This is a genomic window from Acidocella sp. KAb 2-4 (assembly GCF_020567705.1).
Lineage (GTDB): Bacteria > Pseudomonadota > Alphaproteobacteria > Acetobacterales > Acetobacteraceae > Acidocella.
On sequence record NZ_JAJDJU010000022.1, the window covers coordinates 1 to 41318 of the forward strand.

General features: G+C 67.2%; 39 protein-coding genes and 1 pseudogene. 29 read left to right on the top strand and 11 right to left on the bottom strand.

Translation table 11 applies throughout. From position 1 onward, the window contains the following. Positions 1 to 536: 536 nt before the first annotated feature. Positions 537 to 668 (top strand): annotated as a pseudogene (locus tag LI953_RS12585) (IS3 family transposase); the annotation flags it as partial. A 263-nt stretch (positions 669 to 931) separates the two neighbouring features. Here LI953_RS12585 and LI953_RS12590 read toward each other — a convergent pair. Beyond that, positions 932 to 1612: a TetR/AcrR family transcriptional regulator gene (locus LI953_RS12590; RefSeq protein WP_227076439.1), complete on the bottom strand. Its 681-nt coding sequence runs from the start codon at positions 1610 to 1612 to the stop codon at positions 932 to 934. A gap of 74 nt (positions 1613 to 1686) precedes the next feature. Here LI953_RS12590 and LI953_RS12595 point away from each other — a divergent pair, with 74 nt between their 5' ends. From LI953_RS12595 to LI953_RS12620, 6 genes are all read left to right on the top strand, one after another. Further along, positions 1687 to 2892: an efflux RND transporter periplasmic adaptor subunit gene (locus LI953_RS12595; protein WP_227076440.1), complete on the top strand. Its 1206-nt coding sequence runs from the start codon at positions 1687 to 1689 to the stop codon at positions 2890 to 2892. A gap of 11 nt (positions 2893 to 2903) precedes the next feature. Beyond that, positions 2904 to 6026, top strand: coding sequence for an efflux RND transporter permease subunit (locus tag LI953_RS12600; protein WP_227076441.1), 3123 nt, complete (start codon positions 2904 to 2906; stop codon positions 6024 to 6026). A 3-nt stretch (positions 6027 to 6029) separates the two neighbouring features. Beyond that, on the top strand, positions 6030 to 7472 hold the full coding sequence (locus LI953_RS12605) for an efflux transporter outer membrane subunit (RefSeq protein ID WP_227076442.1): 1443 nt from the start codon (positions 6030 to 6032) through the stop codon (positions 7470 to 7472). 245 nt (positions 7473 to 7717) lie between these two features. Beyond that, entirely contained in the window at positions 7718 to 8812 is a 1095-nt protein-coding gene (locus tag LI953_RS12610) for a sugar ABC transporter substrate-binding protein (RefSeq protein WP_227076443.1), read from the top strand. 63 nt (positions 8813 to 8875) lie between these two features. Then, the gene (locus LI953_RS12615; protein WP_227076444.1) at positions 8876 to 9655 is read left to right on the top strand and encodes an ATP-binding cassette domain-containing protein; all 780 of its coding nucleotides are present in this window, start codon (positions 8876 to 8878) and stop codon (positions 9653 to 9655) included. Further along, complete coding sequence (locus tag LI953_RS12620; protein WP_227076445.1) at positions 9652 to 10869, top strand: sugar ABC transporter permease; 1218 nt, start codon at positions 9652 to 9654, stop codon at positions 10867 to 10869. The genes LI953_RS12615 and LI953_RS12620 overlap by 4 nt, the downstream gene beginning before the upstream one ends. Before the next feature lie 100 nt (positions 10870 to 10969). Here the strand turns inward: LI953_RS12620 and LI953_RS12625 are convergent, their stop codons facing one another. Further along, the gene (locus LI953_RS12625; RefSeq protein ID WP_227076446.1) at positions 10970 to 11704 is read right to left on the bottom strand and encodes an ROK family protein; all 735 of its coding nucleotides are present in this window, start codon (positions 11702 to 11704) and stop codon (positions 10970 to 10972) included. An 81-nt stretch (positions 11705 to 11785) separates the two neighbouring features. Continuing rightward, positions 11786 to 13129, bottom strand: a complete 1344-nt coding sequence (locus LI953_RS12630) for a carbohydrate porin (protein ID WP_227076447.1) — start codon at positions 13127 to 13129, stop codon at positions 11786 to 11788. 221 nt (positions 13130 to 13350) lie between these two features. On the opposite strand from LI953_RS12630, the gene LI953_RS12635 reads away from it, so the two are divergent. The 13 genes from LI953_RS12635 to polX all read left to right on the top strand — a co-directional run bounded on the left by LI953_RS12635 (position 13351) and on the right by polX (position 23377). Beyond that, positions 13351 to 14541: an ROK family protein gene (locus LI953_RS12635; protein WP_370635804.1), complete on the top strand. Its 1191-nt coding sequence runs from the start codon at positions 13351 to 13353 to the stop codon at positions 14539 to 14541. A 13-nt stretch (positions 14542 to 14554) separates the two neighbouring features. Next, the gene (locus tag LI953_RS12640; RefSeq protein WP_227076449.1) at positions 14555 to 14719 is read left to right on the top strand and encodes a hypothetical protein; all 165 of its coding nucleotides are present in this window, start codon (positions 14555 to 14557) and stop codon (positions 14717 to 14719) included. A gap of 85 nt (positions 14720 to 14804) precedes the next feature. Continuing rightward, the gene (gene atpD / locus LI953_RS12645) at positions 14805 to 16214 is read left to right on the top strand and encodes a F0F1 ATP synthase subunit beta (RefSeq protein ID WP_227076450.1); all 1410 of its coding nucleotides are present in this window, start codon (positions 14805 to 14807) and stop codon (positions 16212 to 16214) included. Further along, positions 16211 to 16624, top strand: a complete 414-nt coding sequence (locus tag LI953_RS12650) for a F0F1 ATP synthase subunit epsilon (RefSeq protein ID WP_227076451.1) — start codon at positions 16211 to 16213, stop codon at positions 16622 to 16624. Before atpD ends, LI953_RS12650 begins: the two co-directional genes overlap by 4 nt. Beyond that, positions 16621 to 16902, top strand: a complete 282-nt coding sequence (locus LI953_RS12655; RefSeq protein ID WP_227076452.1) for an AtpZ/AtpI family protein — start codon at positions 16621 to 16623, stop codon at positions 16900 to 16902. The genes LI953_RS12650 and LI953_RS12655 overlap by 4 nt, the downstream gene beginning before the upstream one ends. Then, positions 16884 to 17180: an ATP synthase subunit I gene (locus LI953_RS12660; protein ID WP_227076453.1), complete on the top strand. Its 297-nt coding sequence runs from the start codon at positions 16884 to 16886 to the stop codon at positions 17178 to 17180. The genes LI953_RS12655 and LI953_RS12660 overlap by 19 nt, the downstream gene beginning before the upstream one ends. Further along, positions 17177 to 17863 (top strand): F0F1 ATP synthase subunit A, encoded by a 687-nt coding sequence (locus LI953_RS12665; protein ID WP_227076454.1) that lies wholly within the window; start codon positions 17177 to 17179, stop codon positions 17861 to 17863. The genes LI953_RS12660 and LI953_RS12665 overlap by 4 nt, the downstream gene beginning before the upstream one ends. Then, complete coding sequence (locus LI953_RS12670; RefSeq protein ID WP_227076455.1) at positions 17860 to 18105, top strand: F0F1 ATP synthase subunit C; 246 nt, start codon at positions 17860 to 17862, stop codon at positions 18103 to 18105. The genes LI953_RS12665 and LI953_RS12670 overlap by 4 nt, the downstream gene beginning before the upstream one ends. A gap of 4 nt (positions 18106 to 18109) precedes the next feature. Beyond that, a complete protein-coding gene (locus LI953_RS12675; protein ID WP_227076456.1) occupies positions 18110 to 18835 on the top strand; it encodes a F0F1 ATP synthase subunit delta in 726 nt (241 codons plus the stop codon). Further along, positions 18825 to 20333 carry a F0F1 ATP synthase subunit alpha gene (locus LI953_RS12680; RefSeq protein ID WP_227076457.1) on the top strand — a complete coding sequence of 503 codons (1509 nt, stop codon included), beginning with the start codon at positions 18825 to 18827 and terminating at the stop codon, positions 20331 to 20333. Before LI953_RS12675 ends, LI953_RS12680 begins: the two co-directional genes overlap by 11 nt. Then, positions 20330 to 21145 carry a FoF1 ATP synthase subunit gamma gene (locus LI953_RS12685; protein ID WP_227076458.1) on the top strand — a complete coding sequence of 272 codons (816 nt, stop codon included), beginning with the start codon at positions 20330 to 20332 and terminating at the stop codon, positions 21143 to 21145. Before LI953_RS12680 ends, LI953_RS12685 begins: the two co-directional genes overlap by 4 nt. A gap of 25 nt (positions 21146 to 21170) precedes the next feature. Then, positions 21171 to 21641, top strand: coding sequence for a DUF3775 domain-containing protein (locus tag LI953_RS12690; RefSeq protein ID WP_227076459.1), 471 nt, complete (start codon positions 21171 to 21173; stop codon positions 21639 to 21641). A gap of 11 nt (positions 21642 to 21652) precedes the next feature. Beyond that, a complete protein-coding gene (gene polX / locus LI953_RS12695; protein ID WP_227076460.1) occupies positions 21653 to 23377 on the top strand; it encodes a DNA polymerase/3'-5' exonuclease PolX in 1725 nt (574 codons plus the stop codon). Here polX and LI953_RS12700 read toward each other — a convergent pair. The 3 genes from LI953_RS12700 to LI953_RS12710 are packed head-to-tail and all read right to left on the bottom strand — an operon-like array spanning position 23374 to position 25994. Beyond that, positions 23374 to 23691 (bottom strand): 2Fe-2S iron-sulfur cluster-binding protein, encoded by a 318-nt coding sequence (locus LI953_RS12700; protein ID WP_227076461.1) that lies wholly within the window; start codon positions 23689 to 23691, stop codon positions 23374 to 23376. The genes polX and LI953_RS12700 overlap by 4 nt on opposite strands. Before the next feature lie 44 nt (positions 23692 to 23735). Continuing rightward, a complete protein-coding gene (locus LI953_RS12705; RefSeq protein WP_227076462.1) occupies positions 23736 to 24503 on the bottom strand; it encodes an SDR family NAD(P)-dependent oxidoreductase in 768 nt (255 codons plus the stop codon). 33 nt (positions 24504 to 24536) lie between these two features. Then, on the bottom strand, positions 24537 to 25994 hold the full coding sequence (locus tag LI953_RS12710) for an APC family permease (protein ID WP_227076463.1): 1458 nt from the start codon (positions 25992 to 25994) through the stop codon (positions 24537 to 24539). Between the two features lie 226 nt (positions 25995 to 26220). Here LI953_RS12710 and LI953_RS15615 point away from each other — a divergent pair, with 226 nt between their 5' ends. Together LI953_RS15615 and LI953_RS12720 are read left to right on the top strand one after the other, a co-directional pair. Further along, positions 26221 to 27702 carry an FAD-binding domain-containing protein gene (locus LI953_RS15615; protein ID WP_227076464.1) on the top strand — a complete coding sequence of 494 codons (1482 nt, stop codon included), beginning with the start codon at positions 26221 to 26223 and terminating at the stop codon, positions 27700 to 27702. Then, a complete protein-coding gene (locus LI953_RS12720; RefSeq protein WP_227076465.1) occupies positions 27699 to 29201 on the top strand; it encodes a cryptochrome/photolyase family protein in 1503 nt (500 codons plus the stop codon). The genes LI953_RS15615 and LI953_RS12720 overlap by 4 nt, the downstream gene beginning before the upstream one ends. Positions 29202 to 29269: 68 nt before the next feature. Here the strand turns inward: LI953_RS12720 and prpF are convergent, their stop codons facing one another. From prpF to LI953_RS12735, 3 genes are read right to left on the bottom strand one after another with little or no spacing between them, the layout of a single operon-like run. Next, positions 29270 to 30451 (bottom strand): 2-methylaconitate cis-trans isomerase PrpF, encoded by a 1182-nt coding sequence (gene prpF, locus LI953_RS12725; RefSeq protein ID WP_227076466.1) that lies wholly within the window; start codon positions 30449 to 30451, stop codon positions 29270 to 29272. Positions 30452 to 30456: 5 nt separating this feature from the next. Next, positions 30457 to 33054, bottom strand: coding sequence for a Fe/S-dependent 2-methylisocitrate dehydratase AcnD (acnD, locus tag LI953_RS12730; protein WP_227076467.1), 2598 nt, complete (start codon positions 33052 to 33054; stop codon positions 30457 to 30459). Further along, the gene (locus tag LI953_RS12735) at positions 33051 to 33749 is read right to left on the bottom strand and encodes a GntR family transcriptional regulator (protein ID WP_227076468.1); all 699 of its coding nucleotides are present in this window, start codon (positions 33747 to 33749) and stop codon (positions 33051 to 33053) included. Before LI953_RS12735 ends, acnD begins: the two co-directional genes overlap by 4 nt. A gap of 366 nt (positions 33750 to 34115) precedes the next feature. On the opposite strand from LI953_RS12735, the gene LI953_RS12740 reads away from it, so the two are divergent. Genes LI953_RS12740 through LI953_RS12760 form a run of 5 tightly spaced genes read left to right on the top strand, consistent with a single transcriptional unit; the run spans position 34116 to position 38565 of the window. Then, a complete protein-coding gene (locus LI953_RS12740) occupies positions 34116 to 35108 on the top strand; it encodes a hypothetical protein (protein WP_227076469.1) in 993 nt (330 codons plus the stop codon). A gap of 10 nt (positions 35109 to 35118) precedes the next feature. Further along, complete coding sequence (locus LI953_RS12745; RefSeq protein ID WP_227076470.1) at positions 35119 to 35391, top strand: MmoB/DmpM family protein; 273 nt, start codon at positions 35119 to 35121, stop codon at positions 35389 to 35391. A gap of 19 nt (positions 35392 to 35410) precedes the next feature. Beyond that, a complete protein-coding gene (locus LI953_RS12750; RefSeq protein ID WP_227076471.1) occupies positions 35411 to 36925 on the top strand; it encodes an aromatic/alkene/methane monooxygenase hydroxylase/oxygenase subunit alpha in 1515 nt (504 codons plus the stop codon). A gap of 12 nt (positions 36926 to 36937) precedes the next feature. Continuing rightward, the gene (locus LI953_RS12755) at positions 36938 to 37303 is read left to right on the top strand and encodes a phenol hydroxylase subunit P4 (protein WP_227076472.1); all 366 of its coding nucleotides are present in this window, start codon (positions 36938 to 36940) and stop codon (positions 37301 to 37303) included. A gap of 50 nt (positions 37304 to 37353) precedes the next feature. After that, positions 37354 to 38565, top strand: a complete 1212-nt coding sequence (locus LI953_RS12760) for a TIGR03862 family flavoprotein (RefSeq protein WP_227076473.1) — start codon at positions 37354 to 37356, stop codon at positions 38563 to 38565. On the opposite strand, the gene LI953_RS12765 is transcribed toward LI953_RS12760, so the two are convergent. Next, positions 38562 to 39458 carry a LysR family transcriptional regulator gene (locus LI953_RS12765; protein WP_227076474.1) on the bottom strand — a complete coding sequence of 299 codons (897 nt, stop codon included), beginning with the start codon at positions 39456 to 39458 and terminating at the stop codon, positions 38562 to 38564. The genes LI953_RS12760 and LI953_RS12765 overlap by 4 nt on opposite strands. A 139-nt stretch (positions 39459 to 39597) precedes the next feature. On the opposite strand from LI953_RS12765, the gene LI953_RS12770 reads away from it, so the two are divergent. Both LI953_RS12770 and LI953_RS12775 read left to right on the top strand, forming a co-directional pair. Continuing rightward, on the top strand, positions 39598 to 39930 hold the full coding sequence (locus LI953_RS12770; protein WP_227076475.1) for a hypothetical protein: 333 nt from the start codon (positions 39598 to 39600) through the stop codon (positions 39928 to 39930). A 271-nt stretch (positions 39931 to 40201) separates the two neighbouring features. Further along, positions 40202 to 40534, top strand: coding sequence for a hypothetical protein (locus LI953_RS12775; RefSeq protein WP_227076476.1), 333 nt, complete (start codon positions 40202 to 40204; stop codon positions 40532 to 40534). Positions 40535 to 40549: 15 nt separating this feature from the next. Here LI953_RS12775 and LI953_RS12780 read toward each other — a convergent pair whose 3' ends face one another. After that, positions 40550 to 41173 (bottom strand): glycine zipper family protein, encoded by a 624-nt coding sequence (locus LI953_RS12780; protein ID WP_227076477.1) that lies wholly within the window; start codon positions 41171 to 41173, stop codon positions 40550 to 40552. Positions 41174 to 41318: the final 145 nt, after the last annotated feature.

Below are 41318 nucleotides of genomic sequence, written 5' to 3' on the forward strand. Positions count from 1 at the left end.
TCGGCCTCGGCATCGCCGCGCTGAACGCCGATGCCGCCCGTGAGGTGTGGTCCGCCGCCCGCGAGGAGCATAGTGCGGCGGCATAGACCCGCTGCCAGAGGATGACTTGTAGTTGTCGCGCACTTAGGATTTACGCGGCAAACGCGCGAAGGCAATACATTGATAAACATGCATATTTGGCTTTCGGCAGGGGACGACCTGAGGACATCCCCGACAGGGGGCGGTTAGGCAATGGCAGATTTCTGCCTGAGACCGCTATATAGCCGTAGGGCAGCTCACGGCCCTATGCACGAGCGTTTTCGTAGTTCGAGCGGCAACGATCAGGTGGAGGAAGGATTAGATCGATAATATGACGACGTCGGCATCGTGCCCCCGCAACCACCGACAGTAAACCCTCGGGAACAGATCGTGACCGAGGGTTTTTACTGTTTGAAATCCCAGACAATTTGCCGCTGGCATCCCCCACCGTGGTCAGGTGCAGGATCGCCGCCAGATCGCCATGCTGCTCAGCCGCCAAGCCGTCCGAGGCCTCGGCGTCTGATGGACGTGCATTCCGACTCTTAAACGTGCTGGACGAGTTCAACCGTGAGGGCTTGGGCATTGAGGTCGACTTCTCACTGCCTGCAGAATGGTTGATCCGCAGTTTGACCCGGATCATCGAACCGCGCCGAGCAGCCGGGCGTGCTGGGGGCTGAAGTTATCCACCGCTGCGTTTCGTTTGGAATCAGGGGTTTGGCGCCATGTTCAGATTGCGCCATGCCCGCCCCGTTGCCAAAAATCTGCACGAAATACCTCATATTTTCGAAATTCAGCGGATCCGCCCACGGTTTATGTCCGGTTGCGGCCCCATCCCGGTTGTCCAGGCTTTTGCCGCGATGTCCACATACTTATCCACCGGGTTATCAAGAGTGCTGTGGATAAGCCACGCTGCTCACGCCCCGGCGCCGTGCAAAAACAGGTCGATGCAGGCCAGCAGATGCGCGCGGCGCTCGGCGCGGTCGGGCGTCTCGCTCAGGCTGATCCCCCGTTTGAGCAGCGGGCCGAACACCATATCCGAGAGCATTCGGGCGTAACCGGCGTAATCACCCGGGCGCAACCGCCCTCGCGCGGCCTGCCCGGCAAGGTAGGAGCCGAGCGCGCGCAGCGAGACGTCGCCGCCATGGATTGTCTTGATCTCGCGCAGCTCAGGGTATTGCCGCTCCTCGATCAGCACCAGGCGTTGCAGGCCGAGGCGGCGGCGCTCGGCCTCCTCGTCGAGGTCAAGGCGGAAGATGTCCGCCAGCCCAGCCGCAATCGGCTGTTCCTCATCAACCGGAAAGCGCAGCCAGAGGTTACGCTCGGCGGCAATCACCGCCGCGAACATCGCCGCCTTCGAGGGGTAGAACCGGTAGAGCGTCTGCTTCGAGATGTGGCAGGCCGCGGTGATGTCGTCGGTGGTGGTGGCGCCGTAGCCTTTTTCGACGAACAGCCGCCGCGCCGTCTCCACGATCTGCTGGCACTGCGCGTCAGACGGCAGCTTTCTCGGCCGCCCGCGGCGGCGGACCAGATCGTCACACAATTCGTTTTCCTCCACCGGCTCATCCCGCCATGCCGCCAGGGTATGCGTGTTCAAGCATGGCCCAGGGTTGACTTGGCGTGAACCGAAGCAATATCCGTACCCGCGAGTACTGTAAATATAGGGGTCCGATGCGCTTTGTCTCCGGTGACTCACGTCCTGCCATTTCGCGCCTGGGCCTGCCAGCGCGGCTGGGCGCCGCGCTGTGCCTCGGCGCTGTCGCCCTTGGCCTGAGCGGCTGCGGCAAGAAACAGAGCGCCGCGCCCCCGACGCCGCAGGTCGGCGTCATCACGCTCAGCCCCACCCCGGTCGCCCGCACCACCGACCTGCCCGGGCGCACCACCGCCTATACCATCTCCGAGGTGATCCCGCAGGTCAGCGGCATCATCCTTAAGCGCTTGTTCGTGGAGGGCTCGGCGGTGACCGTCGGGCAGCAGCTCTACCAGATCGACCCGGCGACCTATCAGGCGACCTATGACGCCGACATGGCGACCCTCGCGCGCGACCAGGCGGCGCAGGCCGCGGCCCAGGCCCAGGCTGAGCGCGACAAGCCCCTCGCCGCGGCGCAGGCCATAAGCCAGCAGACTTACGACAACGATGTCGCCGCCGCGCGCGAGGCGGCCGCCAATGTCGCCGCGGCCAAGGCGGCGGTCGAGCAGGCCCGGATCAACCTGCAATACACCAAGGTGCTGTCGCCGATCAGCGGCACGATTGGCGCTTCCAGCGTCACCCAGGGCGCGCTCGTCACCGCCGATCAGGCCACCCCGCTGACGATTGTGACGCAGCTCGACCCGATCTATGTCGATCTCAACGAGTCCTCGACCACCTGGCTGCGCCTGAAACAGGAAATGGAGGCCGGACAGCTCGACCGCTCGGGCGAAAACGCGGCCAAGGTCACGCTCACGCTTGAGGATGGCAGCACCTATAGCCTGCCGGGCCGGCTGCAATTCTCGGCCGTCAATGTCGATCCATCGACCGGCACCGTGCTGGTGCGGGCGCTGTTTCCCAACCCGCAGCATTTGCTGCTGCCGGGCATGTATGTGCATGCCGAACTCGCGGAGGGCATCGACAAGGGCGCTCTGCTGGTGCCCGAGCAGGCGGTGTCGCACAACACCGCCGGCGAGGCGACCGTGCTGGTCGTGGATGATAAAAACATCGCCTCGCTGCGGGTGATCACCACCAGCGGCAATCTCGGCAATGACTGGATCGTGAGCAGCGGCCTGCAAGCCGGCGAGCGCGTGGTCGTGGATGGGCTGATGAACGCCACGGTCGGCCAGGCGGTCACGCCCGTCGATGAAACCGCGAGCTTCGCCGCCCGCCCGAGCGTCCAGCCGTAAGAGGGGCCCTTATGTCACGCTTCTTCATCGACAGGCCGATTTTCGCCTGGGTGCTGGCGCTTGTGCTGATGATGGCCGGCGCCATCGAGATCACGCAGATGTCGATCGCGCAATATCCCTCCATCGCGCCGCCGGCGATCGCGATTTCCACCACCTATGCCGGCGCCTCGGCGCAGACGGTCTCCGACACCGTGATCCGCCCGATCCTGCAGCAGATGTCGGGGCTGGACGGGCTGGAATATATCGACGCGACCGCCGAAGCCAGCGGCTCGGCCACGATCACCCTCACCTTCAAGCAGGGCACCGACCCCAACGTCGCCCAGGTACAGGTGCAGAATAAGCTCTCGCTGGCCGAGGCGAATTTGCCCTCGGCGGTCAACACCGCGGGCATCAGCGTGAAGAAGGCCCAGAAGAACTACTTCCTGTTCTTCGCGCTGGTCTCCACCGACGGCTCGATGAACCGCTCCGATATCGCGGATTATATCGCCTCGAATATCGAAGACCCGGTCACCCGCGTGCCCGGTATCGGCGATTACACGCTGTTCGGGTCCGAATATGCGATGCGCATCTGGCTCGATCCCGACAAGCTCTATCAATACGGGCTAACGGTGAGCGATGTCGTGAGTGCGCTTAAGGCGCAGAACGTGCAAATCCCCTCCGGCGAGCTGGGTGGCCTGCCAGCCGTGCAGGGGCAAACGCTCGACGCCACCATTATCGGCCCGAGCGAACTCTCGACACCCAAGCAATTCGGGGATGTGCTGCTCAAGGTTGAGCCCGGCGGCGCGCAGGTGCGGCTTCAGGATGTCGCCAAGATCCAGCTGGGCGCGCAGAGCTATGCGGTGAATGCGCTGTTCAACGGCAAGCCCGCCGCCGGCATGGGCCTCAAGCTCACCCCGGGCGCCAACCAGCTCGACACCGAAAAGGCGGTGAAGGCCGAGCTCGCCCAGCTCACGCAAAACCTGCCGCCGGGGCTCAAGCTCGTCTACCCTTACGACACCCAGCCCTACATCGTGCTGTCGCTGCGGGAGGTGGTGCTCACCCTGCTGGAGGCCATCGCCCTGGTCTTCGTGGTGATGCTGATCTTCCTGCAAAATCTGCGCGCCACGCTGATCCCCACCATCGCCGTGCCGGTGGTGCTGCTCGGCTCCTTCGGTGTGTTGGCGGCGTTCGGCTATTCGATCAACACGCTCACCATGCTCGCCATGGTGCTGGCCGTGGGGCTGCTGGTGGATGACGCCATCGTGGTGGTAGAAAATGTCGACCGCCTGATGCATGAGCGCAAACTCTCGCCCCGCGAGGCGGCGCGCCAGTCGATGGACGAGATCTCCGGCGCGCTGGTCGGCATCGCCTTGGTCCTGGCCGCCGTGTTCCTGCCAATGGCCTTCTTCGGCGGCTCGACCGGCGTGATCTACCGGCAATTCTCGGTCACGATCATCTCGGCGATGGTGCTCTCGGTGCTCACGGCGCTGATCTTCACCCCCGCGCTCTGCGCGACCTTGCTGCGCCCGCCCAAGCCCGATGCCGGCCAGCACGGCTTCTATGGCTGGTTCAACCGCGTGTTCGAGGGCGCCCGCAACGGCTATCTCGACGGTGTGCGCAGGTTCATCCGCCATCAGCGGCGCACGCTGTTCGGGTTCGTCTGCATCACCCTCGCCATGGTGGTGATGTTCAAGCAGCTGCCCACCGGCTTCCTGCCCAATGAGGACCAGGGCCTGCTGCTTGGCCAGCTACACGGCCCGGCCGGGTCCACCGCCGAAACCACGGCGCATCTTCTGGCCGATGTCCGCCAATATATCGACCAAAACGAAGCCCAAAACGTGAAATCGCTGTTCACCGTCACCGGCTTCAGTTCCGCCGGGCAGGCGCAGAGCCAGGGGTTCATGGTGTTGCTGATGAAACCCTGGGCCGACCGGCCCGCGGCCTCGCAAAACGTGGCCGCCGTGGCCGCGCGGGTGATGGCGCATTTCGCCGGTAACCGCGCGGGCAAGGTGTTTCTGCTGCAGCCGCCGCCGGTGCTGGAGCTTGGCAGCGCGACCGGGTTCGATCTCGAACTGCTCAACACCGGCAATCTCAGCGGCCAGGATTTCTACAATGCCCGCAACCAGTTCGTGGCGATGGCCGGCAAGGACAAATTGCTGGCGGCGGTGCGCGCCAACGGCCTCGATCTGGCGCCCGAATTCCAGCTCAATGTCGACCGCGAGAAAGCCTCGGCCCTGGGCCTGAACATTGCGGATATCGACACCACGATCCAGGGCGCGCTGGCGTCGGAATTCGTCAACCAGTTTGTCCGCAACGGGCGGGTCAAGGATGTCTATGTCCAGGGCCAGCCAGACTCGCGCATGCAGCCGAGCGACCTCGCCAAATGGTATGTGCGCAACGCTTCCGGCGGCATGGTGCCGTTTGACGCCTTCCTCACCGGCACTTGGACCACCGGACCGCAATCAGTGGAGAATTACAACGGCGTCACCGCCTATGAAATTCAGGGCCAGCCGGCGCGGGGCGTCTCCAGCGGCGCCGCCATGGCGGAGGTGCAGAAGCTCGCCGCCAGGCTGCCCAAGGGCGTGAGCATGGCATGGACCGGCATTTCCTATGAGCAGGTGCGGGCCGGGTCGCAGACGGGCGCGCTCTACACCATCTCGGTGGTGTTCATCCTGCTTTGCCTGGCGGCGCTGTATGAGAGCTGGTCGATCCCGGCGGCGGTGATGCTGGTGGTACCGCTCGGCGTGATTGGCGCGGTGGCCGCCAATCTCATCCGCGGCATCGATAACGACGTGTATTTCCAGATCGGCCTGCTCACCACCATGGGGCTGGCGGTGAAAAACGCCATCCTCATCGTCGAGTTCGCCCGCGCCTTCTATGAGCGCGGCGAAACCCTGGCCGAAGCCGCCCTGCATGCGGGGCGTGAGCGCCTGCGCCCGATCCTGATGACCTCGATCGCCTTCATCTGCGGCACCTTCCCGCTGGCGGTGGCTTCCGGGGCGGGGGCGGGGGCGCGCACCGCCATCGGCACCGCCGTGGTCGGCGGCATGTTCACCGCCACCGTGCTCGCCATTTTCTTTGTGCCAGTGTTCTTCATCGCCGTGCTCACCTTCACCAAAGTCAAGCGCCGCGCCGAGCGCGGCGCGGAGGGTTGATCCATGCCCCGCCTGACCCAAGCCGCCCCGCTGGCCGCGCTGCTGCTGGCGGGCTGCACGCTCATCCCCGCCTATCAGCGCCCGGCTTTACCGGTGGCCGATGCCTGGCCCGCGCCGGGGGGCGCCGGCGCCACCCCCGCCGCCGATATCGGCTGGCGGGACATGTTCCAGGACCCGGCCTTGCAGGGGCTGATCGCCCTCAGCCTCGGCAATAACCGCAACCTGCGCGTCGCCGTGCTCAACATCCAGGCTGCCGAGGCGCAATACCGCATCGACCGCGCCAGCCTGTTCCCGAGCGTGGACGCCACGGCGAGCATGAATGCCTACCATACCCCCGCCGAGGTGACGGGCGCCGCCGCGCCGACCAATTTCCGCGAGTTCAGCCTCGGCGCCGGGGCCGTGGCGTGGGAGCTCGATCTGTTCGGCAAGCTGCGCTCCAAAGCCGAGCAGGCCCGCCAGCTTTATCTCGATGATGCTGACACCGCGACCGCGGCGGAGATCTCGCTGGTGGCGCAGGTCGCGGGCGAATACGAAACCTGGCTCGCCGACCGCGAATCCGAGCAGATCGCCGCCGATAGCGTGACCGCCGATCAGCGCAATCTGCAGCTGGTCTCGCTGGAGGCCGCGCATGGCGAGGCCAACGCGATGGAGGTGGCCCAGGCGCAGACCGCGCTGGACGCCGCCCAGACCAGCGTGGCGCAATATCAGCGCGCCGCCGCCCAGGACATGGACGCGTTGGTCCTGCTCGCGGGCGCGCCGATTCCGCCCGCGCTGCTGGCCCGGATGCAGGCGGTGAACGGGTTGGACGCCGAGCCCGCGATCCCGCCCGTGCCCGCCGGGCTGCCCTCCGACCTGCTCGTCCGCCGCCCGGACATCCGCGCCGCCGAGCACGCGCTGCTCGCCGCCAACGCCAATATCGGCGCCGCCCGCGCCGCCTTTTTCCCCTCCATCAGCCTCACCGCCGATGGCGGCACGGCCAGCCACACGCTCAGCGATTTATTCGCCCCCGGCTCCGGCGCCTGGAGTTTCGCGCCCCAGATCACCCTGCCGATCTTCACCGCCGGGGCGAATTTCGCCGCCCTCGACCAGGCCAAGATCGAGAAGCGCATCGAGGTCGCCAATTACGAGGCCGCCATCCAATCGGCCTTCCACGACGTCTCCGACGCGCTCAACGCCCGCGCCAGCTACGACACCCAGCTCGCCGCCCAGCAGAATTTGGTGGACGCCGACACCCGCTTCCTCAGCCTCGCGCAGATGCGCTTTCAGGCCGGGATCGATTCTTACCTCAACGTGCTGACCGCGCAGAACCAGCTGCTCACGGCGCGGCTGGGCTATGTCTCGGTCGAGCTGGCCGCGATGCAGAACAACATCACCCTGTATAAGGCCCTTGGCGGCGGCTGGCAGGAAACCAGCCAAGCCTCCACGGCGGCCAAGCCCAGCGCCTGACGCCATCTCCTCACCGGACAGAGCCGCGCCGCCCCGCCTGAGAAGGGTGGGGCGGCTTTGCTGCGCTGCAAAAAATCCCTGGTTACGCCTGCGGATATTCCGCTTGACAGGGTTTGCCGGCGCCGTATAGGTATGTTTTTACGAGGGTAAAAATAATTGGGGTCATCGTCTGCCCGCCGCCGCGCAAGAACCACCGGAAGGCGGCGGGTTTATGAAAAGCAAGTCCAAAAAGGGAGAAAACCATTATGAAATCAAAGGCTCTTTATGGGGTCACGGCGCTGTCTCTGGCCATGGCTGGGGCGCTGCCTGCGCTGGCGCAAACCGTCAGCCCGCCGCAGGTCAGCCAGATGACCGCCAAGCCCATCACCATCGCCTTCCTGATGCCCGAGAATTCTTCGCCGCGCTATGAGCAGGTTGACCGGCCGGAATTCTCGAAGATGGTGATGGCCGCGGACCCGAACGCCAAGCTCATCATCAGCAACGCCAACTCCAACCCGGACACGCAGCTCAACCAGGCGCAATCGGCCATCACCAACGGCGCCGATGTGCTGGTGGTTGACCCGGTGGACGGCAAGGCCGGTGCGGCCATCGTCGCCTACGCCGCGCGCAATCAGGTGCCGGTGATCTCCTATGACCGGCTGATCCAGGATTCCAAGCCCGCGGGCTATGTCTCCTTCGACAATACGAAGGTCGGTGAACTGCAAGGCCAATACATCGCCGACCACGTGCCAGTCGGCGGCTCGATCATCATGATCAACGGCGCGCCCACCGACCCTAACGCGTTTGATTTCCGCAACGGCGCGCTCTCGGTGCTCAATCCGCTGGTGAAAGCCGGCAAGCTGAACATCAGCTACACGGTGATGACGCCCGATTGGAGCCCCGAGAACGCGTTCCAGGAGACGCAGCAGGCGCTCACCCGCCTGGGCAACAAGGTCGATGGCGTGCTCGCCGCCAATGACGGCACGGCCTCAGGCGCCATCCGCGCGCTGCAGGCGGTTGGCCTCGCGGGCAAGGTGCCCGTCACCGGCCAGGATGCGACAAATGGCGGCCTGACCTTCATTCTTGAAGGTCTGCAATCGATGACCGTGTTCAAATACGTGCCGGATGAGGCCGCCGCCGCGGCGCAATTCGCCGTCGCCCTCGCGGCCAATGGTCAGCCGCCGGCCGGGCTGGTCAACGCCAAGGTGAATAACGGCAAGATCGACGTTCCCTCCGTGCTGCTCGCGCCCATCGTCGTCACCGCCGACAATATGAACGACACGGTCGTCAAGTCGGGCTATACCAGCCTGTCCTCCATCTGCGTGGGCGATGCCGCCAAGGCGACGCTCTGCCAGAAATAATCCCACGCCAACTTGGGAGATGAAATCCGCCATGGTTTCATCTCCATTTTTCCGGAGAGTCTCATGAGTTCAGCCAGCACGCAGGAATTGTTGAGCGTGAAGGGCCTGCACAAAAAATACGGTGCGGTCACGGCGCTGCGCAATGTCAGCTTCACCGTGCGGCGTGGCGAGGTAACGGCGTTGCTCGGCGATAACGGTGCGGGCAAGTCCACCACCATCAAGGCCATCGCCGGCGCCGCGCCTGCCGATAGCGGCGGCATTTTCCTCGATGGTCACGAAGTTCATATTCGCCGCCCCGCCGATGCCAGCGCGCTCGGTATCCAGACCGTCTATCAAGATCTCGCGCTGTGCGACAATCTCGGCATCTGCGCCAATCTGTTCCTGGGGCGCGAGCGCGTCAGCCGTCCGCTCGGTTTCGGGCCCGGATTGCTGCGTGAGGTCGATATGGAGGAGGAGGCGCGGCGCGTGCTGCAAACGCTGCGCGTAAACCTGCCCGCGCTAGACACGCCGGTCGCCGCTCTCTCCGGCGGCCAGCGCCAGGCCGTGGCCATCGCCCGTGCGGTACTCTGGGGCACCAAGCTCGTGATTATGGATGAGCCGACCGCCGCCCTCGGCGTCGCGCAGACCGCCGAGGTGCTGCGCCTGGTGCGCCATCTCGCGGCGCAGGGCTTCGGCGTGATCCTGATCACCCACAACATGCAGAACGTGTTCGAGGTGGCCGATAGTGTCGTCGTGCTGCGCCTGGGCGAAACGGTTCTGGAGGCACGCAAGGACGACCTGACGCCGGAAACCGTGGTGAGCTGCATAACCGGTTCACGCACCACCATCGGAGGCACGGCATGACCACGAACGCGGTGAATACCACAATGAGCCAGACCCAAAACAAGGCGCCGCTGCGCCGCTGGATGCAGAAATTTCTCCACTCCACCGATCTCGGGATGATCCCGGTGATCGCGGCGCTGATCGCGATCTGGGTCGTGTTCGAGATCCTCAATCCGCATTTCCTCACGCCGCGCAATCTCAGCAATTTGTCGGCGCAGATCGTCGTCACCGGCACGCTGGCGCTGGCCGAAACCTTCGTGATCCTGCTTGGCATGATCGATCTTTCGATCGGTTGGAGCAGCGTGGTCGCGGCCTCGGTGTTTTCGGTCGGCACGGTGTTCTTCAATCTGCCCGTCTGGCCCTGTGTTGGGCTTGGCATCGGCGCCTCCGTGCTCATCGGTTTTCTGCAAGGCCTGCTGGTCTCGCGTGTCGGCGTGCCGAGCTTCGTGGTCTCGCTGGGCGGCGCCATGATCGCCGAGGGCATCACGCTTGCCATGCTCACGCAGCATGGCGGCTCGGTGCCGCTCTCGGATGATCTTTCCACCGCCGTCGGCACGCTCAACGTGCCGCAAGGCTGGAGCTGGGGCATCGCGCTGGTGCTGTTCGCGCTGTATGCGGTGGTGCGGCTCAAGCGCCATGCCGATCGCCGCCGCCGGGGCGCGGGTGAAGCGCATACCATCGTCGTCGCCAAGCTCGCCTTCTCGTTGGCGGTGATGGTGATCGGCATCGGCCTGCTCTGCGCCTATCATGGCGTACCCATTCTGCTGGTCATCTTCCTGGCGGCGCTGTTCGGTAGCGCCTTCCTGACCAAATCCATGCAGTTCGGCCGCCATCTCTACGCGGTGGGCGGCAATGCCGAGGCCGCGCGCCGCTCCGGCATCAATGTCCGCTTCATCCAGCTTGCCGCCTTCACCATTGCCGGCGCGCTGGTTGGCCTCGGCGGCCTGCTCGATGCCGCGCGCCTTGGCGTCGCCTCCGCCACGGTGGGCGATAGCGACATCATGCTCAATGCCGTCGCCGCGGCGGTGATTGGCGGCACCAGCCTGTTTGGCGGACGCGGCTCCGTTTATGGTGCCTTCTTCGGCGCGCTCGTCATCGCCAGTGTCACCAACGGCATGGATCTGATCGGCGCGCCCTCTTCCGTGCGCTTCGGCGTGGAGGGTGTCATCCTGCTCGCCGCCATCACCATCGATACGCTGCTCCGCCAGCGCCGTCTGCGCTCCGGCCGCGCCTGAGCCAGCGCGAATGAAAGCGGGCTGAACCTTGAGGTTCAGCTCGTTTTTTTGTTGCATGCTACAAAAAACCCCGGCGCTTCACCGGGGTTTTTGCATCCGCCTATTTCAGCGCCAAACTCACATCGTCGCGCCACAGCTTGGCGCCGCCCGCCAGCGCGGCTTCGTTCATCGCCAGCTTCACGCCGCCAGGCAGTTCGTCCGGCGTGAACAGACGCGCATTGCCGCCGCCCAGATAGAGCGTGTCGAAATTCACCAAATCGCGGACACGCCGCAGCGTCTCCAGCACATGCGCCTTCCAGCGCGCTTCGCCGCTCCGCTTCAACGCCGCATCACCAACGAAATCGTCATAGCTCGGCGCCTCGCCAGCCACATGCCGGCCAAGCTCGATCTGTGGGGCCGGCACGCCATCGCGGAACAACGCGAATCCCATGCCGGTGCCGAGCGTCAGCACCACTTCTATTCCCTCGCCCGCAATCACGCCGAGACCATGCATGGTCGCGTCATTGGAGAGCCTGACCGGGCATCCAAATCGTTGCGACGCCATCGCGGCGAGATCCGTTCCCTGCCAATTCGCGGTGCCGAGATTCGGCGCGGTGAGAATGACATTGCGCTTGATCGCGCCTGGAAAGCCGATGGACATTGCGTCGAACTCGCCAAGCGGCGCCACGAGCGCCACGATCTCCTCAAGCAGCGTCACCGGCGTCGAGCCTCGCGGCGTCGGACAACGGCGCACGGGCGCCAGCATCTCGCCTGCGGCGTTCAACACCGCCGCCTTCACGCTAGTGCCACCGATGTCGATGGACAGAATTCGTTCAGGATGCATCTCGGCTTTCATCTCTTCCCCCAAAAAGGCAGGAGGCCCGCCTGGTGTCAACCGGGCAGGGCCTCCCCAATTCGTAGAGCCGCCGCTCGGCGCTTAATTCTCGCTCGGCAACCCGATCAGCCCGCCAATGTTCACGTTGAACTGCAAACCAACGACGAAGGCATCCGGCAGATTGCTCTTCGGATAAGCGCGGCTGCCCAAGCCATCCGGATGCACGATGTACTGGACATTGGGCATCACATCGAGCCACGGCGTCAGATAGGCGTCGTAATCAGCTTCCATCATCATCAGGCTGGACGCCGGACGTTGGCTCCCGCCCAGCGTCGTCACGCGATAATTGTAGAGCTCGTTGATAAACGAGCCACGGTAATGCGTGTCGCTGATCAGGAACCCGGCGCTGTCCGCCGGACGGGACGCCATTGGCCCCTGATAGACGGCGCCGGCGCTGATATTATAGTCGGCAACCTGGTTGCTGTCCGGCCCAAACACGGCCGCGCCAAACACGGTGAGCCCGCGCTGGCTGTTCATGTCCGGGCGATAAACCATCTGCTTGGCCTGCACATACAACATGGTCCGGCCATAGCCCGTCTTGCTGACGGGCATGAACTGGTCATAGGTGTAGGGCGTGCGATCGAACACAACGCCCACATCATAGCGGCGCGGATAGGCGTCATCGGCAAAGCTGGTCTGATAATCAAGCTCCAGCGGAATCTCCGCGCCCTTTGAATGTCCGGTGCCCCAATCGAAACCATGATGCGGCGATGCCGAATCGACCGGATCATTATCCGCGATCCCGGCCTTCACATACCAATCCTGTACCGGCGAAACCACAACCCGTCCGCCCCATACCGCGACCGGCCAGAATGACGCGTTGATGATCTTGCCCATGATATCAGGCTGTCCGCAAATCGCGTTGGACTGAAAATGGCAGTAGATCGGATCGTTCAGTGTCAGCTGGTCCAGCTCTGTGCGGCCGGCGGTGATATCGATCATACCGTTGAGCAGCTTCTGTTCCAGCGTCAGCGTGGTCAGGTTATAGGTCTGTCCGCCGCCATAAATCTGCTGTGTCGCCACGGAGTTGTTGATCACATCCGCGCCCTGGCTACGACCATCGCGGTTGGTGAATTCGATGTGCAGCGCGGCGCCCTGCCAGCCGACGAGTTTTTGCAGGTCGATATCGGCCCCGGCGACCACCTGATCGGCATAATCAGAGCCTTGATGCTCGCCGCCCGAAAGATTGCCGGCGAACTCACCGAAATAATTGGCATTCAGATAGATGCCCTTGGCGGCAAGGTCCTGGCTGATCGCGGCGACCGGCGGCAGATTCAGCTCCGTCGTGTTGGCGCTCTGCGCCTGTGCGCCGGCGCAGCTCAGCACAAGGCCGGCGCACGCGGTCGTCGCCAGCCAGAGCTGGCGTTTGGCATTGGTAAACTTCATCGTTATTCCTCCTGTCCGGATCTTCTCTTCTTGGTTGTCTGTTGTGGCGGGGGGCGTGAAATCCCCCGGTGAAAAGCTGAAACTTCTCCCCTTTCAACGTCAGGCGGTTCTGCCGGACGATATTTATTTTGGTCTCTAATAAAATAGGAATATGAAGCCGCCGGGACCGTGTCAAATAAAAAATTGCTGCCCCGTGGTAGTTACGCTAAGCCTGTGAGGCCATGCACACACGCCGGATCAATTCGAGTACCATCCGCCGGATCAACGCGGCGCGCGTTTTCCACGGAATCCGCAAATCTCCCGGTATTTCGCCGCAGGGTTTGTCGAAGGCGACCGGCGTCGATCTCGCCACCATTTCCATCATTCTCTCGACGCTGGAGCAGGATGGCCTGGTCACCCGCACGTTGAGCGAGCGCACCGGCCGCTCGGGCCGCCCCAACAGCCAACTCAACATCAACGAAAAAGATGGCGTGCTGGCCGGCGTCGCGGTCGATGTCCAGGAAATTCAGATCGTGCTCTCCAGCTTCGCCGGCACGCGCCTCGCCAGCTTGCGGGTCGAGGGCAGCCGCGACCAGGACCGCGCCGCCGCCGCCATCAAATCGGGCGTGCACGCCCTGCTCAAACAGGCCGGGCATCCGCGCAAGGCGCTGGCGGGCGTCGGCGTCGGCATGCCGGGTCTGGTGGGGCTGGATGGCAAGCTGGCGCTGGCCCCGGCGCTGGATTGGCGTGACGTCGATTTCGGCGGCATCGTGTCGGCGGCGCTCGGCGTGCCGGCGCAGCTGGAAAACGACATCAAGGCCGCCGCCATCGCCGAACATCTATTCGGCAGCGGCGTGCATGATGCCGATTTCATTTATCTGTCCGGCCGCTCCGGCGTCGGCAGCGGCCTGTATCTTGGCGGCAGCCTTTATCGCGGGCCGCACGGCATGGCGGGCGAGGTCGGGCATATGAAGCTGATGCCCCATGGCCGGCCCTGCGCCTGCGGCGGCTTCGGCTGCTTCGAGGCTTATGTCTCCGAGCGCGCGATTTTCGAGAGTCTGCGCGAGGCCGGGCTGCACCTCGCCGATGCCGACGCGGTGCGCGACGCGGCGTTGCGCGGCGAGCCAAAGGTGCTGGCGGTGCTCGACGAAGCGGGCAGGAATCTCGGACTCGGCCTCGCCAATCTCGCCAACATCTTCGCGCCGAGCAGCGTGATTCTCGGCGGCATCATGGGCCTGCTGGCCGATTTCCTGCTGCCCGCCGCCCGCCCGGTCTTCGAGGCCAACGCCCTGCGCGAGATCCGCCGCGATGTCGCCATCACCGTCTCCACGCTGGGCGAGTTCGCCATCCCGATGGGCGGCATCGCCATCGCGCTCCAGCATTTTCTCGAGGATCCCTCGGCGGCCCTGCTCCGCCCCCGCGCGGCGGTCTAAGCGCCTCGCGGGCGTGTTCACGCTCCCGCCCCGCCCCGCCCGCCAGCTCCGCCAGCAGCCGACTTCCGAAGCTCAGATCTGGTTGAACTACAGCTACGCGCCGCTCAACACCGCCTCGCTCGGTGTCTCCGGCACGCTTGGCGGCTGTTCCAGCGTCAACGGCGCGCTGCCGGGCTGATGATCCGCCTCGCCAAGGTGTTCTGAGGCGCGGTTTGATCCGCGTCATTGGCAGCCAGCGGGGCGGGGCTTAGCCTTGCCCCGTGATGAGCGCGGCGGAGATGTGGGGCAGGGTGGTTTCGGTGCATGGCGCGGTGGTGGAGGTCGCCTTCCCCGCCGCGCCGCTGCCGCCGGTGCAGACGCTGCTGGCGGTCGCGTGGGACCAGCCGGAGACCTTGCTGCTCGAAGTGCAGGGCCATGCCGATGCCCACACGGTGCGCGCGGTGGCGCTGCAAGCCACGGCGGGGCTGGCCCGTGGCGTGCGGGTGCGCGCCACCGGGGCCCCGCTGAGCGTGCCGGTGGGCGAGGCCGTGCTCGGCCGGTTGCTCGATGTCACCGGCCAGCTGCGCGACCGCGGCCCCGACCTGCCCGCCGGCACCCCGCGCCGGCCCATCCACAACGCGCCGCCGCCGCTGGCCGCCTGGGCGGTGCGCGACACGCTGTTTGAAACCGGGATCAAGGTCATCGACCTGCTCGCTCCGCTGGCCCAGGGCGGCAAGGCGGCGATGTTCGGCGGCGCCGGCGTGGGCAAGACCGTGCTGGTGATGGAGCTGATCCACGCCATGGTCGAGAGCTATCAGGGGCTATCGGTGTTCGCCGGGGTGGGCGAGCGCTCGCGCGAGGGGCACGAGCTGCTCACCGAGATGCGCGGCTCCGGCGTGCTGGCCCGCACCGTGCTGGTCTATGGCCAGATGAACGAGCCGCCCGGCGCGCGCTGGCGGGTGCCGCTCACCGCGCTCGCCATCGCCGAGCATTTCCGCGACGCGCGCCACCGCAACGTGCTGCTGCTGATGGATAACGTATTCCGCTTCGTGCAGGCCGGGGCCGAGATCTCCTCGCTGCTCGGGCGGCTGCCCTCGCGCGTGGGCTACCAGCCGACGCTGATGACCGAGGTGGCGGCCCTGCAGGAGCGCATCGCCGCCGCGTCGGGCTCGGCCATCACCGCCATCCAGGCCGTTTATGTCCCCGCCGATGATTTCACCGATCCAGCCGTCACCGCCATCTCCAGCCACATGGACAGCATGGTGCTGCTCTCGCGCGAGCTGGCGGCGCAGGCCTTCTACCCGGCCATCGACCCGCTCGGCTCCACCTCCGTGCTGCTCGACCCGCTGGTGGTGGGCGCGGCGCATTACCGCGTGGCCGAGCGCGTGCGCCAGACCCTGGCCCGGTTCAAGGAATTGCAGGACATCATCGCGCTGCTGGGCGTGGAGGAGCTGGGCCGCGCCGACCGCCAGGTGGTGACCCGCGCGCGGCGCCTGCAACGCTTCCTCACTCAGCCTTTCGCCGTCACCGAAGCGTTCACCGGCATCCCCGGGCGCAGCGTGAAGCTGGCCGACACCCTGGCCGGGTGCGAGGCGATTCTGGCGGGCGAGACCGACGAGTGGGCCGAAGCCTCGCTCTACATGGTCGGCACGCTGGAGGAAGCCCGCGCCAAGGAACAGGGGGCGGCGGCATGAGGTTGCGCATCACCACCCCGCTGGCGCGCCTGGTGGATGAGGAGATGCGCGGCCTGCGCGCCGAGGACGCCTCGGGCTGGTTCGGCATCTTGCCCGGCCATGCCGATTTCCTCACCCGCCTCGCCGTCTCGGTGGTGAGTTGGACGCGCCCCGATGGCAGCGCGATGCATTGCGCCGTGCGCGGCGGGGTGCTCACCGTCTCCGGCGGGCGGGAGGTGGCGATCGCCACCGCCGAGGCGGTGGCGGACGCCGACCTGCTGCGCCTGGACGAAACCGTGCTCGCCGCCTTCCAGGCCAAGGCGGAGGCCGAGCGCGTCGAGCACAGCGCACAGGCGCAGCTGCAACTCAACGCCATCCGCCAGATCATGAAGCATCTGCGCGCCGCCCAGCGGGCCGGGGCGCGGCTGTGAGCGCGCCCGAGGACGACAAGCTCCTGCAAGGCGCGCGGCGGCGGGCAGCGCGGCACCGGCGCTGGCTGCGCGAGGGCGGCGAGCCCTCGGTGGCCGGGCGGCTGGCGCAGATCGGCGTGCTGGGCTGGATCGTGGTGGTGCCGACCCTGGCCGGCATCTTCCTCGGCCGCTGGCTGGACCGCCTGTTCCATAGCGGCATTTTCTGGACCGCCCCGCTGCTCATGCTCGGTGTGGCGCTGGGCTGCTGGGCGGCGTGGAAATGGGTGAACAGCGCATGAGCGCCGCGCTGCTGGCCGCGCTGGCGGGCTGGGCCCTGGCCGGGGCGGCGCTGGGCTGGCTGTATTTCCGCGCCCTGTGGTGGAACATCCGGCTGTTCACCGCGCCGCCGCGTCCGGCCCTCGCGGCGCTGGCGGGCCTCGCGCGGTTCGCCGCCCTTGGCGTGGCGCTGTATCTGGCCAGCCGCCAGGGCGCTTTGCCCCTGCTCGCCGCCAGCCTCGGCCTGCCCGCCGGGCGCGCCCTGGCGCTGCGGCGGGCCAAACGCGAGCTGGCGCCATGACCTCGCCGCTCGCCAACCCGGTGCTGTTCCATCTCGGCCCGCTCGGCATCACCGCGCCGGTGGTGGTCACCTGGGCGATCATGCTCGCGCTCAGCCTCGGCGCGGTTTTGCTCACCCGGCGTCTGGCCCTGCTCCCCAGCCGCACCCAGGCGCTGCTGGAGCTGCTGGTCGAGGCCGTGGACGCGCAGATCCGCGACACCATGCGCACCGAACCCACCCCCTACCGCGCCTTCATCGGCACGCTGTTCGTGTTCATCTTCACCGCCAACTGGTCCACGCTGGTGCCCGGCATCGAGCCGCCCACCGCGCATCTGGAGACCGACGCCGCGCTGGCCCTGCTGGTGTTCCTGGCGGTCATCGTGTTCGGCATCCGCGCCGGGGGGGTGCGTGGTTATCTCGCCAGCTTCGCCACGCCCAGCGCCTTCATGATCCCGCTCAATTTCGCCGAGAGCCTGACGCGCACCTTCTCGCTGTTGGTCCGCCTGTTCGGCAATGTGATGAGCGGCGTGTTCGTGGTCGGCATCGTGCTCTCGCTGGCCGGGCTGCTGGTGCCGATCCCGCTCATGGCGCTCGACCTGCTGACCGGCGCCGTGCAGGCTTACATCTTCGCCGTGCTCGCCATGGTGTTCATCGCCCAGGCGGTGGGCGAGACCAAACCCGATAATGACAGGAGTGACGCATGAACTGGTTGGCCCTTGCCAGCATTGTCTCGGCCGCGATCGCGGTGTCCTTCGGCGCCATCGGCCCGGCCCTGGGCGAGGGCCGCGCCGTCGCCGCCGCGATGGACGCCATCGCCCGCCAGCCGGAGGCGGCCAACACCATCTCGCGCACGCTGTTCGTGGGGCTGGCGATGATCGAGACCATGGCGATCTACTGCCTGGTCATCGCGCTGCTGCTGCTCTTCGCCAATCCGCTGCTGAAATGAGCGCATGAGCATCGATTTCGGCACGTTGGCGCTGCAGGCCGTCAACGTCCTCATCCTCATCTGGCTGTTGCAGCGCTTCTTCTGGCGCCCGGTTGCCGCGATCATCGCGCAGCGGCGCGCGGCGGCGCAGGCGATGCTGGACGACGCCGCCAAACGGCAGGCGGAGGCCGAGGCGCAGATGGCCGGAATCGAACAGGTGCGGGCGGGGTTCGCGCAGGAGCGCGCGGCCATCCTGGCGGCGGCGCAGGCCGAGGCCGCCAGCCTGCGCGCCGCCGCCGAGGCCGAAGCCGCCAGCGCGGCGAAAGCGCTGGAGGCCGCCACCCGCGTCCGCCTGAGCGCCGAGGAAAAAACGGCGATGGCGGCGCTGCGCGGCGAGGCGGCGGAACTCGCGGTGCGGATCGCCGGGCGGCTGGTGGCGCGGCTGGATGCCCCCGCCTTGCGCGCGGCCTTTCTCGACAGCACGCTGCGCGAACTCGCAACCCTTCCGGCGGAGCTGCGCCAGGGCGTGCGCGTTCTCACCGTGACCAGTCCCGCCCCGCTGCCGCCCGAGGAGCAGACCGCCTGCGCCGCCCGGCTGCGCACGGCGCTGGGCGGCGAGGTGGCGATCAGCTTCGCCGCCGACCCCGCCGTGCTCGCCGGGTTGGAGCTGGCGGGCGGGGCGCTCAGCCTGCGCAATTCCTGGCGGGCGGATCTGGAGCGCCTGCGGGCGGAGCTGGACCATGCCGCCTGACCCGTCCTGGCTGGACGAGGCCAGCGCCAAGCTGGCGCATGTGCCGCTCGGCCCGCGCACCGAGCTGGTCGGGCGGGTCGAGGAAGTGGCCGATGGCGTCGCCATGGTCTCCGGCCTGCCGCAGGCCCGGCTCTCCGAGCTGCTGCGCTTTTCAGGCGGGCAATACGGCTTCGCCCAGGTGCTGGAGCGCGCCCGTATCGGCTGCGTGCTGCTCGACGCGCCGGAGCGCGTGGCGGTGGGCGACCTTGTGCACGGCACGGGCGACGTGGTGCGCGTGCCGGTGGGGCCGGAGCTGCTGGGCCGGGTGGTCGATCCGCTTGGCCGCCCGCTGGACGGCAAGGGCCCAGTCAATGCCGCGCTGTTCGAGCCGGTGGAGCGCCCGGCGCCCGAGATCATCGACCGCGACCTGGTGACGCAGCCGGTGCAAACCGGGCTGCTGGTGGTCGATACGCTGTTCGCCCTCGGGCGCGGCCAGCGCGAGCTGATCATCGGCGACCGCGCCATCGGCAAGACCACAATCGCCACCGACACCATCCTCAGCCAGAAACACAGCGACATGATCTGCGTCTATGTTGCGGTGGGGCAGAAAACCTCGGCGGTGCGCCGGGTGATCGCCGCGATTCAGGCGCAGGGCGCGCCGGAGCGCTGCATCATCGTCGCCGCCCCCGCCGCCGCCACGCCGGGGCTGCAATGGATCGCCCCGTTCGCCGGCTTCACCATGGCCGAATATTTCCGCGATCGCGGCCAGCACGCGCTGGTCGTGATCGACGACCTCACCAAGCACGCCGCCACGCATCGCGAGCTGGCGCTGCTCAACCGCCTGCCGCCGGGGCGCGAGGCGTATCCCGGCGATATCTTCTACGTCCATGCCCGGCTGCTGGAGCGCGCCGCCAAGCTCAGCGCCGAAAAGGGCGGCGGCTCGCTCACCGCCCTGCCCATCGCCGAGACCGATGCCGGCAATCTCAGCGCCTATATCCCCACCAACCTGATCTCGATCACCGACGGGCAGATCGTGCTCGATGCAAGGCTGTTCCACGAGGGCCAGAAACCGGCGGTGGATGTGGGGCTGAGCGTCAGCCGCGTCGGCGGCAAGACGCAGGCCCCGGCGCTGCGTGCGGCGGCGGAGACGCTGCGGCTCGACTACGCGCAATTTCTGGAGCTGGAGATTTTCACCCGCTTCGGCGGCATGCCGGATGCGCGGGTGAAAGGCCAGCTCCTCCGCGGCGCGAAGCTGCGCGCCATCCTCACCCAGCCGCGCCACGCGCCGCTGCCTTTGGCCGAACAGGTTGCGCTGGTGCTGGCCGCGCAATCCGGGCTGCTGGACGCGCTCACCAGCGACGCCCTCGCCGCCTTCCGCCACGGCTTGGCCGCGCGCTTGGCGCGGGACGCAACCGAGGCAATGCGCATGATCGAGGCCACCGGGCGGTTGGAGGGGGCGGCGGAAACCGCCTTGCGCGCGGCGCTGACCGTCTTCGCCCGCGAGCTGGCGGCGCCATGACCGAGCGTCTGGCCGACATTACCGCGCGCATCGGCAATATCGGCCAGCTTGGCACGGTGGTGAACGCGATGCGCGGTATCGCCGGGGCGCGGGCGCAGGCGGCGCGGGGGCAGCTGGCCGCGGTGGAGGGCTACATGGCGGTCATCGAGGTGGCGATCGGGCGCGGCTTCGCCCTACTGCCCGCCCCGCCGCCCCCGGTGGCGGCGGGGCAAGCCGCGCAGGTGCTGCTCTGCGCCGAACAGGGCTTCGCCGGGGCGTTCAGCGCGCATGTGCTGGATGCCGCCGAAGCGGGGGCGAAGCTGTTCCTCATCGGCACGCGCGGCGCCACGCTGGCGGCTGAGCGCGGCCTCGCCCCGGCCTGGAGCTGCGCCTTCCCCGCCGCCTCGGCCGGCGTGCCGGGGCTGGCGGGGCGGATCGCGCAGGCGCTCTATGAGGGCATCGCCAATACCGGCATCGGCGCGGTGGAGGCGCTGTATTGCCGCTGGCTGCCCGCCGCCGGGCTGCAGCTCCAGCGCCGCCGCCTGCTGCCGCTCGACCCGGCGGATTTCCCCGTCGCCGCGCCACATAATCCGCCCTTGCTCACCCTGCCCCCGGCGGCGCTGCTGGAGGGGCTGACCGCCGACCATGTCCACGCTGTGCTCTGCCAGGCGGCGCTGCACAGCTTCGTGGCCGAGAACGAGGCGCGCATGGCGACGATGGCGGCGGCGCACCTGCATATCGAGGCGCAGCTCCAGGGGCTGGAGCAGACGCGCCGCGTCGTCCGCCAGGAGGAGATCACCGCCGAGATCGTCGAGCTCGCCGCGAGCCTATAAATTCCCGTCAGCTTGCGGAATATCAATGCCCGCGCGCGGCAGCTGTGGCTCCAATACCCGCCTGCAAGCGCAAAGCGAGGACGCCATGGCCGACGAACCCACCTTGTCCATTCCGCTGGAAACCATCTGCTTCATCATCACCAAGGCGCGCGAGTTCGACGCCAAGGACGAAGTCTCCGAACCCGATCCCGGTTCCAACCCCAGCGATGACGACATGCGCGCCGTGCTGGAGGACCATGCGGACGACCCGGTGGTGGCCGAGATCACCGCGGTCATCGACGATCTCAACGAGGACGCGCAGCTCGACCTCGTCACCCTGGTCTGGCTCGGGCGCGGCGATGGCGATCTCGACTCCTGGGGCGCGCTGCGGGGCGAGGCGGTGAACGCCTATAACGGCCGCACCGCCGACTACCTGCTGGGCATCCCGCTGCTGGCCGATTATCTTGAGGAGGCGCTGGCGCAATTCGGCCTCAGCTGCGCCAGCGTGCAGGATTAGCCGGGGGCGTGATGCCCGCCAGCAACGCCGAGATCGCGGCCCAGCTCGACAAGATTGCCGATCTGCTCGACATCGAGGGTGCCAACCCGTTCCGCATCCGCGCCTATCGCCGCGCCGCGCGGCTGGTCGGCGAATTGCCGCGCGCGGTGGCGGACATGCTGGCCGCGGGCGAGGATCTCGACGATCTGCCCGGCATCGGCCCGGATTTGGCGGGTAAGATCGCGACCCTGGCGCAGGGGCGCGCGCCGCCGCTGCTGCTTGAGCTGGAGCGCGAGACGCCACCCGGCATCGCGGCGCTGCTGGCGATACCGGGGCTGGGGCCCAAGCGCGTGCATGCGCTGCACGAGGCGCTGGGCATCGACAGCGTGGCGGCGCTGCGCCAGGCGGCGGCGGACGGCAAGCTGCGCGGCGTGCCCGGCTTCGGCGCCGGGCTGGCGGCCAAGATCGTGGATGCCCTGGCCGGCGGCGCGGGCGCGGCGCCGCGCACCCTGCTGGCCGTGGCCGAGCAGACCGCGCAGCCCCTGCTGGCCTATCTGCGCCAGGCGGAGGGCGTGAGCGCCGCCGAGATCGCGGGCAGCTTCCGGCGCCGGCGCGAGACGGTGGGCGATCTCGACATCGTGGCGGTGGCGGCAGAGAGCGCGCCGGTGATGCGCCGCTTCACCGGCTATGAGGCGGTGGCGGAGGTGGTGGAGCGGGGGCCGACCCGCGCCACCATCCGCCTGCGCGGCGGCTTGCAGGTGGATCTGCGCGTGGTGCCGCCGGAGAGTTACGGCGCCGCGCTGTGCTATTTCACCGGGGCCAAGGCGCATAACATCGCGCTGCGCCAGATCGCCCTCGACCAGGGGCTGAAGCTGAACGAATACGGGCTGCACCGGGGCCCGCGGCGTGTGGCCGGGGCGACCGAGGCGGACCTCTACGAGCGGCTCGGCCTGCGCTGGATTCCGCCCGAACTGCGCGAGGACCAGGGCGAGATCGCCGCCGCCCGCGCGAACCGCCTGCCGCATCTGCTTACGCTGGACGACATCAGGGGCGATCTGCACATGCACACCACCGCCAGCGATGGCCGCACCAGCCTGCGCGGCATGGCCGAGGCCGCGCGCGCCCGTGGCTACGCCTATATCGCCATCACCGACCATAGCCGCCGCCTGCGCATGGCGCACGGGCTGGACGCGAAACGCCTGGCGCGGGAGATGGAGGAGATCGACCGCCTGAACGCCGATACCCCCGGCTTCACGATCCTCAAATCCATCGAGGTGGATATCCTGGAAGACGGCACGCTCGACCTGCCGGATGATGTGTTGTCCCGGCTCGATCTGGTGGTCGGCGCCGTCCATTCGCGCTTCGACCTGCCGCCCGCCCAGCAGAGCGAGCGGCTTCTGCGCGCCATGGACCATCGCTGCTTCACCATCCTCGCCCACCCCACCGGACGGCTGCTCAACCAGCGCCCGGCCTATGCGCTGGACATGGCGCGCGTGATGCGCGGCGCGGCCGAGCGCGGCTGCTTCCTGGAACTCAACGCCCAGCCCGAGCGGCTGGATTTGAACGACGCGCATTGCCGGATGGCCAAATCGCTTGGGCTGAAACTTGCCATCTCCACAGATGCGCATGGCGATGCCGAACTCGGCTTCATGCGCTTCGGTGTCGATCAGGCCCGGCGCGGCTGGCTGGAGGCGGCGGATGTGCTGAACACCAGACCGCTGCCCGCGCTGCGCGCCTTGCTACGCCAGCGGCGCTAACCCTCGGGCGGGATGGTGAGCGCCAGCCCGTCCTCCGCCGCGGTGAGCACGAGCTGGCAGGCGAGGCGCGAATTCTCGCGCGGCGCGGCGAGGCCGCCGATCACGATCCCCTCCAGCTCGCCAAAGGGCGGGCGCGAGGCCGGGCTTCGCGGATCGACATAGACATGGCAGGTGGCGCAGGTCATGCAGCCGCCGCACAGCGCCCGCAGCTCCATATAGCCGCCCTCATGCAGCGCGTCGGAGAGCGCCCGGCTGGGGCGGTATTCGATCCGGCGGGTCTGGCCGTCGCGGCCGGTGACGATGAGATGCGGCATACACGCCCTCTAGCATCGCCCCGCGCCGCGGCGCCATGCCCCGGCTACACGGCGGTGAAGCCGTTATCCACGAATAGATGCGTGCCGTTGATGAAGGAGGCGTCGTCGCTGGCCAGGAACAGCGCGGCGCGCGCCACCTCCTCGGGTTCGCACATCCGCCCCTGCTGTGCGGCGATCACACTCTCGGATGCGTCAACCCCGAGCGCGGTCAGCTTCGCCACCTCGTTCATGCCGTGCGGGGTGCGGATGAAGCCGGGGCAGACCGCGTTGCAGCGTATGTTCTGCTCGCGGAAATCCACGGCGATGGCGCGGGCGAACATATGCACCGCGCCCTTGCTGGTGTTGTAGACCACCTCCATCGGCGTGGCGGCGATGGCCGAGATCGACGAGGTGCAGACGATGCTGCCGCCCCCGGCCGCGATCATGCCCGGCAGCACCGCCTTGGTGACGAGGAACATGCTCTTCACGTTCACCGCCATCAGCCAGTCCCATTCCTCCTCGGTGGTTTCCAGGAAGGGTTTCACGATGATCGTGCCGGCGTGGTTGAACAGCACGGTGGGCGCGCCGAGTGCCTTGGTGATGGCCTCGACCGCCGCGTTCACCTCCGCCGCGCGCGACACATCGGCCTGCGCGAAGGCCGCCTTGGCCCCGGTGGCGGCGATCTCGGCGGCCACGCGCTCGCCATTCTCCTTCGCGCGGTCGATAATGCCGACGCGCGCGCCCTCGGCGGCGAACATCCGCGCCGCCGCCTCGCCCGCGCCGCCCGCCCCGCCGGTGACGAGCACCGTCTTGTCCTGGAACCGTTGCCTCATGCGCGAAACCTCCTTGTTGTGGTTGTGTGGGTTTTAACCGCCCAGCTTCACCGGCTCATCCGAACCCAGCACCGCCCCGGCCTTGCGCAGCGTCTCCGGCCGGGTGATGGCGAGCCACGCGGCCCCGGCGGCGAACAGGCCGAACCAGGCGAGCGTGATCCAGGGCATCCAGGTATAGGGCGCGCCGCTATTTTCCACGATTTGCCCGGCGAACAGCCCGATCATCATCAGCCCGCCCATGACCGGCAGCACGAGATGGCGGATCAACCGGCGGCTGCCCTGGCGCATGAAATAGGCGATGGCGGCGACGTTGGCGAACACATAGACGACGAGAATGGCCAGCGTCAGCAGAAAGCCGAGATAGCCATAAACATTGCTGCCGCCATCGGGGTTGGCCAGCCCGCCCGAGAGCGCCCCGACCACCAGCACGATGGCGAAGGTGAGCGCGCTCTGGAACAGCACGGCGTTGGAGGGCGTGTTGTGCTTGGGGTTGATATGCGCGAGCGGGCGCGGCAACAGCCCCTCGCGGCCCATGGTGTAGAGAATGCGCACGATGCCGGAATTGGAGTTCACCGACACCGCGAACATGCTGGAGACCGAGGCCAGGATGATGAGCGGCGTCATCCACGGCGCATACATATGCGCGAGGTCGTTCCACGGGGTCGAGGCGCCGGTCAGCGCGTTCACCTTGTCATCGCCCAGCCCGATCACCTCGGCCCAGATGCAGAAGGTGTAGATGGCGCCGACGGTGATGGTGGAGAGCGCGATCGCCAGCGGCACGTTGCGCCGGGGCTGGCGCACCTCCTCGCCCAGCGTGGTCGCGCCCTCGAAGCCGACGAAGCTGAGCGCCGCAAACACCGCGCCGATCACCAGCCCCTGGGTGCCGTGCGGCGACGAGCTGGGCGCCAGTGGATGCAGCGACAGCCCATGCGCCCCGCCCATGGCGACCACGATTACCGCCATCGTCAGCACCACGCCGACCTCGATGAGGAACAGGATCATCGCCGTGCGCAGCGAGGCTTGAATTCCCTCCAGCGCCAGGAAGGTCATGAACCCCCAGGGCAGCAGCGAGATCAGCCCCCAGGGGATGTTGAGGCCGAATTCCTGCTGGATGGTCTGTTGCAGATAGGCGCCGATCAGCGCCACCTCGATCGGCGGCAGCAGCGCATAGGCCAGGAACATCAGCCCGCCGGTGATGAACCCCGCATGCGGCCCCAACCCCTGCGCGACATAGGTGTAAAACGACCCCGCGCTCGGCGTTTGCGCCGCCATCTCCATGATGCCGCTGGCGGTGATGAGCATGGCGATCAGGCAGGCGAAATACACAAACGGCGTCGCCGGGCCCGAAAATGGCGTGGAGAATTGCGGGTTGAAAAAGGTGGAGACCGCCGGGCCCATGATCGCGGCGGACATGATGACCGCGCCCGGCAGGCCAACGGAGTTGGATTTCAACCGCGCCTGCTGCGGCGGGAGGGAAGCGGTGTCAGACATGGCGGCTCCTCGGTTGCGGATTCTTGTTTGTCGGGCGAGGTCGTCTGGCCGGCGGGCTCCGGTCATCCACGTAACATTGTCTGGCGGAGCCTAGGGCAGGGGTCAGATCGATTAAATCCCAACATGGTTACCTTAACTTATTCGGTTTCTTACGTATATCCCGCAGGAGCGCCCGCGGCGGGCATGGCGGAGGGGCGGTGCGGATGCATCTGGCAGGGGAGCGCGGGTGACACAGATCGTCTGGTTCAAGCGTGATTTGCGCCTGGCCGATCACGCGCCGCTCTGGCACGCGGCGCAGCGGCAAGGCCCGCTCATCGCGCTCTACATCTTCGAGCCCGAACTCTGGCGCCAGCCGGATCTGAGCCCGCGCCATTATGCCTGCCTGCATGCCGCGCTGCTCGATCTGTGCGCCAGCCTGGCGCGGCGCGGCCAGCGCCTGGTGGTGCGCGTGGGCGCGGCGGTCGAGGTGCTGGACGAGCTGGCACGGGTGCATCCCGGCTGCAGCTTGTGGTCGCATCAGGAGACCGGCAATGGCTGGAGCTATGCGCGCGACCGCGCGGTGGCGCGCTGGGCGCGCCGCGCCGGGGTGGCGTGGCACCAATACCAGAGCGGCGCCGTGGTGCGGCGCCTGGGCAGCCGCAACCAGTGGGATGCGCTCTGGCGCGGGGTGATGGAGCAGCCTGTCTATCCGGTGCCCGCGCTGCCCCCGCCCGCCGATCTGCGCAGCGACTCGCTGCCCGATCCGGCGCCTTTCGCCGCCGGGCCGCTGCATCCGGGTCGCCCCGCCGCGATCGCCCGGCTGGGCGTGTTTCTGCGCGAGGCCGGAGCGGGCTATGCGCGCGGCATGTCCTCGCCACGCACGGCGGTGCAGGATTGCTCGCGCCTGTCGGTGCCGCTGTCGCTGGGCGCGCTCTCGCTGCGCGAGGTGGTGCAGGCCACGCGCCGCCGCCAGCGCGAGGTCGCGGCCCTGCCCAAGCCCGAGCGCGGCGCCTGGCCGCTGGCCCTGCGCGCCTTCGAGGCGCGGCTGCACTGGCATTGCCATTTCATCCAGAAGCTGGAGAGCGAGCCGCGCCTGGAATTCGAAAACCTACACCCGGCCTATAACGGTCTGCGCGGGCACGACGCCGCCCGCTTCGCCGCGTGGGCCGGGGGGCGCACCGGCTACCCGATGATCGACGCCTGCATGCGCGCGCTCACCGCCACGGGCTGGATCAATTTCCGCATGCGCGCCATGCTGGTGAGTTTCGCCAGCGGCCATCTATGGCTCGATTGGCGCGAACCGGCGCTGCATCTGGCCCGGCTGTTCGCCGATTACGAGCCGGGCATCCATTACCCGCAGGTGCAGATGCAATCCGGCACCACCGGCATCAACACGCTGCGCCTCTACAACCCGGTGAAGCAGGGGCTGGACCATGACCCGGACGGCGACTTCATCCGCACCTGGGTGCCCGAGATCGCGCATCTGCCGTCCGGGCTGCTCCACGCGCCCTGGACCGCGCCCGAACCTCCGCCCGGCTATCCGGCGCAGATCGTCGATGAGGCCGCCGCCCGCAAGCAGGCGGCGGCCAGCATCTACGCGCTGCGCAAAACCCCCGCGCATCGGCGAACCGCCAGCGCCATCGTGCAAAAACATGGCAGCCGCAAGCGCCCGCCGCCCCGGCGCAAGCGGCAAAAACCACCCCCGGCGGCCGGAGACCTGTTCGCATGACCCGCCTGTTCCCCGTGCTGGGCGACCAGCTCAGCCTCGGCCTGCCCAGCCTCGCCATGGCCGACAAAGCGCGTGACGTGGTGCTGATGATGGAGGTGCGCGCCGAAGCCATCACGCCGCGCCACCACAAGAAAAAGATCGCCTTTCTGCTCTCGGCCATGCGCCATTTCGCGCAGGAGCTGCGCGCGGCGGGATACAAGGTCGATTACGTAACGCTGGACGACCCGGACAACACGCAGAGCTTCGCCGGGGAGATCGCGCGCGCCCAAACCCGCCATGGCGCCACCGGGATCATCGCCACCTGGCCCGGCGAATACCGCGTCGCCGAGATGCTGCGCGGGCTGGGGGCGGAATTGCTGGAGGATACGCGCTTCCTCTCCACTCGCGCCGATTTCGCCGCCTGGGCCGAGGGGCGCAAGCAGCTGCGCATGGAATTCTTCTACCGCCAGCTCCGCGCGCGCCGCGGCGTGCTCATGCGCGATGGCGAACCCGAAGGCGGGCAGTGGAATTTCGACACCGAAAACCGCAAGCCGCTGCCCCCTGGCCTCACCATCCCGCCGCCCTACGCCGAACTGCCGGACGCGCTGACCGAGGCCGTGCTGGCCCTGGTCGAACGCCAGTTCCCCGATCATTTCGGCGATCTGCGCCCGTTCGCCTATGCCGTCACCCGCGTCGGCGCGCTGGCGGCGCTGCGCCAGTTCATCGCCCAGCGCCTCTCCCGCTTCGGCGATTACCAGGACGCGATGCGCCAGGGCGAACCCTGGCTGTTCCATTCCCATATCGCCCTCTACCTCAATTGCGGCCTGCTGCTGCCCGGCGAGTGCATCGCCGCCGCCGAGGCCGCCTACCGCGCCGGGGCGGCGCCGCTCAACGCCGCCGAAGGCTTCATCCGCCAGATCCTCGGCTGGCGGGAATATGTGCGCGGGCTGTACTGGCTGAAGATGCCCGGCTACGCCGCGCAGAACGCGCTCGGCGCCACCCGGCCTCTGCCGGAATTTTACTGGACCGGCGAGACCGAGATGAACTGCCTGCGCCAATGCGTGGCCGAAACCCGCGCCAACGCCTATGCGCATCACATCCAGCGGCTGATGGTGCTCGGCAATTTCGCCCTGCTCGCGGGGCTCGACCCGCGCGCCGTGAACGAATGGTATCTGCTGGTCTATGCCGATGCCTATGAATGGGTGGAGCTGCCGAACGTCTCCGGCATGGTGCTGTTCGCAGATGGCGGGCTGCTGGCGAGCAAACCCTATGCGGCGGGCGGGGCGTATATCAACCGCATGTCGGATTACTGCCGCCATTGCCGCTACGACGTGACGCAGAAAACCGGCCCGCGCGCCTGCCCGTTCAACGCGCTGTACTGGGATTTCCTGGCCCGACACCGCGACACATTGGCGCGCAACCCGCGCCTTGCCCTGGCCTATAAAAACCTCGGCCGCATGGCGCCCGAAGCCCTGGCGGCGCTGCGCGCGCGGGCCGGGGAGGTGCTGGCGGCGCTCTAGCCCCGGGCCAATAAAAAACCACCCGGCCTAGGGCCGGGCGGTTTCGGGAGGCTCAAACCCTGGCGGGATTACCCGGCGAAGGGCACATGCACCCAGCCGGACATCAGCACGCGGGCCGAGCGGCTCATGATCGCCTTGCTCACCTGCCACTCGCCGTTGACGAGTTGCGCCTTGGAGCCGACGCGCAACGTGCCCGAGGGATGGCCGAAGCATACCGTCTCGCGCTCGCCCCCGCCCGCGGCCAAATTGACCAGCGTGCCGGTGATCGCCGCCGCGGTGGCGATGGCGACCGAGGCGGTGCCCATCATCGCGTGGTGCAGCTTGCCCATCGACATCGCGCGCACCAGCACGTCGATATCCCCAGCCCCGATCGGCTTCCCGGACGAGGCGGTGTAAGCCTTTGGCGGCGCCACCCAGGCGATCTTCGGCGTGTGCTGGCGCGAAGCGGCTTCGTCGAGCGACTTGATCAGCCCCATCTTCAGCGCGCCGTAAGCCCGGATCGTCTCCAGCTTCTGCAGCGCCGCGGCGTCGCTGTTCACGTCCTCCTGCAACTCGGTGCCGGTATAGCCCAGCGCCTCGGCGTTGAGGAAAATCGTCGGGATGCCGGAATTAATCATCGTCGCCTTGAAGGTGCCGATGCCCGGCACCTCCAGATCATCGATCAGCTTGCCGGTGGGGAACAGCGCGCCGCCATCGCCCTCCTCGGCCGGGTCCATGAATTCCAGAACCACCTCGGCGGCGGGGAAGGTCACGCCGTCGAGCTCGAAATCGCCGGTTTCCTGCACTTCGCCATTGGTCATCGGCACATGCGCGATGATCGTCTTGCCGATATTAGCCTGCCAGATGCGGATCACCGCCGTGCCGTTGGCGGGCAGGCGGGCGGGGTCGACCAGCCCGTTGCGGATCGCGAACGGGCCGACCGCGGCGGAGAGATTGCCGCAATTGCCCGACCAGTCGACGAACGCCTTGTCGATGGCGACCTGCCCGAACAGGTAGTCGACGTCGTGATCGGGCTTTTCGCTGCGGCTGATGATCACGGTTTTCGAGGTCGAGGAGGTCGCCCCGCCCATGCCGTCGATCTGCTTGCCGTAAGCGTCCGGGCTGCCGATCACGCGCATCAGCAGGGTGTCGCGCGCCTTGCCGGGCGTGCGCGCGGCCGCGGGCAGTTCATCGCGCACGAAGAACACGCCCTTGGAGGTGCCGCCACGCATATAGGTGGCGGGAACCTTGATCTGCGGTGCGAAGGTCATGTCCATCACTCCGCCGCCTGCGCCGCTTCCAGGAAGTCCTGCGCGAAGCGCTGCAGCACGCCGCCCGCCTCGTACACCGACACTTCCTCGGCCGTGTCCAGACGCGAGGTCACGGGCACCTCGGTGGTGCTGCCATCCTTGCGGTGGATCACCAGCGTGAGATCGGCGCGCGGCTTGCGCTCGCCCTTCACGTCATAGGTCTCGGTGCCGTCCAGCCCCAGGGTGAGGCGGGTGGTGCCGGGCTTGAACTCCAGCGGCAGCACGCCCATGCCGATCAGGTTGGTGCGGTGGATGCGCTCGAAGCCCTCGGCCACGATCGCCTCCACACCGGCCAGGCGCACGCCCTTGGCCGCCCAATCGCGCGAGGAGCCCTGGCCGTAATCGGCGCCCGCCACGATGATCAGCGGCTGGCGGCGGTTCATGTAGGTCTCGATCGCCTCCCACATCCGCATTACCTGGCCTTCCGGCTCCACGCGGGCCAGCGAGCCCTTCTTCACCGCGCCATCCGGGGCGCGGACCATCTCATTGAGCAGGGTCGGGTTGGCGAAGGTGGCGCGCTGCGCCGTCAGGTGGTCGCCGCGATGGGTGGCGTAGGAGTTAAAATCCTCCTCCGGCAGGCCCATCTTGGCCAGATACTCGCCCGCCGCCGAGTTGGGCAGAATGGCGTTGGAGGGCGAGAGATGGTCGGTGGTGATGTTGTCGCCCAGCACCGCCAGCGGCCGCATGCCGCTCAGCGTGCGCTCGCCGGCCAGCGCGCCCTCCCAATAGGGCGGGCGGCGGATATAGGTGCTCTGCGCGCGCCAGGCGTAAAGCGGGCTCACCTGCTTGCGCGCGCCGCGATGGCCGAACATCGGCTCATACACTTTCTGGAACTGCTCGGGCTTCACCGAGGACGCGACCACGGCGTCGATCTCCTCGTCGGAGGGCCAGATATCCTTGAGGCGGATTTCCTTGCCATCAGGGGTGATGCCGAGCACGTCCTTCTCGATGTCGAAGCGGATGGTGCCAGCGATGGCATAGGCCACCACCAGCGGCGGCGAGGCCAGGAAGGCCTGCTTGGCATAGGGGTGGATGCGCCCGTCGAAATTGCGGTTGCCCGAGAGCACGGCCACGGAATACAGGTCGCGGTCGATGATCTCCTGCTGGATCTTCGGGTCCAGCGCGCCGGACATGCCGTTGCAGGTGGTGCAGGCGAAGGCGACGATGCCAAAGCCCAGCTTCTCCAGATCGGCGGTCAGCCCGGCCTCGTCCAGATACAGCGCCACGGCCTTGGAGCCGGGGGCGAGCGAGGATTTCACCCAGGGCTTGCGGGTGAGCCCCGCCTTGTTGGCGTTGCGCGCCAGCAGCGCGGCGGCGATCACGTTGCGCGGGTTGGAGGTGTTGGTGCAGCTGGTGATGGCGGCGATGATCACCGCGCCATCCGGCATCTTGCCTTCCTCCAGCGTCCAGGGCGCGGCCACGCCGCGCTCGGCCAGGGCCGAAACCGGCAGGCGGCGATGCGGGTTGGAGGGCCCGGCCAGCGTGCGCACGACGGAGCTGAGGTCGAATTTCAGCACGCGCTCATATTTGGCGTCTTTCAGCGTGTCGGCCCATAGCCCGGCGGTGCGGGCATAGGTCTCGACCAGCTTCACCTGCTCCGGCGCGCGGCCGGTGAGGCGCAGATACTCGATGGTCTGCTCGTCGATCGCGAACATCGCCGCGGTGGCGCCGTATTCGGGGGCCATGTTGGAGATGGTGGCGCGGTCGCCGATGGTCAGGCTCGACGCGCCGGCGCCGTAGAATTCCAGATAAGCGCCGACGACCTTCTCCTTGCGCAGGAACTCGGTGAGCGTCAGCACGATGTCGGTGGCGGTGATGCCGGGCTGGCGGTGCCCGCTCAGCTCCACGCCGATGATGTCCGGCAGGCGCATCCAGGAGGCGCGGCCGAGCATCACATTCTCGGCCTCCAGCCCGCCGACGCCCACCGCGATCACGCCCAGCGCGTCGACATGCGGGGTGTGGGAATCGGTGCCGACCAGCGTGTCGGGGAAGGCGACGCCATCCTTGCTGAAGACCACCGGCGACATCCGCTCCAGGTTGATCTGGTGCATGATGCCATTGCCCGCGGGCACCACGTCCACATTGTCGAAGGCTTCCTTGGTCCAGTTGATGAAGTGGAAGCGGTCCTCGTTGCGGCGGTCCTCGACGGCGCGGTTCTTGGCGAAGGCGTCCTTGTCAAACCCGCCATATTCCACCGCCAGCGAGTGATCGACGATCAGCTGCACCGGCACCACCGGGTTCACCTTGGCCGGGTCGCCGCCCTTATCGGCAATGGCGTCGCGCAGCCCGGCGAGGTCCACCAGCGCGGTCTGGCCCAGAATGTCGTGGCAGACCACGCGGGCGGGGTACCAGGGGAAGTCGAGATCGCGCTTGCGCTCGATCAGCTGCTTGAGCGAGGCGGTGAGCTGCGACGGCTCGCAGCGGCGCACCAGGTTCTCGGCATGTACGCGCGAGGTATAGGGCAGCCCGGCCCAGGCGCCGGGGGCGATCGCCTCGACGGCCTCGCTTGCGTCGAAATAATCCAGCCCGGTGCCGGGCAATGGCTTGCGGTATTTTGTGTTCATGCGCTGGTTTCCTTCGGGATTTGGCGTTCGATGTTGAGGCGGGAGGTGCGGATGTGGCGGCGCATCAAAAGCTCCGCCAGCTCGCCATCGCCTTCGGCGATGGCGTCAAGAATCCGGTGATGCTCAGCGAAGGCCTGGGCCGGGCGGTGCGGCGTGGCCGAATATTGGATGCGGTACATGCGCGCGAGCTGGTAGAGTTCATCGCAGAGCAGGCGGATGAGCATGCCGTTGCCGCTGCCCTGCACGATCCGGTAATGGAAGTCGAAATCGCCTTCCTGCAGATAATAGCCGCGCCCGGCCTGGAAGGCTTCGTCGCGCTCATGCTCGCGCAGCACCCCGCGCAGCTCCTCCACCTCCTCCGGGCGCATGCGCTCGGCCGCCAGCCGGCAGGCCAGCCCCTCCAGCGATTCACGGATCTGGTAGAGTTCGCTCAATTCCTGGCGGCTGAGCGAGGCCACCCGCGCCCCCACATGCGGGATGCGCACGATCAGCTTTTGCCCCTCCAGCCGGTGCAGCGCCTCGCGCAGCGGGCCGCGGCTGATGCCATAGGCGCGGGCCAGCTCGGGCTCGGAAATCTTGCTCCCCGGCGCGATCTCGCCCTTCACGATGGCCGATTGCAGCAGCCGCAGCACATGGTCCGAGAGGGTCTCGCCCTCGGCCGCGCCGCCGCTCAGCATGGTCTGCGCTTTCTGCATAGTGTTGACAATAATCTGCCTATTGCCCCGAAATTCGCCTGATTTCTAAGTCGCGCCCGTCAGATTGTCAACAATAAAGCCAATTGCCCGGCGCCCCGTAATTTCATACTCGAACGGTATGCCGCGCGGCGCAAAAAAGTATTTTTCCACCATCGCGTGATCCCGAATACTCCGCCCAACATCAACAGACGCCGAGGAAACCCCATGCGAGACGGCACCAAGCCGCGAGGGCGCCGCTAAGGCCGGCCCGCCCGCCACAGCATGACATGAGACCACGCCGATCACCGCCCGCCCACCCGGGCCGGGAACGGGGCGCCGCGCCGTTTTTTGCCCCCCGCGCCGCCGCAACAAAAAAGGAGAGGAATTTTGAGCGTCCAGATCAAGACCGTGGATTTAACGCCCAAGCGGCAGACTTTCGCCCATGTCGCCCGGCGCCTGGGCGGCGACAAACCGGCCACGCGCTACCAGGAAGCCACGCTGGACCTGCAGGCGACCGAGAATTTTCACTACAAGCCGCTTTGGGAGCCGCAATTCTGGCAATATGACACGCGCAAGACCGCGGTGGTGATGGCGGATTGGTACAAGCCGCTCGACCCGCGCCAGTATTATTACGGCAGCTACAACATCGCCCGCGCCAACATGCAGAGCGCCGGCGAGCGCAATTTCACCTTCGTCGAGGAGCGTGGGTTGCTGGCGACGATCTCCGACGCCGAGCGCGCGCGGGTGACCAGCCTGTTGCTGCCGGTGCGCCATCTGCACTGGGGCAGCAACATGAACATGGCCGAGATCTGTCAGCGCGGCTATGGCACGGCCGTCACCGCGCCCTGCATCTTCTCCGCCGGCGACCAGCTCGGCATGGCGCAGATCGTCAGCCGCATCGGCCTGGCGCTGGATGGCCAGACCGGCGCCTGCCTCGCCGCCGCCAAGCAGGGCTGGATGAGCAACCCCGCCTGGCAGGGCGTGCGGCAGATGATCGAGGACACGCTGGTCCAGCGCGACTGGTTCGAACTGTTCACCGCGCAGGTGCTGGGCGTGAACGAAGTTGTGCTGAAACTGGTTTACGGCGCGCTGGAGCAGGCTTTTCCCGAATCCGGCCTGGCGCTGGCCATGCTCACCGGGTTCATGGCCGATTGGGCCGCCGACGAGACGCGCTGGAGCGACGCGGTGCTGAAGACCGTGGCCGCGGAATCGGAGGCGAACAAGGCGCTGATCTCCGGCTGGGCGGAGCGCTGGATCGCGCGCGCCGTGACGGCGGCGGAGCCGCTCAGCGCCGCGCTGCTGGGCGACCATGGCGCCGCCGCCCGCGCCGCGGGCGACGCCGCGCGCGGGCACGGGCGCAAGCTCGGCCTGGCGCTGTAAGGGGGCGATGATGACACAGCTCGCCTCCATCACGCTGATGCGCAACGACGACGCCCGCCCGATCATCGACGCCATCATGGCCGATAATCCCGATGTGTGCGTGCTCAACATGCCAGGCGCCGTCAAGCTCGATTGCGATGGCCGCCTACGGGTCAACCGCGCCTCGGTCGAGGAACGCATGGGCCGCGCCTGGAGCCCGCAGGAGATCCAGCTCGTGCTCGTCTCCATGGCGGGCAATCTGGAAGAGGATGACGACCAGTTCACCCTGAGCTGGCACAAATAAGAGCGAGGGAAAAACCGCAATGACCGCCAAGAAACTAAGCCTGAAGCAGCGCTACGAGTTCCTCACGCGCGATCTCGACTGGGAGCCGAGCTACCAATCCGCCGACGACATCTACCCCTACGACAAATTCGAGGGCATCAAGATCAAGGACTGGTCCGGCTGGGAGGACCCGTTCCGCTTGACCATGGATTCCTATTGGAAATTCCAGGCGGAAAAGGAGCGCAAGCTCTATGCGGTGATCGACGCCTTCGCCCAGAATAACGGCCAGACCGGCGTTTCCGATGGCCGCTACATCAACGTGCTGAAGGTCTTCCTCACCGGCATCTCGCCCGAGGAATACCAGGCGCATCGCGGCTTCGCCTTCACCGGGCGGCATCTGCGCGGCGCGGGCACGCGCGTCGCCTGCCAGATGCAGTCGCTCGACGAGCTGCGCCATGTGCAGACGCAGATCCACACGATCAGCCATTACAACAAATATTTCGATGGCATGTCGGAATTCCCGATCCAGCATGACCGCGTGTTCTATCTCTCGGTGCCGAAGAGCTTCTTCGACGACGCCCGCACCGCCGGACCGTTCGAGTTCATGGTCGCGGTCGGCTTCGCCTTTGAATACGTGCTCACCAATCTGCTGTTCGTGCCGTTCATGTCCGGCGCCGCCTATAATGGCGACATGTCGACGGTGACCTTCGGCTTCTCCGCGCAATCGGATGAAAGCCGGCACATGACGCTGGGCATCGAGGTGATCAAGTTCCTGCTCGAACAGCACCCGGATAATCTGCCGATCGTGCAGCGCTGGGTGGATAAATGGTTCTGGCGCGGCTTCCGCCTGCTCGGCATCGTCGCCGCGATGATGGACTACATGCTGCCCAAGAAGGTGATGAGCTGGAAGGAGGCATGGGATATTTATTTCGTCGAGGCCGGCGGCGCGCTGTTCCAGGATCTCGCGCGCTATGGGCTGAAGATGCCGAAATATGCCGATATCGCCACCGAGGCTGGCGAGCATATCTCGCACCAGAATTGGGGGCTGTTCTACCAGCTCTGCCATGTCGCCGGGTTCCATGCCTGGATGCCCGATGCCGAGCATCTCGACTGGCTCTCCGCGAAATACCCCAACACCTTCGACAAATATTACCGCCCGCGGTTCGAGATGTGGGCGAAGCAGGAGAAGGAGGGCAAGCGCTTCTTCTTCAACGGCCTGCCGCAGCTCTGCAGCTGCTGCCAGCTGCCGATGCTCTACACCGAGCCCGGCGACCCCACCAAGACCTGCTTTCGCAGCTCGGTGTTCAAAGGCACGCGCTATCATTTCTGCTCCGATGGTTGCAAGGACATCTTCGACGGCGAGCCGGAGAAATATGTCCAGTCCTGGCTGCCGGTGAACCAGATCTTCCAGGGCAATTGCGGCGGCGCCACCGTTCCGGAAGTGTTGGATTGGTACAAGATCAATGTCGGCGTCGATAACGGCGATTATGTCGGCTCGCCCGACGAAGCCCTGTGGAACGCCTGGACCGCGCAACGCTTCAGCGAAGCCAGCTAAGGAAACACACGCATGTCTGTTGTCGCCATCACCCCCGATTACGAGGACTACATCGAATACCGCGATGAGCAATCGCTCTATCACGGCGCCATGCTCGTCTATGTGCATTGGGAGGAGCATATCTCCTTTGTCTCCGCCTTCGGCGTACCGCTGCCGCCCGGCACGCCGTTCGGCGCCATCTGCGAGATCGCCATGGGCATCTATGGCGATCACCCCGATGCCGCGCGGATCGATTGGAGCCAGGCGGAATGGATGATCGATGACGAGCGGGCAACGCCCGATTTCGGCAAGTCCATCGTCGAGAACGGCATCGGCCATAAATCGCTGATCCGGTTCTGGACGCCCGGCCTGCACGGCTATCAGGGCACCGCGAACTGACACGCCCCGCCGCTCTGGCGTTTCCGCGCCGGGGCGGTGCATAAGGGCGCGTGACCACGCATTTCCCTTCTTCGCGCGCCGCCATCATCGGCGGCGGCCCCGCCGGGCTGATGGCCGCCGAGACCCTGGCCGAGGCCGGGGTGGCGGTCACGCTGTTCGAGCGCATGCCCAGCCTCGGGCGCAAATTCCTGATGGCCGGGCGCGGCGGGCTCAACCTCACCCATTCCGAGCCGCTGCCCCGCTTCCTCGCCCGCTATGGCGCGGCGGCGGAGTGGCTGGCGCCGCACATCGCCGCCTTTCCGCCCGAGGCCCTGCGCGCCTGGTGCGCCGGGCTGGGGCAGGAGACCTTCATCGGCAGCAGCGGCCGCGTGTTTCCGGTGGCGATGAAGGCCAGCCCGCTGCTGCGCGCCTGGCTGCGCCGCCTGCAAGGGCTGGGCGTGAGCATCGTCACCCGCGCCAGCTGGGCGGGCTGGGACGAGGCCGGGCGGCTGCGCTTCGCCGATGGCCGCGTCTTCGCCGCCGATGCCACGGTGCTGGCGCTGGGCGGCGCCTCTTGGCCGCGCTTGGGCAGCAACGGGGCGTGGACGGCGCTGCTCCCCGATGTCGAGATCGCGAAGCTGCGCCCGGCGAATTGCGGCTTCACCGTCGGCTGGTCAGCGCGCTTCGCCGAAAAATTCGCGGGCACCCCGGTCAAGCGCGTCACCCTCACCTGCGCCGGTGTCACCGTGCCGGGCGAGCTGATGATCACCAGCGACGGCATCGAGGGCGGCGCGGTCTATGCCATCTCCGCTCTGGCGCGCGAGGCCATCGCCCGCGACGGTGCGGCGGAGCTGCGCCTCGATCTGCGCCCCGAGCTCACCGCCGCGCAGCTCGCCCAGCGCCTTGCCGGCGGGGGCAGCGAATCGCTCTCCACCCGGCTACGCAAACAGGCCGGCCTCTCCCCGGTGGCGATCGGGCTGGTGCAGGAAGCCCGGCATGCCGGCGCGGCGGCCGACCTGCCCGCGCTCATCAAAGCCTTGCCCCTGCGCCTGCTGGCCCCCTCTGGCCTGGCGCGGGCGATTTCCACTGCCGGCGGCATCCGCCTTGCGGAGCTGGATGATGCCCTGATGCTGCGCCGCCATCCCGGCCTGTTCGCCGCGGGCGAGATGCTGGATTGGGAAGCCCCGACCGGCGGCTACCTGCTGCAAGCCTGTCTCGCCACCGGGCGCGCGGCGGGGCAGGGGGCGCTGGCTTGGCTGCGCCAGCACGGGCAGGCGGTTTAGCGCCCCGGCGGCGCGAATGTCTCGATCAGGAAATCGGCGAAGGCGCGCAGCTTCGCGGTCAGGTGCCGTCCGGGCGAATAAACCATGTGGACCGGGATCGGCGGCGTCGAGTACTCGGGCAGCAGCCGCACCAGCCGCCCCTCGGCCAAGGCTGGCGCGACCAGAAAATCCGGCAGAAAGGAGAGCCCCTGGCCCAGCAGCACCACCGCCAGCAGCGCCGCCGCGCTGTTGCTGCGCACATTGCCGCTCACCTTCACTGTCTCCACCGAGCCGTCGGCGCGGGTGAACCGCCACGCCCCGCCCAGCTGCGGCGTGAGCAGGCTCAGGCAGTTATGCCCGGTCAGCGCCGCGGGTGAGTCCGGGGTGCCGTGTTGCGCCAAATAGGCGGGCGCGCCGCAAAGCAATGTGCCGGTGCTGCCCAGGGTGCGGGTGATGTAACTCGACTCGGGCGGCTGGTTCATCGTCACCGCCATGTCGAAGCCTTCCTCCACCAGATCCACATAACGGTCGGTCAGGATCAGCTCGACCGTCACGCTCGGATAGGCGGCGGCGAAGCGGGGCAGGGCCGGGGCGATTCTGGCCGTGCCCAGCGCGAGCGGCGCGCTCAGCCGCACCAGGCCGGTCGGCGTGTTCTGCAACTGCCCGGCCACGTTCTCCAGCGCCTCCAGCTGGTCGAGCAATTCGTGGCATTGCTCGTAATAGACATGGCCGATTTCGGTCAGGCTGACATGGCGCGTGGTGCGGTTGAGCAGCCGCACGCCGAGCGATTCCTCCAGCTCGCGCACATGCTTGCTGATAATGGTGGGTGACACCCGCAACGCATGCGCGGCCTTGGTGAAGCTGCCGGTTTCCGCGACCCTGGCAAAGGCGGTCATTTTGGCGAGACGGTCCATGCCACCAATATTATTAACCAGCGGTTCAAAGACAAAGAGAAATTCTCCTGATTATCAATTTTGTCCGAGGGGAGCATATCCAGCCGCGGAAAGACGGTTGAAGCCGCCTCTCAATCGCAAACCCCAAAGGACAATTCCCATGCGTTTCTCCGCTTATGCCGCCGCTCTGGCCGCTGCCTCTCTGCTGAGCCTGGCTCAGCCCGCCGCCGCCGCTGGTTCGTTCGCCCCGGCTCCCGCCGTGCATGTTCATGCCGCTGGCCTTGAGAGCCAGGCCCAGCTGGCCGCGCAGCTCAGCGCCCAGGGGTATAGCAATGTCGCCCTGACCTCCGCCGAGCCGAGCCTGGCCAACCCGCATCCCGAGCTGAACCCGAGCGAGAGCGGCAACCCGGCGCAGACCCCGGTGCGTGACGGCTGGAACGGCACCGCCCAGAAAGACGGGCAAACCGTGCAGGTTTATGCCTCTCACTCGTAAGTAAACCAAAGCACCTACATATCAGCCATGCGGCCCGTGTGGCGGGGGTCTCCTCCGCCGCCGGGCCGCGGCCGTTTTTGGCGGTCTGCTGGCCTTTTGCGCCCATTCGGCGGGCGCATGCCGCCGCTAGATCCAGATTATGAACTATTGGTGCAAAGACAAAGAGAAAAACACCAGATTATCAAATCAGACGCGCTGGAGCATATCCGCTGGCGGAAAGACGGTTGTAACCGCCTCTCATTTGCAACACGCAAACTCAAGGATCATTCCAATGCGTTTCTCCGCTTCCGCTGCCGCTCTGGCCGCTGCCTCTCTGCTGAGCCTGGCCCAGCCCGCCGCCGCGATGGGGTTCTTCGGCCCCACCCCGTCGGTGAAGGTGCCCGCCGCCGGGCTGGAGAGCCAGGCGCAGCTGGCCACGCAGCTTCAGGCCGAGGGCTATAGCAACGTTACGCTGAGCGCCGCGGCGCCGTCTCTGGCCGACCCGCACCCCGAACTGAACCCGACCGAAACCAGCGCCCCGGCGCAGACCCCGGTGCATGCCGGCTGGAACGGCACTGCGGTGAAGGACGGCAAGATTGTGCAGGTTTACGTCACCCGCTCGTAACCAGGCGTTCCCCCGCTAATGATGTAGCCTGTGTGGCGGACCAAAATCGCCGCCACCGCGCCCGTCGAATCCGTAGAAGAAGGTGATCGGCGGGTAGATATAGCCGTAGCCCGGATAGAACGCGTAAGCTGGCGGATACGGCATATACGGGTAATACCCCGCGGGCGGCGGCGGGTAGCTGTAAACACTGGCTGGCGGCAGGGTGGGCACCTGGTTGCCCATCGCCGCCATGCACTGGGCGTAGGTGGTGTCATAGCGCCACTGCAGCTCGCCCGCTGTGTCCTGCGCCATCGCGGCTCCCTGGGTGGCGCCAATCACCAGCCCGGTACCCGCGCCAATGGCCGCCCCCGCCCCGGCATTACCTGCCGCCGCGCCAAGCAGCGCGCCTGCGGCGGCGCCGATCACCGTGCCGGAAACAGCTGCGGCCGCGCCGTTCTGCTCGCTCGCCTGCGACGCGCCTTGTGCCTGATACCCGATGCTTTGCGCCGCCTGGTTACGGCAATCGTAATCATCCGCCTGGAAGGCGTCGAAACTCTTACCCTGGCCGGGCGTCACCATGATGCTCGGCCCCATGGGTGGCGCCACGGCACAACCGCTGAGCAGCGCCATGGCGCTGACAGCGAGAAGACGGGTGTTCATGCCAGACCCCCTTTCACACAAGGCTGGATCACACCCCGCACCCTAACGAGGCCCGCCGCCCCGCGGCATTGATTTTCGTCAACAGCCCGGCGCGGCGGATCGGCTAACACTCAGTCAAATGCGTGTTTTCGCCCGGTCCGCCGTG

What these genes read in the sequence shown, in the direction of transcription:
- LI953_RS12595 (WP_227076440.1), top strand. Translation starts at nt 1,687, where the DNA reads ATGCGCTTTGTCTCCGGTGACTCACGTCCTGCCATTTCGCGCCTGGGC.
- LI953_RS12600 (WP_227076441.1), top strand. Translation starts at nt 2,904, where the DNA reads ATGTCACGCTTCTTCATCGACAGGCCGATTTTCGCCTGGGTGCTGGCG.
- LI953_RS12605 (WP_227076442.1), top strand. Translation starts at nt 6,030, where the DNA reads ATGCCCCGCCTGACCCAAGCCGCCCCGCTGGCCGCGCTGCTGCTGGCG.
- LI953_RS12610 (WP_227076443.1), top strand. Translation starts at nt 7,718, where the DNA reads ATGAAATCAAAGGCTCTTTATGGGGTCACGGCGCTGTCTCTGGCCATG.
- LI953_RS12615 (WP_227076444.1), top strand. Translation starts at nt 8,876, where the DNA reads ATGAGTTCAGCCAGCACGCAGGAATTGTTGAGCGTGAAGGGCCTGCAC.
- LI953_RS12620 (WP_227076445.1), top strand. Translation starts at nt 9,652, where the DNA reads ATGACCACGAACGCGGTGAATACCACAATGAGCCAGACCCAAAACAAG.
- LI953_RS12625 (WP_227076446.1), bottom strand. Translation starts at nt 11,704, where the DNA reads ATGAAAGCCGAGATGCATCCTGAACGAATTCTGTCCATCGACATCGGT.
- LI953_RS12630 (WP_227076447.1), bottom strand. Translation starts at nt 13,129, where the DNA reads ATGAAGTTTACCAATGCCAAACGCCAGCTCTGGCTGGCGACGACCGCG.
- LI953_RS12635 (WP_370635804.1), top strand. Translation starts at nt 13,351, where the DNA reads ATGCACACACGCCGGATCAATTCGAGTACCATCCGCCGGATCAACGCG.
- atpD (WP_227076450.1), top strand. Translation starts at nt 14,805, where the DNA reads ATGAGCGCGGCGGAGATGTGGGGCAGGGTGGTTTCGGTGCATGGCGCG.
- LI953_RS12650 (WP_227076451.1), top strand. Translation starts at nt 16,211, where the DNA reads ATGAGGTTGCGCATCACCACCCCGCTGGCGCGCCTGGTGGATGAGGAG.
- LI953_RS12660 (WP_227076453.1), top strand. Translation starts at nt 16,884, where the DNA reads ATGGGTGAACAGCGCATGAGCGCCGCGCTGCTGGCCGCGCTGGCGGGC.
- LI953_RS12665 (WP_227076454.1), top strand. Translation starts at nt 17,177, where the DNA reads ATGACCTCGCCGCTCGCCAACCCGGTGCTGTTCCATCTCGGCCCGCTC.
- LI953_RS12670 (WP_227076455.1), top strand. Translation starts at nt 17,860, where the DNA reads ATGAACTGGTTGGCCCTTGCCAGCATTGTCTCGGCCGCGATCGCGGTG.
- LI953_RS12675 (WP_227076456.1), top strand. Translation starts at nt 18,110, where the DNA reads ATGAGCATCGATTTCGGCACGTTGGCGCTGCAGGCCGTCAACGTCCTC.
- LI953_RS12680 (WP_227076457.1), top strand. Translation starts at nt 18,825, where the DNA reads ATGCCGCCTGACCCGTCCTGGCTGGACGAGGCCAGCGCCAAGCTGGCG.
- LI953_RS12685 (WP_227076458.1), top strand. Translation starts at nt 20,330, where the DNA reads ATGACCGAGCGTCTGGCCGACATTACCGCGCGCATCGGCAATATCGGC.
- LI953_RS12690 (WP_227076459.1), top strand. Translation starts at nt 21,171, where the DNA reads ATGCCCGCGCGCGGCAGCTGTGGCTCCAATACCCGCCTGCAAGCGCAA.
- polX (WP_227076460.1), top strand. Translation starts at nt 21,653, where the DNA reads ATGCCCGCCAGCAACGCCGAGATCGCGGCCCAGCTCGACAAGATTGCC.
- LI953_RS12700 (WP_227076461.1), bottom strand. Translation starts at nt 23,691, where the DNA reads ATGCCGCATCTCATCGTCACCGGCCGCGACGGCCAGACCCGCCGGATC.
- LI953_RS12705 (WP_227076462.1), bottom strand. Translation starts at nt 24,503, where the DNA reads ATGAGGCAACGGTTCCAGGACAAGACGGTGCTCGTCACCGGCGGGGCG.
- LI953_RS12710 (WP_227076463.1), bottom strand. Translation starts at nt 25,994, where the DNA reads ATGTCTGACACCGCTTCCCTCCCGCCGCAGCAGGCGCGGTTGAAATCC.
- LI953_RS12720 (WP_227076465.1), top strand. Translation starts at nt 27,699, where the DNA reads ATGACCCGCCTGTTCCCCGTGCTGGGCGACCAGCTCAGCCTCGGCCTG.
- prpF (WP_227076466.1), bottom strand. Translation starts at nt 30,451, where the DNA reads ATGACCTTCGCACCGCAGATCAAGGTTCCCGCCACCTATATGCGTGGC.
- acnD (WP_227076467.1), bottom strand. Translation starts at nt 33,054, where the DNA reads ATGAACACAAAATACCGCAAGCCATTGCCCGGCACCGGGCTGGATTAT.
- LI953_RS12735 (WP_227076468.1), bottom strand. Translation starts at nt 33,749, where the DNA reads ATGCAGAAAGCGCAGACCATGCTGAGCGGCGGCGCGGCCGAGGGCGAG.
- LI953_RS12745 (WP_227076470.1), top strand. Translation starts at nt 35,119, where the DNA reads ATGACACAGCTCGCCTCCATCACGCTGATGCGCAACGACGACGCCCGC.
- LI953_RS12750 (WP_227076471.1), top strand. Translation starts at nt 35,411, where the DNA reads ATGACCGCCAAGAAACTAAGCCTGAAGCAGCGCTACGAGTTCCTCACG.
- LI953_RS12755 (WP_227076472.1), top strand. Translation starts at nt 36,938, where the DNA reads ATGTCTGTTGTCGCCATCACCCCCGATTACGAGGACTACATCGAATAC.
- LI953_RS12765 (WP_227076474.1), bottom strand. Translation starts at nt 39,458, where the DNA reads ATGGACCGTCTCGCCAAAATGACCGCCTTTGCCAGGGTCGCGGAAACC.
- LI953_RS12770 (WP_227076475.1), top strand. Translation starts at nt 39,598, where the DNA reads ATGCGTTTCTCCGCTTATGCCGCCGCTCTGGCCGCTGCCTCTCTGCTG.
- LI953_RS12775 (WP_227076476.1), top strand. Translation starts at nt 40,202, where the DNA reads ATGCGTTTCTCCGCTTCCGCTGCCGCTCTGGCCGCTGCCTCTCTGCTG.
- LI953_RS12780 (WP_227076477.1), bottom strand. Translation starts at nt 41,173, where the DNA reads ATGAACACCCGTCTTCTCGCTGTCAGCGCCATGGCGCTGCTCAGCGGT.